General features: G+C 38.9%; 37 protein-coding genes, 25 tRNA genes, 1 rRNA gene and 2 pseudogenes. 7 read left to right on the forward strand and 58 right to left on the reverse strand.

Going from position 1 to position 46,468, the window contains the following annotated elements:
- Positions 1-133 precede the first annotated feature (133 nt).
- A complete protein-coding gene (gene cccB / locus DS031_RS21125; protein ID WP_113808184.1) occupies positions 134-538 on the reverse strand; it encodes a cytochrome c551 in 405 nt (134 codons plus the stop codon).
- Positions 539-605: 67 nt separating this feature from the next.
- Positions 606-1,466: a YitT family protein gene (locus DS031_RS21130; RefSeq protein ID WP_245947596.1), complete on the reverse strand. Its 861-nt coding sequence runs from the start codon at positions 1,464-1,466 to the stop codon at positions 606-608.
- A gap of 95 nt (positions 1,467-1,561) precedes the next feature.
- Between DS031_RS21130 and DS031_RS21135 the strand changes: the two genes are divergently transcribed.
- Positions 1,562-1,834: a hypothetical protein gene (locus tag DS031_RS21135; protein ID WP_113808186.1), complete on the forward strand. Its 273-nt coding sequence runs from the start codon at positions 1,562-1,564 to the stop codon at positions 1,832-1,834.
- Positions 1,835-1,895: 61 nt separating this feature from the next.
- Here the strand turns inward: DS031_RS21135 and prfB are convergent.
- From prfB to DS031_RS21175, 8 genes and pseudogenes are all read right to left on the reverse strand, one after another.
- Positions 1,896-3,000, reverse strand: a protein-coding gene (prfB, locus tag DS031_RS21140; RefSeq protein ID WP_181833275.1) for a peptide chain release factor 2 whose coding sequence is annotated in 2 segments (ribosomal slippage) — positions 1,896-2,927 and positions 2,929-3,000 — 1,104 coding nt in all. Because the reading frame shifts where the segments join, the coding sequence is not laid out codon by codon here.
- A 212-nt stretch (positions 3,001-3,212) separates the two neighbouring features.
- Positions 3,213-5,720 (reverse strand): preprotein translocase subunit SecA, encoded by a 2,508-nt coding sequence (gene secA, locus DS031_RS21145; RefSeq protein ID WP_113808188.1) that lies wholly within the window; start codon positions 5,718-5,720, stop codon positions 3,213-3,215.
- A gap of 227 nt (positions 5,721-5,947) precedes the next feature.
- A complete protein-coding gene (gene hpf / locus DS031_RS21150; protein ID WP_113808189.1) occupies positions 5,948-6,496 on the reverse strand; it encodes a ribosome hibernation-promoting factor, HPF/YfiA family in 549 nt (182 codons plus the stop codon).
- A gap of 336 nt (positions 6,497-6,832) precedes the next feature.
- A complete protein-coding gene (gene cspD / locus DS031_RS21155) occupies positions 6,833-7,030 on the reverse strand; it encodes a cold-shock protein CspD (RefSeq protein ID WP_113808190.1) in 198 nt (65 codons plus the stop codon).
- Between the two features lie 250 nt (positions 7,031-7,280).
- On the reverse strand, positions 7,281-7,868 hold the full coding sequence (locus DS031_RS21160; RefSeq protein ID WP_113808191.1) for a ComF family protein: 588 nt from the start codon (positions 7,866-7,868) through the stop codon (positions 7,281-7,283).
- Between the two features lie 227 nt (positions 7,869-8,095).
- A complete protein-coding gene (locus tag DS031_RS21165) occupies positions 8,096-9,667 on the reverse strand; it encodes an IS200/IS605 family accessory protein TnpB-related protein (protein ID WP_113808192.1) in 1,572 nt (523 codons plus the stop codon).
- A 149-nt stretch (positions 9,668-9,816) separates the two neighbouring features.
- Positions 9,817-11,333: pseudogene (locus DS031_RS21170) on the reverse strand (ATP-dependent helicase ComFA).
- 90 nt (positions 11,334-11,423) lie between these two features.
- Positions 11,424-12,131: a response regulator gene (locus DS031_RS21175; RefSeq protein ID WP_113808193.1), complete on the reverse strand. Its 708-nt coding sequence runs from the start codon at positions 12,129-12,131 to the stop codon at positions 11,424-11,426.
- Between the two features lie 361 nt (positions 12,132-12,492).
- On the opposite strand from DS031_RS21175, the gene DS031_RS21180 reads away from it, so the two are divergent.
- The 3 genes from DS031_RS21180 to DS031_RS21190 all read left to right on the forward strand — a co-directional run bounded on the left by DS031_RS21180 (position 12,493) and on the right by DS031_RS21190 (position 15,827).
- Positions 12,493-13,131 carry a YigZ family protein gene (locus tag DS031_RS21180; RefSeq protein WP_113808194.1) on the forward strand — a complete coding sequence of 213 codons (639 nt, stop codon included), beginning with the start codon at positions 12,493-12,495 and terminating at the stop codon, positions 13,129-13,131.
- An 83-nt stretch (positions 13,132-13,214) separates the two neighbouring features.
- Entirely contained in the window at positions 13,215-14,189 is a 975-nt protein-coding gene (locus DS031_RS21185; RefSeq protein ID WP_113808195.1) for an LCP family protein, read from the forward strand.
- A 270-nt stretch (positions 14,190-14,459) separates the two neighbouring features.
- Positions 14,460-15,827: an LTA synthase family protein gene (locus DS031_RS21190; RefSeq protein ID WP_113808196.1), complete on the forward strand. Its 1,368-nt coding sequence runs from the start codon at positions 14,460-14,462 to the stop codon at positions 15,825-15,827.
- 128 nt (positions 15,828-15,955) lie between these two features.
- Here DS031_RS21190 and DS031_RS24525 read toward each other — a convergent pair whose 3' ends face one another.
- From DS031_RS24525 to DS031_RS21240, 10 genes and pseudogenes are all read right to left on the reverse strand, one after another.
- Positions 15,956-16,831, reverse strand: coding sequence for a polysaccharide deacetylase family protein (locus tag DS031_RS24525; protein ID WP_113808197.1), 876 nt, complete (start codon positions 16,829-16,831; stop codon positions 15,956-15,958).
- 2 nt (positions 16,832-16,833) lie between these two features.
- Positions 16,834-17,133: a stalk domain-containing protein gene (locus tag DS031_RS21200; protein ID WP_181833276.1), complete on the reverse strand. Its 300-nt coding sequence runs from the start codon at positions 17,131-17,133 to the stop codon at positions 16,834-16,836.
- Between the two features lie 116 nt (positions 17,134-17,249).
- Positions 17,250-18,323, reverse strand: a complete 1,074-nt coding sequence (csaB, locus tag DS031_RS21205) for a polysaccharide pyruvyl transferase CsaB (RefSeq protein ID WP_113808199.1) — start codon at positions 18,321-18,323, stop codon at positions 17,250-17,252.
- Positions 18,320-20,239, reverse strand: coding sequence for a DUF5693 family protein (locus tag DS031_RS21210; protein WP_113808200.1), 1,920 nt, complete (start codon positions 20,237-20,239; stop codon positions 18,320-18,322). The genes csaB and DS031_RS21210 overlap by 4 nt, the downstream gene beginning before the upstream one ends.
- A gap of 94 nt (positions 20,240-20,333) precedes the next feature.
- Positions 20,334-21,389 (reverse strand): glycosyltransferase family 4 protein, encoded by a 1,056-nt coding sequence (locus DS031_RS21215; protein ID WP_113808201.1) that lies wholly within the window; start codon positions 21,387-21,389, stop codon positions 20,334-20,336.
- 156 nt (positions 21,390-21,545) lie between these two features.
- On the reverse strand, positions 21,546-23,111 hold the full coding sequence (locus DS031_RS21220; protein ID WP_113808202.1) for a putative polysaccharide biosynthesis protein: 1,566 nt from the start codon (positions 23,109-23,111) through the stop codon (positions 21,546-21,548).
- 1 nt (position 23,112) lies between these two features.
- The gene (locus DS031_RS21225; RefSeq protein WP_113808203.1) at positions 23,113-23,856 is read right to left on the reverse strand and encodes a WecB/TagA/CpsF family glycosyltransferase; all 744 of its coding nucleotides are present in this window, start codon (positions 23,854-23,856) and stop codon (positions 23,113-23,115) included.
- A gap of 126 nt (positions 23,857-23,982) precedes the next feature.
- The gene (locus DS031_RS21230) at positions 23,983-25,830 is read right to left on the reverse strand and encodes an S-layer homology domain-containing protein (RefSeq protein ID WP_181833277.1); all 1,848 of its coding nucleotides are present in this window, start codon (positions 25,828-25,830) and stop codon (positions 23,983-23,985) included.
- A gap of 183 nt (positions 25,831-26,013) precedes the next feature.
- A complete protein-coding gene (locus tag DS031_RS21235) occupies positions 26,014-26,325 on the reverse strand; it encodes an S-layer homology domain-containing protein (protein WP_181833278.1) in 312 nt (103 codons plus the stop codon).
- Positions 26,270-26,497, reverse strand: a pseudogene (locus DS031_RS21240) (S-layer homology domain-containing protein); the annotation flags it as partial. The gene DS031_RS21235 and the pseudogene DS031_RS21240, both read right to left, overlap by 56 nt.
- Before the next feature lie 599 nt (positions 26,498-27,096).
- On the opposite strand from DS031_RS21240, the gene DS031_RS24530 reads away from it, so the two are divergent.
- Positions 27,097-28,155: a C40 family peptidase gene (locus DS031_RS24530; protein WP_113808207.1), complete on the forward strand. Its 1,059-nt coding sequence runs from the start codon at positions 27,097-27,099 to the stop codon at positions 28,153-28,155.
- 41 nt (positions 28,156-28,196) lie between these two features.
- Here DS031_RS24530 and DS031_RS21250 read toward each other — a convergent pair whose 3' ends face one another.
- Positions 28,197-29,864: a S8 family peptidase gene (locus DS031_RS21250; RefSeq protein WP_113808208.1), complete on the reverse strand. Its 1,668-nt coding sequence runs from the start codon at positions 29,862-29,864 to the stop codon at positions 28,197-28,199.
- Between the two features lie 119 nt (positions 29,865-29,983).
- The gene (locus DS031_RS21255) at positions 29,984-31,369 is read right to left on the reverse strand and encodes an N-acetylmuramoyl-L-alanine amidase (RefSeq protein ID WP_113808209.1); all 1,386 of its coding nucleotides are present in this window, start codon (positions 31,367-31,369) and stop codon (positions 29,984-29,986) included.
- A gap of 230 nt (positions 31,370-31,599) precedes the next feature.
- Between DS031_RS21255 and DS031_RS21260 the strand changes: the two genes are divergently transcribed.
- Positions 31,600-33,858: a DUF4127 family protein gene (locus DS031_RS21260; RefSeq protein WP_113808210.1), complete on the forward strand. Its 2,259-nt coding sequence runs from the start codon at positions 31,600-31,602 to the stop codon at positions 33,856-33,858.
- A 351-nt stretch (positions 33,859-34,209) separates the two neighbouring features.
- Positions 34,210-35,271, forward strand: a complete 1,062-nt coding sequence (locus tag DS031_RS21265; RefSeq protein WP_142675810.1) for an S-layer homology domain-containing protein — start codon at positions 34,210-34,212, stop codon at positions 35,269-35,271.
- On the opposite strand, the gene DS031_RS21270 is transcribed toward DS031_RS21265, so the two are convergent.
- The 36 genes from DS031_RS21270 to rrf form a co-directional block, all read right to left on the reverse strand.
- On the reverse strand, positions 35,190-36,971 hold the full coding sequence (locus tag DS031_RS21270) for a glycosyl hydrolase family 18 protein (protein WP_113808212.1): 1,782 nt from the start codon (positions 36,969-36,971) through the stop codon (positions 35,190-35,192). The two genes, DS031_RS21265 and DS031_RS21270, sit on opposite strands and share 82 nt — an antisense overlap.
- A gap of 105 nt (positions 36,972-37,076) precedes the next feature.
- Positions 37,077-38,222, reverse strand: a complete 1,146-nt coding sequence (gene wecB, locus DS031_RS21275; protein WP_113808213.1) for a non-hydrolyzing UDP-N-acetylglucosamine 2-epimerase — start codon at positions 38,220-38,222, stop codon at positions 37,077-37,079.
- Positions 38,223-38,272: 50 nt separating this feature from the next.
- Positions 38,273-39,145 carry a UTP--glucose-1-phosphate uridylyltransferase GalU gene (gene galU, locus DS031_RS21280; protein WP_113808214.1) on the reverse strand — a complete coding sequence of 291 codons (873 nt, stop codon included), beginning with the start codon at positions 39,143-39,145 and terminating at the stop codon, positions 38,273-38,275.
- A gap of 232 nt (positions 39,146-39,377) precedes the next feature.
- Positions 39,378-40,175: an SGNH/GDSL hydrolase family protein gene (locus DS031_RS21285; protein ID WP_181833279.1), complete on the reverse strand. Its 798-nt coding sequence runs from the start codon at positions 40,173-40,175 to the stop codon at positions 39,378-39,380.
- A gap of 131 nt (positions 40,176-40,306) precedes the next feature.
- Positions 40,307-40,789 carry a VanZ family protein gene (locus DS031_RS21290; RefSeq protein ID WP_181833280.1) on the reverse strand — a complete coding sequence of 161 codons (483 nt, stop codon included), beginning with the start codon at positions 40,787-40,789 and terminating at the stop codon, positions 40,307-40,309.
- A gap of 143 nt (positions 40,790-40,932) precedes the next feature.
- Entirely contained in the window at positions 40,933-42,132 is a 1,200-nt protein-coding gene (locus DS031_RS21295; protein WP_113808217.1) for an aminotransferase-like domain-containing protein, read from the reverse strand.
- A gap of 118 nt (positions 42,133-42,250) precedes the next feature.
- Positions 42,251-42,469, reverse strand: coding sequence for a hypothetical protein (locus DS031_RS21300; protein ID WP_181833281.1), 219 nt, complete (start codon positions 42,467-42,469; stop codon positions 42,251-42,253).
- Positions 42,470-42,559: 90 nt separating this feature from the next.
- A complete protein-coding gene (locus DS031_RS23390) occupies positions 42,560-42,745 on the reverse strand; it encodes a hypothetical protein (protein ID WP_142675811.1) in 186 nt (61 codons plus the stop codon).
- Positions 42,717-42,863: a nucleoside hydrolase gene (locus DS031_RS21305; RefSeq protein ID WP_181833282.1), complete on the reverse strand. Its 147-nt coding sequence runs from the start codon at positions 42,861-42,863 to the stop codon at positions 42,717-42,719. The genes DS031_RS23390 and DS031_RS21305 overlap by 29 nt, the downstream gene beginning before the upstream one ends.
- A 64-nt stretch (positions 42,864-42,927) precedes the next feature.
- The gene (locus DS031_RS21310; RefSeq protein WP_113808220.1) at positions 42,928-43,479 is read right to left on the reverse strand and encodes a DUF3231 family protein; all 552 of its coding nucleotides are present in this window, start codon (positions 43,477-43,479) and stop codon (positions 42,928-42,930) included.
- A gap of 142 nt (positions 43,480-43,621) precedes the next feature.
- Positions 43,622-43,693 (reverse strand) — tRNA-Glu (locus DS031_RS21315).
- Positions 43,694-43,714: 21 nt separating this feature from the next.
- A tRNA-Ser gene (locus DS031_RS21320) sits at positions 43,715-43,805 on the reverse strand.
- A 1-nt stretch (position 43,806) separates the two neighbouring features.
- Positions 43,807-43,881: transfer RNA gene (locus tag DS031_RS21325), tRNA-Asn, on the reverse strand.
- 6 nt (positions 43,882-43,887) lie between these two features.
- A tRNA-Ile gene (locus DS031_RS21330) sits at positions 43,888-43,964 on the reverse strand.
- A 29-nt stretch (positions 43,965-43,993) separates the two neighbouring features.
- Positions 43,994-44,075 (reverse strand) — tRNA-Leu (locus tag DS031_RS21335).
- 17 nt (positions 44,076-44,092) lie between these two features.
- A tRNA-Cys gene (locus DS031_RS21340) sits at positions 44,093-44,166 on the reverse strand.
- Positions 44,167-44,180: 14 nt separating this feature from the next.
- Positions 44,181-44,255: transfer RNA gene (locus DS031_RS21345), tRNA-Gly, on the reverse strand.
- A gap of 7 nt (positions 44,256-44,262) precedes the next feature.
- A tRNA-Gln gene (locus DS031_RS21350) sits at positions 44,263-44,337 on the reverse strand.
- A gap of 16 nt (positions 44,338-44,353) precedes the next feature.
- Positions 44,354-44,429 (reverse strand) — tRNA-His (locus DS031_RS21355).
- 20 nt (positions 44,430-44,449) lie between these two features.
- Positions 44,450-44,523: transfer RNA gene (locus DS031_RS21360), tRNA-Trp, on the reverse strand.
- Between the two features lie 7 nt (positions 44,524-44,530).
- Positions 44,531-44,615, reverse strand: a tRNA-Tyr gene (locus tag DS031_RS21365).
- Between the two features lie 24 nt (positions 44,616-44,639).
- Positions 44,640-44,715, reverse strand: a tRNA-Phe gene (locus DS031_RS21370).
- A 14-nt stretch (positions 44,716-44,729) separates the two neighbouring features.
- Positions 44,730-44,805: transfer RNA gene (locus tag DS031_RS21375), tRNA-Asp, on the reverse strand.
- Positions 44,806-44,849: 44 nt separating this feature from the next.
- Positions 44,850-44,926, reverse strand: a tRNA-Met gene (locus DS031_RS21380).
- Positions 44,927-44,998: 72 nt separating this feature from the next.
- Positions 44,999-45,091: transfer RNA gene (locus DS031_RS21385), tRNA-Ser, on the reverse strand.
- A gap of 38 nt (positions 45,092-45,129) precedes the next feature.
- Positions 45,130-45,203: transfer RNA gene (locus DS031_RS21390), tRNA-Met, on the reverse strand.
- A gap of 9 nt (positions 45,204-45,212) precedes the next feature.
- A tRNA-Ala gene (locus tag DS031_RS21395) sits at positions 45,213-45,285 on the reverse strand.
- A 30-nt stretch (positions 45,286-45,315) separates the two neighbouring features.
- Positions 45,316-45,392 (reverse strand) — tRNA-Pro (locus DS031_RS21400).
- 36 nt (positions 45,393-45,428) lie between these two features.
- Positions 45,429-45,505, reverse strand: a tRNA-Arg gene (locus tag DS031_RS21405).
- 40 nt (positions 45,506-45,545) lie between these two features.
- Positions 45,546-45,634, reverse strand: a tRNA-Leu gene (locus DS031_RS21410).
- A gap of 113 nt (positions 45,635-45,747) precedes the next feature.
- Positions 45,748-45,822 (reverse strand) — tRNA-Gly (locus tag DS031_RS21415).
- Between the two features lie 19 nt (positions 45,823-45,841).
- Positions 45,842-45,926, reverse strand: a tRNA-Leu gene (locus DS031_RS21420).
- A 15-nt stretch (positions 45,927-45,941) separates the two neighbouring features.
- Positions 45,942-46,017 (reverse strand) — tRNA-Lys (locus tag DS031_RS21425).
- Between the two features lie 96 nt (positions 46,018-46,113).
- Positions 46,114-46,189: transfer RNA gene (locus DS031_RS21430), tRNA-Thr, on the reverse strand.
- A 5-nt stretch (positions 46,190-46,194) separates the two neighbouring features.
- Positions 46,195-46,270: transfer RNA gene (locus tag DS031_RS21435), tRNA-Val, on the reverse strand.
- 73 nt (positions 46,271-46,343) lie between these two features.
- Positions 46,344-46,460: ribosomal RNA gene (gene rrf / locus DS031_RS21440) — 5S ribosomal RNA — on the reverse strand.
- Between the last annotated feature and the right edge of the window lie 8 nt (positions 46,461-46,468).

The raw sequence follows: 46,468 nt of genomic DNA on the forward strand, positions 1-46,468 counted from the left end.
AATGGCTGTGAATTTAAGAAAATTCACAGCCAACAACAACTGATATAAGGCATAATAATGAAAAAAGAGAAATTGCGTCCGCAATTTCTCTTTTTTCATTATTTGAAGCTAGTTATGTCCCAGCCTCATCTTTCTACTGCTTATCACCAAGCCATGCGGCAAGATTTTCTGCTTCCTCACCCTGCACAAGTCCGCCAGGCATGCCTCCACCTTTTCCATTTTGGAGAATATCTAGAATTTCCTCTTGTGAGTATTTACCGCCAATTTGCTTTAAGGTTGGACCTACTTTCCCCTCTAAATTACCGCCGTGGCAGTTCGAACAGGTCTGTTGATAGACTTCTTCTGCAGCTGCTGCATCAAAGCCTGCCGCTTCTTGATTTGTATCCTCTTGTTCTGTCTCTTCAGTTGGTTCTTCTGCCGGTTCTTCCTGGACCTCATCTTCTGCAGGCTCTTCCTGCGCTTCATCGCCGCCCCCACATGCAGCAAGTCCGACTGCGAGTGTTGTGCCCATTAAAAATGCGAGTAATTTCTTTTTCACTTTGTCATCCACCTCTTTTTCATAAATTAGCTAATTTTTCACAGCATACCACCTTATTATAACCGTTTCAATTCCGTTTGAAACCTTCTCCAAGCACCTCTATCGCATTTGAAACAACGATAAAAGCAGAAGGATCAAAGCTTTGAACCAATTGTTTCAACTTTGTGACTTCATTTTGAGAGACAACACACATTAATACAGGACGTTTATCGTCTGTATAACCCCCATAACCAGATAATTTCGTCACACCTCGATCAATCTCCGTTAAAATCGCTTGACGAATCACTTCTTCTTTTGAGGAAATAATAATTGCCATTTTTGCATACCCAAGTCCGAGCTGGACAATATCAATCGTTTTTCCTGTTAAGAACATCGCAACAAGCGCATACAGCGCCTTTTCAATTCCAAATACAAGCGCTGATGCCGCTACAATGGCCCCATCGATTAATAAAACAGAAGATCCTAGTGAGAGGCCCATATATTTATGCACAATTTGCGCTGCTAAATCGGTTCCGCCGGTTGAGGCTTTGCCGCGAAACACAATGCCAAGCCCAACTCCAACACCAATACCACCAAACAATGCTCCTAACAGTGGATCTGTCGTTGCCGGAGGCAGTGTTTCCGATAAGTACACAACAAGCGGTAAAAAAATCGTTCCTACTAATGTTTTCGCACCAAACTGCTTCCCTAAAAAAATCACGCCTGAAATGAACAGCGGAATGTTAAACGCCCACTGTACATAGGAGGCTTTCCATTGAAAGATTCCGTATGTAATCGTACTAATCCCGCTTACACCACCTGAAGCAATTTGATTGGGAAGCAAAAACACATTAAAAGTGAGAGCAATAATGGCCGAACCTATTAATACATAAAGATATTCCCTTATCGAATGTACTTTTGTTCCTGAAATAAACTGTTCTTTAAACATTGTCATCATTTTAAAACACCTACTTTTTTTCATCTATCATTTAGTGTTTGCTAAAAGCCTGAAAAAAAGTATAGCACCTGACGAACACAGTGTAAATGCCACTAAATCACCGCATTAGTGAATTAAACAAACGTTTGATTAATGTAGAAAAGCGAAAGCGCCTCGGTCACCTCCGACAAGCAAATGTTCTTGCGACGCAAGGTTATTTGACTCGAGGAGGTAGGCGCTGGAGCTGGACAAATAGAAAAGCGAAAGGTGCCTGCTTATCGGCGACAAGCACAAGGCAAGACGGTTGGAAGATTGCTTTTTATCTTCCAGACGGATTGACTTGTGACCTCGAGCCGATGGCACCTGGAGCTCGACAATAATCAAGTTTATATTTTCTTAACAAAAAAAACCTTTGAACCAACATGGCTCAAAGGTTTCAGCTTATACAGAAATACGTGAACGCAAATACGCATCAATAAACAAATTAAGATCTCCGTCCATCACAGCCTGTACATTTCCATTCTCCACATTTGTACGGTGATCTTTTACCATACTGTATGGATGGAAAACGTAAGAACGAATTTGGCTTCCCCAGCCAATCTCCTTTTGTTCGCCGCGAATTTCATCAAGCTGTGCCTGCTGTTCTTCAATTTTCTTTTGATACAATTTCGCTTTTAACATTTTCATCGCATGTTCACGGTTTTTAATTTGCGAGCGCTCTGATTGACAGCTTACAATTGTGTTTGTTGGTGTATGTGTAATACGAACCGCTGAATCTGTTGTATTAACGTGCTGTCCGCCGGCACCACTCGCGCGATACGTATCAATTTTTAAATCTTCGGTACGAATTTCAATTTCAATCTCATCATTAAACTCCGGCATCACTTCACATGATACGAATGATGTGTGACGACGTCCAGAAGAATCAAACGGTGAAATACGGACAAGACGATGAACACCTTTTTCCGCCTTTAAATACCCATAAGCATTATGCCCTTTAATAAGCAGTGTGACACTTTTAACACCCGCTTCATCACCTGGCAGATAATCAAGTGTCTCCACTTTAAAGCCTTTTTTCTCACCCCACCTTGTGTACATTCGTAAAAGCATCGAAGCCCAGTCTTGAGATTCTGTACCGCCTGCTCCAGGGTGAAGCTCTAAAATGGCATTGTTTTTATCATAAGGCTCGCTTAAAAGAAGCGTAAGTTCAAATTCATTCATCTGTTTTGTTAATCCTTTTAACTCGGATTCAAGCTCACTGCGAAGCTCTGCATCTTCTTCTTCTTTCACAAGCTCATAAGAAACTTCTAGATTTTCATAGGTTTCATACAATTCTTCAAACTGATTCACCATATCTTTTAACGCATTGGATTCGTTAATAACGGTTTGTGCTTTATTTTGATCATCCCAAAAAGTTGGTGCGCTCATTTCTTCTTCAAGTTCAGAAATACGAGCTTTCTTATTATCGAGGTCAAAGAGACCCCCTAAAGTCTGATAGTCGTTTTGAGAGGTTTGAAAGCTCTTGTTTAATTTCAACAAGTTCCATAGTTATTACCACCTTTTTAATGATTATTATTCAAAGACAACAAGGCTGTCTCAATAGGATCTGACCCCCTCAAATCCATACAATATATCGTGTTTTTTCACAAAGAGTAACCGATATATTAAATGAGGAAGGTCTGATCCTGTGCTTTTGAGGCAGCCTGTTTAGTCAAGTTCTCTTTTAACAGTATACGTTATTTTAAAAGAATGTAAATGTTACTTTCCATGACATTGCTTATATTTCTTACCGCTTCCGCACGGACAAGGCTCATTGCGTCCGATTGTCTCTGTTTTGCGGGTCGGCTGTTTTTTCTTTGGCTGCGCGTCTTCTTTCGGGTTAACAGCCGTTCCTTCTGCCACTTTTTGACGTTCAAGATTGCTGCGAATTTCTGCTTTCATCACATACATCGATACTTCTTCTTCAATTGAAGCAATCATTGCCTCAAACATTTGGAAGCCTTCAAATTGATATTCACGAAGCGGATCATTTTGACCATAAGCGCGAAGGTGAATCCCCTGGCGCAGTTGATCCATTGCATCAATATGATCCATCCATTTGCTGTCAACAGCGCGAAGTGTAATCACTTTTTCAAATTCACGCATGCGCTCCGGCTCAAAATCTTCTTCTTTGCGATCATATTTTTCATTTACCTTCTCGATAATCTCTTCAATCATTTCTTCCGGCTCTTTGCCGCGCAGTGACTTTTCTGTTATTTCCCCTTCAGTAAAGAACGTTGCATTTAAATAGTCTGCAAGAGCTTTTACATCCCATTCTTCTGGGATTTCTTCTGCTGTATGAGAAGCGACGGCGCGTTCAATTGTTGATTTCATCATCGCTTCAATAATATCACGCAGATTTTCCGCTCCGAGTACTTCCGCACGCTGTTTATAAATAATTTCACGCTGTTCACGCATCACATCGTCATATTGAAGCAATTGCTTACGAGCGTCAAAGTTATTTCCTTCTACACGTTTTTGCGCAGATTCAACCGCTTTTGAAACAAGCTTGCTTTCAATTGGCTGATCATCTTCCATTCCTAAACGTTCCATCATATTCATCATATTTTCAGAACCAAAACGGCGCATTAACTCATCTTCCATGGAAATATAAAAACGAGATGCCCCAGGATCGCCTTGACGACCAGAACGTCCGCGAAGCTGGTTATCAATACGGCGGCTTTCATGACGCTCTGTGCCAAGAATAAAGAGACCGCCTCGTTCTCTAACTCCTTCACCAAGCTTAATATCTGTTCCGCGTCCTGCCATGTTTGTCGCGATGGTTACCGAGTTTTGCTGGCCGGCATTTTCAATAATTTCCGCTTCACGCTCATGGTTTTTCGCGTTTAAGACATTATGAGGAATGCGCCGTTTTTTAAGCAAAGTTGAAATGAGTTCCGATGTTTCAACGGCAACTGTACCAACAAGCACGGGCTGACCATGTTTATGGCGTTCTTCAATTTCTTTCACAACCGCTTTAAATTTGCCTTCCATTGTTTTATAAATCAGGTCAGGCATATCATCACGGGCAACCGGCTTATTTGTCGGCATTGCGATCACATTCATATTGTAAATGTTGCGAAATTCTTCTTCTTCCGTTTTTGCTGTACCTGTCATACCGGCAAGCTTATTATACATGCGGAATAAGTTTTGGAATGTAATCGTCGCAAGCGTCATGCTTTCTCGCTGAATTTCAAGTCCTTCTTTTGCTTCAATCGCTTGGTGGAGGCCATCGCTGTAGCGGCGCCCTTTCATTAAACGCCCTGTAAATGAATCAACAATCATCACTTCTCCGTCCTGTACAACATAATCCATATCAGCCTTCATGACGATGTGAGCTTTTAACGCTTGATTAATGTGGTGGTTAAGCTGAACATTGTTATAATCATAAAGATTTTCAATAGCAAAGAATTTTTCCGCTTTTGTAATGCCTTCTTCAGTTAACTGAACATTTTTCGTTTTTTCATCGTACGTATAATCTGTTTCAGCCGTTAACAAACGTGCAAATTGATTGGCTTTTATATATAATTCTGTTAATTTTCTTGCTGATCCTGAAATAATTAGCGGTGTGCGCGCCTCATCAATTAAAATTGAGTCAACCTCATCAATGATTGCATAATGAAGCGGCCGCTGCACCATTTCCTCTTTATACAGCACCATGTTGTCACGTAAATAATCAAACCCAAATTCATTGTTTGTGCCATATGTAATATCGGCAGCATATGCTTCTTTTTTCTCTTCTTTTGATAAACCTGATACATTTAATCCAACTGTTAAGCCTAGAAATTGATAAAGCTCCCCCATAATTTCAGCATCACGACTTGCTAAATATTCATTCACTGTTACAACATGAACGCCTTTACCTTCAAGGGCATTTAAATAAACAGGCATTGTCGCAACCAATGTTTTCCCTTCACCTGTTTTCATTTCGGCAATATTGCCTTCATGAAGAACAGCCGCCCCCATAAGCTGAACAGGATATGGACGCATATTCAATACGCGTGCCGCAGCTTCACGTACAACGGCGTAAGCTTCTTCTAACAGTTGATCGACTGTCTCCCCTTTTGTCAGTCTCTCCTTAAATTCATTTGTTTTCGCTCGAAGCTGGTCGTCAGATAGTTTTTCCATTTCAGGTGCTAACGCCTCGATGCGATCGGCAACTTTTTGAAGACGATTTATTTGCCGATCATTTCCACTTGGAAGTATTTTTTTAATTATTCCTAACATAAAGACCGCTCCTCTATAGTTAAATACTTGCTGATCGTAAAATAAAAGATGCAAGTTTATTCTTTTACATTTTAAGTCTCATAACATCATTTTATCAATTTGAGGATAGCGACACAACAAAGAAAGAAAATTTAGCGTTTTTAATAGTCGTGTTGAAACAAAAAGAATTTCGTCATAAAAAGCACAGCAACTAGTGCTGTGCTTTCCAACATTCCGCTTTTTTCGAGTTATTCTGGTTCAATTAACCCATATTTGCCGTCTCTTCGTCGATAAACGACACTTGTCGTATTGCTTTCTGCATCAGAAAACACAAAAAAGTTATGTCCAAGCATATCCATTTGAAGAATCGCTTCTTCGATATCCATTGGTTTTAAATTAAAACGCTTTGTACGCACAACTTCTAGGTCATTTTCTTGTGCCCGTGCTTCATCTGCAACCTCAACAGCATCTTTAAACATATATTTCACGCTGCCTTCTTGGCGGAATTTACGGTTTACTTTTGTTTTATGTTTACGAATTTGACGCTCTAATTTTTCGACAACAAGGTCAATGGCAGCATACATATCTGTATGAGATTCCTCAGCTCGCAGTAATAAGTGCGGCATTGGAATAGTTACCTCGATCATTTGTTCATCATTAAACACTTTCATGTTTACGTGTACGTCGGAGTTAGGTGGAGTATCAAAATATCGTTCTAGTTTTTTTACCTTCTTTTCAACGTATTCTTTTAGTGCGTTCGTTACCTTAATGTTTTCTCCACGAATATTAAAATTCATTCATTACTCCTCCTTTCGAGTATGTATCTAGTTTCTATATACCCCTGTTAAAATCCTCTATAAACATTTAAAAAATTTTAATAATTTCGACAAATTCTTTATAATTTCTTAACATGCTTAACATTCAGGGGTGAGGTGGTGATTTTAACTCCTACCTTATGGCTGAAAGCGTGCGAGAAGATCATTTCGCACGTCGGAGTTAAAATCATTGCATTATTTAGATCGTTATGAATTATGAAATGAACAATCAAATAAAAATACAAAAACCCTTCCTCGTGTTGAGGAAGGGATATTTTCCATTAGACATGTTTATGTGTTTTGTATGATTGTAGGGTGTTAGCGTTTGATGACGTTGGCCGCTTGGGGGCCGCGGGGGCCTTCTACGATTTCAAATTCGACAGATTGGCCTTCGTCTAATGATTTGTATCCATCTCCTTGGATGGCTGAGAAATGAACAAAAACATCGTCACCATCTTCACGCTCAATAAATCCAAATCCTTTTTCTGCGTTAAACCATTTTACTCTACCTTCCATTCCATTCACTTTCCTTTCAATCATAAAACTTTGTCTTAACGACATATTATAACTATACCCGCTTCTGCTTAAAATATGTCAAAAATTGATCATCTACCCTCACACTTTTTGGAAGTGTTTTTCAGCTTCTAGCCAGGGTCATTGAAGCAACACGAGCCGCGCCATTGTCATATAATATTTTTGCCGCTTGGCGTAATGTTGCGCCTGTTGTATAAATATCATCAATAAGAACATACTCATTTCCATATAATTACAAATGACTTTCTTTTAATTCAAACGGATTCATTCGGTTTTCTAACCGCTCTCTGCGTGTTTTTTTACTTTGTTTTGCTTCATGTACTTTTCGCTTTAACAAATCGTAAACCGGCTTTTCTAAAAGAACTGCAAGAAGAAGAGATTGATTAAACCCTCGTTCATAGAGCAGCTCGTCACTTAATGGAATTGGCACTATGTTCATTTCTTGATACTCTTTTTTATAAAGCGCCTTCCACTCATTTTGAATGCCTTTTATCATTTCTGTATCGCCTCGGAATTTAAAGCGATTTATAATTTCCTTTAAAAAATCATCATACACATATAAGGAACGATTTTTTATTAAAACATGCTGAAAAACAAGATCGTTCTCCCATCTTGCACAATCATAACAACAATTCCCTTGTCGATAATCAGCCCCTATTTGTTTAAACGCCCTTCCGCAAATTCGACAAATTTCCCCGGAAATAGTTTCGAGAGATTGTGTGCAGGTTTTACAAATTTTTTTAGGTTTCGCAAGTTGACATACTTCATGCCAAGACACCTCGAAAAAAAACGGCTGATCACACCAAAGACAGTAATTCAAACACCTGCGCCTGGTTACTAAAATCTATAAAAAACTACAAATCGCCCCCTAACCAAGAAAAGGGACATACTGCGGAGGTTCTCACTCCGTTCCATCAGGAGAGGGATCACACCTCTGTCATGCATCGAATATATAAGACAACCTGTGGTGCTCTGTTGGAGCCAGCGGGGTGCGGCACACCATTCCTTCCAACGGTCAGTGTGACGCAAAGATTTTAGCTGCCAGGATTACACCTCCTTTAATTGTAATTCCTGGTTCTTTACGAATAACGTTTTATGAATGACATTCCAAAGTTTCCATCTGTGATGCTCTTGAAACGTCTCCATATTGCTCAACATCATTCCGATATATTTGCTTCGTTGTTTGCCGTTCTTTGATCGTTTCTCGGATTCTTCCATCGACCCAAGAAGGGAAATCAAATGCGGCTTTACGAGAGAACACAACCTTTCTACTAACTGCTTAGGAATTTTCTCTTCAAAATCTAACCCTCTTCTTCCGATCACAAAAGCAGTGGCTTCATGAACAGATAAGCCATAACGTTTGCTGTATTTAAAGCGGCCAATCACAGACGTATAAGCAGGGTTCACCTTTTTAATCCTAAATCCAAACTTTAATCCTCTGGCTATAATGGCTTTTTGAAGTTTTGTTTTCGCAAACTGATGGGTCAAACGGTTCAAGCGTTTATTCGTATCATGATCTTGTTTGAAGGAAAGATCTTCTAACACGATTGCTCCGACATTCCATTTAATAAGATACTCGGTGATTTCTTTTGCCGTTTCTCCGGCAAGATTGCTTCTTTTATGACTTGAAACGTACTCCATTTCATGACAATAAAACGTTTTGCTTTTAAGAAGATTACCTTGTTTCGTCAGTACACTGATGGCAATTCGATCGACATTCACATCAATCCCCGCAATCCTATCAGCATTGATTTTTTCGTTCCATTTCAAAACCGAACCGTGTGTCTTAACGTCATAGGTGATGTGCACGTAATACTTGCCGTTTTTTCGTTTTAGTTCAATCGAGTACACACGGTATGACTCGATTGGTTTTCCTTTTGCATTTTCCCCAACCACATCAGGCATCACAACCTTTACGATCTCATCAAAGTGCTTATCAGAAATTCTTAATGGAAACAAAAGTCGAGGCGCTTTTGTTTTCCCTTCTTCTGTAAGAAGAGGATTGGCCACTTCTAGATAAAACTGCTGTTCTTCTTCATGAAAAGTGATTCTCAGATTAGCGTTTCCTTTTTTCGAGCGATCACCGCGGGCATACAAGGTATTTGAACGAAGATCTTTCCATTCTTCGTTTGAGAGTTTCCCTTTCATTCTTTGATGAAAGTTTTTCTTCCCGCCAAATAGAACAGGGGGAATCGTTCCCTTTTCTTGATGGTTTAAAAGGGCTGCTTCTTTTTTTCTGAGTTTCTCTAAACGAGCCTCTAACCCTTTGATGCAGACCTCGACAGGAACTTTCTTCGGTGTTTTTTTACCTGTTTGGTAATCTTCAAGCTTTTTTTCAGACTTTCCAATTTTAAGTTGGACGCCTTCAATCCGGGTTGGAAGAAGCTCTTTTTGACTGGAAAGAACCGCTTGTGCCTGCATCACAGCATCTTCTGCATAACGCTTATTGATTCGAAACAAAAGATTCACTTTTTTAATTAAGTCTCCTGTTTTTTCATGTTCTAAAAGGCGGTTAAACGAATAACGGACAGCCGAGCAGAAAACAGTCATTAAACGATCTAAGTGATGACGTTCTGTTTCTCCCTGCATGTGAATTTGACAAATTTTCGTTGTTTTCATTTTGCACCCTCCTTTAAACGAACGATTGTTCTATATTCATTTTAAAGGGAAATTTAACCTTTTAAAATAGGTATAAAGGTGCATGTTATAAGATAGCATTTCATACATTTCTGTAGAATTTATTAAGAAATTTTAAGCTGTTGTCAACCTCATTCTTTATTTAAAAAAGCCTTTCCTAACTTATTCATTTTGTTAATATGTTTTTTCGCTGCGACCATGGCATTTGTTTTTCCATAATGAAAAAAGATGACATCACCGTTTGGATCATCACTGCTTCTCCCTACTCTTCCTGCAATTTGAACGAGAGCACTTTCTGTAAAGATCGCATCTTCACTTCCTAATACAGCGACATCAACATGCGGTACGGTTACACCGCGCTCTAAAATGGTCGTTGTAACGAGAATACGGATTTTCCCTTCCCGAAACGCGGTTACTTTTTCTTTACGCCGAACATCTTCAGCATGAACGCTTTCAATGCGTTCATCAAGCGCTTTTAACAGTTCAACAATTTGCGCCATCACATCAATTTTAGGAACAAACAAAAAAAGCTGACGATTAATAGTAAGTTTTGTTTGAATCCAATTCATTATAATCGAGGGAAGCTTGTTCTTCTGAAGCTGCTTTTTCCAATTGCCACACCAATAAAAGGCTGGAACAGGAAGAGAACAGCCATGATAACGAATAGGAATTTTCACATAAGGAAGTTTGTTCGAAGCAGCTTGCCGCTGTAAAGAAGGATTGGAGTAGCTGTTAAATAAATAATTGCTGCTGAGTTTTTCGCAGCGCGCTGAGCCGCAAATGACAGCATCGGATCAATCGAATAAGGAAATGCATCCACTTCATCAATCACAAGTACATCAAACCAATTGTAACAGCGCAGGAGCTGATGGGTTGTAGAAATTACAAGACTTGCATTTTGTTCTTTCGTATCACTTCCCCCATATAAGGCAGAAAGTGAAATCTCTGGAAATACTTTTTTCAAGCGGGGAAACAGTTCTAATACAACATCGGTGCGCGGGGCGGCGATGCACACCCGCTTGCCCATTTCAAAGACCCTTTTTAAACCTTGAAATAACACTTCTGTTTTTCCGGCTCCACATACAGCCCAAATAAGAAGCTCCGACTGCTGTTCAACAGCTTTTATAACTTCATCTGAAGCAATCTGCTGTCCTTTTGAAAGGAACCCATCCCATTTTAAAGGTTCATTCAGCGGCTCATTTATCTTTGTTGGACCCCGCCAGCTCACTAATGGTGTGCATTGACTCGCTTTTCCCATCACAATACACTTCCGACAGTAGATACACTCACTTTGACAGCGGGCACAAGAAAAGGAAGCAAACAGACGCTGAATAGTATTTCCACAGCGTTCACATCTATAACTCTGTTTGTTTTTCACAATCGCTTTTTCATACCCTACATAACCATTTACATAATGCTCGTGAATAAGTTCAAGTGAAAAGGGAAGTTCGTCTAGTAAAAGAAGTTTTCCCTGCAGGTAATGCTGAAGTTCGGTTGAATAATGATAGTGTTCATTAAGAGGTGGAATTTCAAGCGAAGAAAGCTGACTAATTGATATAAACGAGGGAGATTGTAAGTTGTACTGCCCGGCAAGAGGCTCTGGGCACAGCAGCTGATTATTGTTAAACGAAAAGGAAGCAAATCTCATTTTTTACCTCCATCGATTTTTTCAAATGCTGAGGCGCCCTCAAGCGAAAAGCCGTGCAGCATCGGGCGCTTTAGCTAGAATTGAAGAAAACTATCTTACTTTAACCCAACCATTTTTAATCGCTTCTACAACTGCTTGCGTGCGATCATTTACATTCATTTTTTGTAAAATATTTGAAACATGATTTTTTACTGTTTTTTCACTTATATAAAGCTGTTCACCAATACTGCGGTTGCTTCTGCCATCTGCTAAAAGTTGAAGCACTTCGCATTCACGGCGCGTTAACAAATGAAGCGGTTTACGATATTCAATATCTCCAATCCCGACAAAATCAGATGACGTACTTACACCTACTGCTGCTAAACGGCGATATTCAGTAACAAGTTTATTCATTACTTTTGGATGAATATAAGCGCCGCCTTCTGCCACTACTCTTACTGCCTCAATTAATGAATCAGTGTCCATCTCTTTTAATAAATAGCCCGAGGCTCCTGCTTTTACGGCATGAGTGACAAATGACTCATCATCATGAATTGACATCATGATTACTTTTATATGAGAATACTCATCCGAAAGCTTCTTTGCTGTTTCAACCCCATTCATGCTCGGCATATTGATATCCATTAATACAATATGCGGGGAATAGTTTTGAACAAGCTTTAAAGCATCTGCACCATCACCAGCTTCAGCAACGACTTCAAATTGCCCTTCCATTTCTAAAATGCGCTTCATTCCTTCACGAAACAAGCGATGATCGTCAATTAAAACAATCTTATTTTTTTCACTTAACCCTTTCATTGTAATCCTCCTCCACTAAAAAAATAGAATGGCTCTTATTTTTTCTAAAACAATTCTTTACACTGAAGCAGCTATTATGTATTTTCTACTACTATCCATGCAGCAAGTAATAAAATACGTTACCCTTATTTATAGTCTTTTAATCTAGTTGTATTTTTTATAAAATCTGCCATTATAATTCCTTTTTTTGTAACTCCACTTCTATTTTATACTATTTGTCTTTGCAACTATAGTACTTCGAGGAAATTTATTTCTTTATGACTTTTGAACGAAAACAAATTGAAGGAATTTACTATGCCTACTATAATAGGCATAGTAGTTAATAAAAATAATAACGATGTTTTTTAGGAGGAGTACAAGGGTGCTAGCATCTTACTATACAGTAAAAGAATTTAAAGAACATGAGATTGTGATTCAAAAATCTCGCTTTATTGCCTATGTAACGCGGGTATCCACTGAGGAAGAAGCACAGCAATTTATTCAAAAAATAAAAAAACAGCACTATAATGCTAATCACAACTGCTCTGCATATATGATTGGTGAAAAAGATGAAATCCAAAAAGCAAACGATGATGGAGAACCGAGCGGTACTGCCGGTGTTCCGATGCTTGAAGTGCTGAAAAAGCGCAATCTAAAAGATACTGTTGTTGTTGTGACACGTTATTTTGGCGGAATAAAGCTTGGGGCCGGTGGCTTAATTCGCGCTTATGGCAAAGCAACAACTGAAGGAATTAATGCAGCAGGAGTTGTTGAGCGAAAATTGATGCGTCTCATGCATACAACAGTCGATTACACACTTTTAGGTAAGGTCGAAAACGAGCTCCGCCATTCGAACTATATAATGAAAGAAATCCATTATTTAGAGCAGGTAACTTTTGAAACATATGCAAACAGCGGTGAGGAGGAACATTTCCGAAATTGGATGATTGAATTAACAAACGGACAAGCTTCCATTAAAGAAGGGGCCGTTGAATATTTAGAAGAAGAGCTTTCATTATAAAAACCTTAACGATAACAGTTTATCTTTTTTAAACAAGTGAAAAAGATAAATAAGGATAGTTTAATTTAAAGGAGACCACACGAATGCGTCGGACACAAGTAAGAAAAAACAAGAGAAAAAAGCGTTTTTTCTCCTACATCATTGCAGTGCTTTTACTAGTTGGGATTGGATCTTTAAGCTATGGCGGATACCTTGCATATAAGTTTGCAAATGCCACCTCAGATGCAAATCAGGAGTTAGAACGCGGCGAAAAGTCAGCAAGAAGAATTGCACCGGTCGATCCGAGCAAAGATAATTTTTCAGTATTATTTGTTGGGATTGATTCGAGTAAAACACGTGTTGAGGAACGAAATTTAAGTGAAGATCACAGCCGAACGGATGCTCTTATTTTAGCAACCTTTAATAAAGACAAAGAATCAGTTAAAATGGTCAGCATTCCGCGTGATTCACGTATAGAAATTGTTGGAAAGGGCTTTAACGATCGCATTAACCATGCCCATGCATTTGGGGGAATTGATATGACTGTTGCGACCGTTGAAGAAATGTTCGATATTCCGGTTGATTACTATGTAACACTTAATTTTAATGCATTTATCGATATTGTAGATACATTGGGCGGCATTGAAGTAGATGTACCATTTGAAATAACAGAACAGGACAGCCAAGATAACCAAGGGGCGATTACACTTAAGCCTGGTATTCAAACATTAAATGGCGAAGAAGCTCTTGCATTTTCACGCTATCGTAAAGATAGTGATATTTACCGGGGCGCTCGTCAACAGGAAGTTATTAAAGCAATTGTAAGTAAAAGCATCTCTATTACAGCTCTTCCAAAATATGATGAAATCATTGATCATTTTGGTGAAAATATTTTAACAAACTTTTCATTAGGAAACATTGTTGCATTAAGTAAACATTCTGGTTCTCTTCAAGACATTGAATCGTTTATGTTGGAGGGACAAGACCTATGGCTAAACGGTGCCTACTATTATCAGCCAAATGAGGAATCTGTTGAAGAAATCTCGCAAACATTTAAAGAACATCTTGCACTAGATTAATGAAAAATAGTTGACTCGTAGACTGCGAGTCAACCATTTTTTCTATCAAGGATGTCCAGAGTAACTCTTCTTTAAGCGTGAAAACGATAAGGAGGGGAAGTTCATTCTTGTATGAATTTTTCAAGCATAAATGCTGTTATATAAAAACCTTCTTTTTTCTGAAGTTCCCGGTTTTCCGTTATTTTATTATAAATTTCTTCATTACCGTTTCAGAAAAAAGTGTTAACACCTATTCTGGCTCTTTCCCTTGCCCTATCTTTTGGAAATTTTATGCTTCACAAAGATGAATTTATCTCAAATACAGTCGTGGCCGCAGAAGGTCAAGGACTTTTAAATTATCAAGTTGTAGAATTCTACTCTGGCGCTGAAAAAGCAAAGCCGCTCGCAGATATTGTCGCAGAAAAAGAGCTTCAAGAGGAAATTTATCGCTTAAAAGGAATTGAACCTCTTTCACCGGAACAGAGAAAGTATTTCGGCATTGCCGATGATTATCACTTAGTTGCTGTTCAATTTGAAGCAATGCAGGAGTTTCCAATCGGCTTAGAAATTGAAGGAAAAGAAGTTACACCGTTTATGAACGAGCTATTAAAAGAAAGTTTCTATTTTCCAAACGTTTATCAGCAAGTTGGCGGCGGAAACACATCGGACGCAGAATTTATTATGAATACGGCTTTATTTCCGGATGCCTATACACCAACATCTGAAAAATATGGAAAAAAGGCTATTCCGAGTTTACCAAAGCTTTTAAAAGAACAAGGTTATACAAGCTTAACTTTCCATGCTGATGAAGTAGAATTTTGGAACCGTGACGAGTTATATCCTGCCTTAGGGTTTGATGCTTATTATGACGAGAAGTTTCTCGGAAATGAAGATATGATTGGTTTTGGTGTTTCAGATGAAGTCCTATTTAAAAAAGCGGTAGAAGTTATCGCAGAAAAAGATGCACAAGGTGAAAAAGTTTACAGTCATTTAATTGGCGTAACAAGCCACCATCCATTTAAAATTCCTGAATCAAAAAATGTCATTGATCTTCCAGCAAGATTTAAAAATACACTTGTTGGTGATTATATTCGCTCCATGAGCTACTCTGATTTAGCGCTTCAATCACTTGTCAATGATTTAAAGGAAAAAGGCTTATGGGAAAAAACCGTTCTGCTTGTTTACGGCGACCATTTTGGACTGCAGGACAGTACAATGAGTGAAAAAGATAAAAAGCTCGCCAGTGAACTTGTTGGTCGTGAATACAACTTGTTGGATCGCTTTAACATCCCTTTACTGATTACAGTGCCTGGAAAAACAGATGGACAAGTATTTGAAACAATCGGCGGGCAGCTTGATATGATGCCAACAGCCGCAAACTTACTCGGTGTTTCGTTAAATAACTACATTCATTTTGGACAAGATTTAGTCAACTATGAAGAAAACTTAATCGGTGCCCGCTATTATTTACCGGTCGGCTCCTTTATTAACAAAGATATTTTCTTTAAACCGGAAAAAGGATTTGAAGATGGAAATGCTTATCAAACTGACACATACGAAAAAATAGCAGACTTCTCAAGCTATAAAGGAGATTATGAGCGTATTTTAAAACTCGAATCTCTTTCAGATTCTTATCTTGACAACCTGCCAAACCGCTAATAAGAAAAGCGCCTTTACAGTGTAAGGTTATTTGACTCGAGGGGGTAGGCGCTGGAGCTGGACACCAAAACTTTCTTTCTTATCTAATAACAAAAGAGAGGTTGACTTCTAGTCAACCTCTCTTTTGTTTAGTTTACAAACTGTGAAATATGTTCTTCAATGTCTTTTCCACTGTCATGGCCATCTACATTAATTCTTAGAAGCTGAAAGCGGTTTGCTTCTTTATGATTTAGTCCTGGCGCAATCGTCATCATCACTTCATAACCTGCTTTTTTGCCTAACTCAACAGCTGTTTCATTGGAAACACCGTATGGAAACGATAATGTGACAACCTTATTGCCCACATGTTGTTCAATCAACTGTTTTGATTGCGACAAATCATTGTAAACACGCTCTTTATATTCCTTTTCTGTTTCAAGCTTTTCGCCATGTGGTATCGGTGAAACAAGAAGCGGCTTCATTACGCCATCTACTTTCGCTTTTTTATGGGAATCAAATGTATGACTTTGAATTTCTACAAGACCAGAATCATACATTTCTTTCGCTTCCTCCCACGTAAAATGCGGATATTTATCAAGCAGCTTTCCAACTGTATTGACAACAACATAAATGGTTGCCTTCATGTTTAATTCTTTTAAAATCGGGAATGCTGCTGTGTAGTTGCTTGTATACCCATCATCCATTGTGATTAAAAGAGGCTTTTCTGGAAGAAGGATTCCTTCCGTCAAATATGCTAATAAATCATGATCCATAATCGTTGTATAACCTTGTTCTTTTAAATAAGATAACTGCTCTTTAAACACTTCCGGATCGGTAATAATGGAACTAGCTTCGCCCTTCATAAAATGATGATACATTAATACAGGAATAGTAAAGCTAGATTCATAGTTTAACTGATCTTCTTCTTTATCCCAATTCATCGTAACATTAAAAACTTTTGTTATAAATGGCGCAGGCACCAATGTGCGGTTCTCTATAAGAACGGCCTTCTCTATTAATGGCATTTTTACCCATTTACAACAGCATACTCTTCACCAATTGTTAAGGTCACAATAACTCTGTCTTTTAAAAGAGTCACCTGTTTTTCAGTATGATTCCAAGCTGCTGCTGCCCCGATCTCTTCTGAAATTTTCCGAAGCGGCACAAGCAGATTTTCCTCAGACTTTTTAATAGGTGCTGCATCAAAATCTATGATATTACCATTAACGGAAACTTGAGTGGTGTTTGTAGCTAACACAGAAGTACTATTTAATACTGCGATTGTTAGACAAACAAGTAATAGTAAATAATATAGTTTGTTAGTCACTATCATTTCCCCTTACATCTTTTCACATTTTACACACAGCTTCCATTATAATACATATATCTAATAAGATACATACAAAAAAAAGGATTCTTTTTGTAAAAGAATCCTTTTTTATCTTATTTTTTTAAAGCTTGGACCACTTTTTGAGCAAGTTCAGACGTCTCCAGTTTTAGTCTGCTTGTGAAAAACTTCAGCTTTGTTTCTTCTTTTACTTTTTCTCGTAACTGCAGGGACAGCATATTGAAAAGCTCTTCTTCCTGCCACTCATCGTCAACATGTCCAATTTGCGGCTGTTCAGCCATTTCAGCAAAAGAATCAATTTTTGGATCATATGAAAGCGCAACAAAAGGTGTATGAGTGACCGCTGCAAAAATAAGAGCGTGCAGCCTCATTCCAACTAATAGATCAGATGCTCCAATAAAAGCAACTTTCTCATGAATTTCAGCATCATAAGGAGCAATCACACTTTTTTCCTTCATCATTTCAGCCGCTCTTTTTGAGGTTATATCATCATGTTCACCGTGCATCGGAATAAAGACAACTTCACTGCCAGCTTGTACACAGCGATCTAACGCTCCCGCGATTTTTTGCAAATAATTTTGCTCACTCGGCCAATCACGTACCGATACACTAATCACATTCCCTTGAAAGTTTTGTTTTGTAAACCAGTTGTTTTCTTCGTCTATTACATCAATACCAAGGACCGGATCAGGCACTAATTCAATTGGCTTCTTAATGCCGATCTCTTCTAACAATTTTTTAGAATCTTTATCACGCACACTAATAAACGCCGCTTTTGAAAGCACATGTTTGATAAAGCGTTTATGATATGGGATAGCGACAGGGCCAATTCCTTGTGCATAAATAAAAAAGGGTTTTCGTAAAATGACTGCCATCATCATAATTCCTAAATAATATGGAATCGTTTTTCGACCTGTTTTATCCTGGAGCAAACTGCCGCCCCCGCTAATCAACCCATCGGCATTTTTTAACGTCTTCATTATTTCTGGTATTTTCCAACGATTGACCGCTTTGACACGATACGTTTTTTCCGTATAAGCGGGGTCATTTGATAGGACGACAATTTCAATCGCTGGATGCTGTTTTTTTAATGAAGCAATGATTGAGTATAAAATCGCTTCATCTCCAACATTATTAAAGCCATAATACCCTGATAAAACAACTCTCATTCTTTCCACCTCACAATCGCTTTTTCCGCATATTTTGAAAGCCGCTTATAAAGAACAATCAGGACCGCTCCGATAATAAAGCCAAAGAACAAGCTGTAAAAAGAGCGCAGCAGCGAAACATACAGCGGAATATGCAGATGTGTAAAGGTATTAACGAGCGATAGAAAGCCAATCACACTTGGAATGAATAAAAGACGTCCGTTTTTAGTTTTTGCTGATACATAGAGCGCCACTACAAAAAGCGGAAAACCAATTAAAAATTCTTTCGTTCTCGGGCGCACATAAAGAATGTTTTCAAGCGTTTGGCGAATTTGAAGTTCTAATCCGCTCACAACGGCATCATTTCCTGAACGACTTACATAATAATAAAGCACCACACCGATTAATCCGATCAAAAATAAATGACCATATTTAACAGTTTTGCGATAAAGCGCTAAGACAAGTGTTTCTATCTGATCTGCTTTAAAAAACGGGATTACGACATATAAAGCTGTCACCACAATTGGCAGAACATAGAGAAGCTTTACCCCTCTAAATTCATCAATTTTTACTAAAAAGTCATTTCCATAAAGAAGAGCGGAAATAAACCATGCACCTAATAACGCAATGCCTGCTGCCTTTATATAATGAAGAAAAAGGCTTGACCATTTTTGTTGAATGTTTCGTGCCGATAAAACAGCATAAACAGCAGCTGTCAAGCTTACCGCCAATGCGAATCCTTTCATTAATAAACTAAAACTTACAATATATAATCCTGCCGCCGCCATACTAAGAAGCAGGACAGCTGGTAAAGCAAGCTTTGGCATTAATGCTTGGGTTGCTAAACCAATGAACGCAATAACACCGACAATCGCTGCAATTCGTGCCCAGCTATAATCCTTCATTGCTGCAAATGGTTCAGCATTGCCTAAATGAAAAGTACTTGGCATTTCGTTCTTTACATTTGAAATAAATGTACTACTATCCTTTAAAATTCCCTTAGCTTCATCTAAATCACCTATACTACTCTGCATATCGTAAATGTGAATATATAAATTTCGAATGTTCCGTTCTTTTACCGCACGAATCAATTTTTCCTGGTTTGAACTGCTGTTGTCTGCATCTGTACTAAAAAGACGAATAATGTTCTCATCCATTGTATGGGCAAAGGACAAATCACCTTTTTGATTGGCAAATTCAATCATTAAAAATGAATAGCCGCTGTTTTTAAATTTCTCCGCATTTTGAATAACTTCTCTCATATCACGAAGTTTTTCGGAATCAAATCCAAGCACTTCTTCTCCAGTGAACAAAATTTTATTAGCAAATGGCGGAAAGTTTAACATTTCCTCTTCTACAATAAATTGATTAGATGAATCAATGTCATTGCTTATTCTCGCTACAAGCATAAAGCCGTAGTCTTTAATCGTATTTAAAGAAGTTGGATCAAAGCCAAGCGGTTTATTAATAATACTTCCTTCGCCTTCTTCAACAAAATAAAGCGTTGTCTGCTTTGTTTGAATTTCTGTTAGCTGTTCACCGAAAATTTTATAGACATTTTCTAACAGAGGATGCTGCTCATCAACCACTTGAAAAAACACGCCCTCTTCTTCTGGAAAACTGTTTGGATCAATATTTTCTCCTGTTAGCGCAAAAAACATCCGAATGTCTTTTTTAGAACTTAAAAGCAGGACTCCCTTTTCCTGTAAAGTCCACAATGTTTCTGGGGTTAAACTTAATGATTGAACACCTGCTTCTTTTAATGATGTAAACACGTTATCTTTATTAAGTCCCTCGTTCATTAAAGCTTCCGCTTCCTCATAGGGAACAGTAATTTCATACGTATTATTTTGCCATTCTGTTTTTACGCGTTCACTAATTAACGGAACAGTAAGTACAAATGAAATAAGCAGCAGTACGATTAAGCTCTTTTTCAAAACGACCATCCTTCCACATATCATTCTCTCTAGATTTTAACAGAAAAATGGCATCAGCATAAACATACTGATGCCCCAAACGCCCTTTATATTTTTAAGAAGCTTTTTTTACATTTGAAATTCGGCGAATAAATTTTAACATTGGACGATAGTTCGCATCCACGAGTCCAATCATTTCTACTGTTAATTCAATAAGGAACAGCAGGACTGTAATAATAAAAACGGATCCCCATAATGTTGTCATTGAAAACAGCATGGCTGCTGCACCGAAGATGGCACTCATTGCATAAATAATTAATACTGTCTTTTGGTGTGAAAACCCTAATCTTAACAAGCAATGATGAAGGTGTGATTTATCAGGCGCCGACAATGGTTTCTTATTCACAAAACGGCGAATGATCGCAAAGAATGTGTCTGAAATTGGTACACCAAGCATAATTACCGGAACGACTAGAGAGAATAACGTAATGTTCTTAAAACCAAGCAGCGATGTTACCGAAATCATAAAACCGAGGAACAGTGCTCCTGTATCACCCATAAAGATTTTGGCAGGATGGAAGTTAAAAATAAGAAATCCTAGCGTACTTCCTAATAAAATACATCCCATCGCAAACACAAATTCATTTCCATTAATAATCGCCATAACCGAAACAGTCATAAGCACAATGGATGATACCCCAGCTGCTAATCCGTCAAGACCGTCAATAAGATTAATGGCATTTGTAATTCCAATAATCCAAAGCATTGTTAATGGAATTCCAAAAATCCCTAAATTAAGCTGCGTGTTAAACGGTAAATTAATAAATTGAACTTCAACACCACCATAAATAACGACAGCAGCCGCTAATACTTGTCCAAAAAGCTTGACTTTTGGAGAAAGCTGTAAGATATCATCCGCTACACCAGTTACAATAATGATAAAGCTTCCAATTAAAATTGGAATTAAATATGGACTTTCCGGCTGCAGAACCGCAAATCCAATTAACGTACTAATATATATTGCCAAACCGCCTAATCGAGGCATAATTTTTTGATGAACTTTTCTTGGATCAGGTTTATCAGTTGCACCAATTTTAAAAGCAAGCTTTTTTACAATTGGTGTCAAAAGCACTGCTGAAATAAAACATAAAAGCAATGTTACATATTCCATTTTGACACTCCCAGTACTTTAAAATTTTTATACAATCATGTGCAGCAAAATTATCTTTTACACTCAAAAAATTATACCACACAATTTTCAATTCAGATAAAAGAATTTTCGACTATTTTTTGTTTTTTTATGTTATTTTCTGTAAAAATAGTCGTTCTATAAACGTTCTCTCTTAAAAAATTTTCCTATTAGCGGGAACGATGAAAGTTCTTGACGAGACAAACCTTTTAGCACAACGACAAATACTACATAAACCATTGCTCCAATAACAGCTGCAAGCCCGCTGTAAACCAGCGCAAACAGCCTTGTCCATTCTTTAACAGCTAACCAATAAAACGGCAGCACAAGAATAATGCCCATGACAATACTTCCGCCAAAGAAGACAGACCATTCCTTTGTAAGACTGCGAAATGGAATCTCCTTCTTTATAGCCTGCGCATTAAGAAGGACAATCATGAAATAAACAATTAATGTTGAAACAGCAGCACCAATTAATCCGTAATAAGCAACAAGCACAAAGTTTAACACTACTTTTAAAATACCGCCAACTACAATAATAACAGCAGCGAAAACAGATTTATTTATTCCCTGCAGGATTCCTGTTCCTAAAACGGCGAGTGACATAAAAACAGAACTAAATACGGTAACAGCGAGCACATCACTTCCCTCAAAATTCGTAAATAGCGCTAGGTTAAGCGGCAGTGTTAACACAAGCATTCCGACTGCTGCCGGCCATGAAATGAAATGTGTCATTTTAAAAGAGCGCTCTATTATTGTTTTCGCTTCTGCTTCATTTTTTTTGGCCATCATCGATGTAATTAACGGAATTAATGGCAATACTAACGATGTTGAAAAAACGGTCGCAATTTGAACAAGCGACAATCCTCGACCGTATATGCCATACAAATACCCGACCTCTGTTTCTTTAAAACCTGCAAGCTTTAAAGAAAAAGGAATGGTAACCGAATCAACTAAATTAATTAATGCCATCGTTAAAGCCCCGATACAAATCGGGATCGACAGCTTTAAAATGCGTGCTGACCAAAATTTAAAAGCAGTAAAATTATAAGATCCTTTTCCTTTTGGTTTTACAGGCGAACGTGAGAAAAGCGTCCGTAAATAAACAAGCGAGCTCAGTGCGCCAATAATAGAACCAACCATAATCCATGCGGCAATTTGTTCGGATGAACTTGACTTTGATACTAAATAAATCGCAATCACAATCATTAATCCAACGCGTACAAACTGCTCAATTACTTGTGAAATGGCGGTTGGCTGCATGTTGTTATGACCTTGAAAAAAGCCGCGGTAAACAGCCATATAAGGCGCCACTAACAGTGTTGCCGATACGAGAATAAGTGAATATTTAGTGCTTTGACCGCCAAGCAGTTCAGCGAGCGGTGCTGCAAACGCGTAAATGAATCCAAAGCCGAGCACACCGAAGGAAAAAGCTAAAATGGATGCCGTTAGAAAAATACTGCGCACATTTTCTTCATTTTTTTCTGCACGTGCTTCAGAAATTAATTTTGAAATTGCAATTGGAATACCGGCAACCGAAAGAATGAGTGCTGTCATATAAACTGGATACACAAGGCTGAAAATTCCTAACACTTCATCACCGGCAATATTTTGAAGCGGAATTCGAAAAATACTGCCCAACACTTTTGAAATAAGTGTTGCAAGTGTTAAAATAAGCGTTCCTTTTATAAATGACTGTGCCATCTTACCCTTCACTGCCTTCGTTTTTACGTTTTTTCACTTCGAGCATAAATAATGGAAGAACGAGCATTCTCCGCCAACGAGATGGCTGTTTAACTAAACGATAGAGCCACTCGACATTTAATTTTTGCCAAATAACAGGCGCACGCTTCACTTCGCCTGCAAGAACGTCAAAGCTTCCGCCTACACCCATAAAAATTCCTTTTTTATACATATCATAATAACTTGCAATCCACTGTTCCTGTCTTGGAAATCCAAGTGCTACAAACACGAGGTCTGGCTCTTTTTCTGCAATCTCTTTAGCAATTTCTTTGCTTTGTTCTTCGTTAAAATAACCGTCATGGAACCCAACAATGTTTACATTTGGATATTCGTTTTTGACATTGGATACCGCTTTTTCAAGTACTTCAGGTTTTGCGCCAACCATATATACTTTTAACGCTTCATCATTTGCAATTTGTAATAAACCGCGGAGCATATCATAACCTGTGACGCGTTCTGTCATCGGCTCGTTCAGCATTTTTGCCGCCTTTACAACACCAATGCCATCAGGTGTAATATAAGTAGCTTTTTTTAAGAGCTGTTTATAATCGGAATCTTTTTCTGCAAACATAACTATTTCAGGATTTGCCGTGACGACAAATGTTTTTTCTTCTTTTAATAAGTGACTTTTTAAACAAGCGAGCATGTCCCGCATTGTTGTATTTACAAAATCAACGCCTAAAATCGATACTTTACGAAAAGACATTTTTCTCTACCTCTTATCATTTAAATTTAAATTTCATACAAACATATCAAATATAACACAAAGGGAATGCAACAAAAAGATGCTGCATTCCCTTTACCATGTACTTTAATAGTTCGTTTTCTTTTTTTATTTTACGACCGGAACTGCTTTTACCAATGTTCCGTATGAGCCATTGCTGTACACATAGTTTTTCTCAAAATTATAGCCGTTAATATTCATTGCAGCCACTTCATACCAAACGCCGTCTTTTTGCGATACTTCATTTAAAACAAGCACACTTACGCCTGGATAAGGCAGTGCAAATGCTTTTGTTGTACTGGAAACGTTTGGTTCTGTGCGAACGTTAAGATCCGGCACTAGCGAAACTGCAAGTGAATAACGATTAACTTCTCCACCTTTTAAATATTGATCCGCACGATACATAATTCCGGCAATCTTTTGTCCCCAATATGGATCAGACGCATAGCGGACATTCATACCAATGCCTTTGTTTCCTAATAGTGCGCCATTGTATCTCCAATTTCCAGTGTTAAAATATTGAGCAACAATATATGTTTTTGCCGCTTCATAAATACCTTCTTCTAAACTTTCAAACGTATAAGCATTTTCATATGGATTGCTGTCAACGGCACCTAATCCAAATAAATTGTTTTTATCAACGGCAATTTTACTCGTTCCCCAGCTGCTTTCATGAATCGCATGTACTAAGAAATAAAGAGCGTTAATGCCATAGTCGCTTTCCGCCTTTTTAAAAGCATGTCCCATTTCGGCAAGCGGACTGTTCGGATTCTGACTTTTCACAAAGCTGTTCAGCTGTTCTGCCGTATAGCTTGTTTTTGTATAAAGAGGCATCATATTAAAATATTGATACGCTTCGCCAACTTGTGAGCCAACACTGTTTGTAAATGTTGAACCATTCCAGCTGTAATAACGCTCGCCCTCTTTCATAAACATTGGTGCTTTTCCGTATAAATACGTTCCCACATATGACGCAGTAATCGGACTGTAAATTTTATGATAAAGCGCATTGTTGGAAACATAATAATAGGAGCGTTCTTTGATCATTTTTGTTGGCACAAGGGTTATTTTTTCTTTTTGCACATATCCTTGCGCATTGGCAATTTCAACTTTTACAAACTCTTCACCTGTGTCAAGATAGTTTAACTCTGTACCTGTTGCAACGTATGTTTTAGGAGAAGAGGAAACAGATGGACTTGTATAAAGCACTGTATAACCATTTGTCGTCACAATTCCTGACTTCATCCAAACGATTTTATTCCCGTATACAACTACTTGGTCGCTGCCTGCATTTGCTGCGGCATCAGCATATGTTTCATAACTTTTTAATTCTTTTAATGAACCATCGCTGTTAATAGAAGCGACTTTGTAATCAGCACTTGCTGGTGTTTCAATCACTTTAAGCATCCCTAAAATCACGGCTGCGGCATCAGCACGCGTTGCGTTTCCTTTTGGATCAAATTTATTGTTATAACCTTGAATTAAGTTTAATGAATAAATTCGTTCCAATGGTTCAATATAAGTGGAATTAATTTGATCTTTATCTGAGAATGGCAGCGGCTCTCCTTCTGTTACAATTCCTTTGCTGTTTAAAGCACGATCAAGCAGAATCGCCATTTCTTCTCTCGTAATCTTTCTTTCCGGCTTAAATGTCCCATCTTCATAGCCGCTGATTAAATTAGCTGCTACTGCTTTTTGAACATCTTCAAAAAAGAGGTGTTCTGGCGGAACATCAGAAAAAGGCGGTACTTCCTCGACATCTGAAAGTTCCAAGGAGCGGTTTAAAAATGCGACAAATTGTCCGCGTGTGACCGGGACATCTGGTGCATAATTGTCATTTCCGACCCCAGCAATAATTCCCCGCTTATTTAATTCTAAAATATCTTCTTTTGCCCAATGATTCTCAATATCTGAGGCAAATCCGACTGCAGTAAAAGTAAAAAATACTGCGATCATACTGATCATTCCTACGAGACATCTCACAATCTCTCTCACTCTCCCTACTAATTTCTAACGTTATTCTAGCATTAATTCTATTAGTCTGTTAATCGTTTTTAAAAGATTAGGAGAACATACCTATAACTTTTTTTGACAAAAAACGAGGCTGTCTCTATGCTTTTGAGACAGTCCCGTTCTTTTTTAATGCAGTTTTAAATTTTCATTAATCACACGTGCTAACAGTACTGAAAATTCTGCTCTTGTAATATTGCTTTGTGGACGAAATGTTCCATCTAGGTAGCCTGCTGTAATCTTATTTGCGACAAGTGCTTGAATCGGTTTATAAGACCAGCTGCTGCTCTTCACATCTATAAATGAAACAGATGCTTTTCCAGAAAGCTCATATGCTCGAACAAGAATCGATGCCATTTCTTCACACGTTAACGGCGCATCTGGTTTAAAAATATTTCCGGCATAACCCTCCCATGATCCCAGCTTTATTTGTCGCGGCAATTACTTTTGAAGCCCAGTGGCTTTTTGACACATCGTTAAATGAAGCCGCTGCCCCTTCTGAAAGCCCGAGCTCTCTTGCGATAATCGCTGCCGCTTCAGCGCGGACAATCTTTTTATTTGCGCCAACTGCTCCGTCACGATAGCCTGATAACAAGCCATTATCCGCTAAATAATAGAGTTCTTTTTGAGCCTAGTGACCTTCTGCATCTGGGAAAAAAGCGCTTGAATCAGATTTTAACCTGTAAACATATGAAGCTATACTGCTCGTCTTTTCATTAAATACTTTAATCGCTTTTAAAACTGAACTTTCATTAATAAGGATTGGATCTTCCTAAATTTTCCCGTTCGTTAATGTTGGATTCGTTCCATTATTCCCATAATATATACTTTTTAGTTAAAAATCACTAGTATAGTAACTCTTTTCATCTGTTTGGATAAAATAAAAAAGCCGCCGAATCAATCGACAACTTTAGATGTTAATAGCTTTTAATCCTATTAATTAACTGGCTTCCATATAATAGTCAGACGCATTTATTCGTTTTAACTGGAATGACCTAATACAAATAAATTACAATTTAACTATTTTTTTGGAAACTTTATTACAAAAAAGGTGAAAGCGTCCTCAAAATTGTTAAGCTTGTTACATAACTGTAATGTAATCGCCCTTTTAACTATGCTAGACTAGTAGGTGTTGAGTCATCAAATGACAAAGATAGAGAAAACATAACAAAATTTGACATATACTTTCAAATAACTTTAGGGGTGGAACAAGTGCGAAAAGTTTTAATGCTGGTGTTGACTTTAGCTTTATGTGTAGTAAGTTTTCCGAACAGTTATGCGAGTGCTAGTGTAAGAGACGATATTATTTCAACAGCTAAACAATACATAGGAGTACCATATAAATGGGGCGGCACAACGCCGAGCGGGTTTGACTGCTCAGGATTTTTAAATTATGTATTTGAAAAACATGGTGTAGACCTTCCAAGAACAGTAAGCTCAATTTATCCGCTTGGAACATCTGTTTCTCAATCAGAACTTGAGCCTGGTGACCTTGTCTTTTTTGAAACATACAAAGCTGGACCATCACATGCCGGCATTTATGTTGGCAGCGGAAAATTTATTCATGCCTCTTCTTCAAAAGGAATTACAATTTCATCTGTAAATAATCCTTATTACTGGGGACCGCGTTATATTGGAGCAAAACGAATTTTAAAAGATGAAGCAAAAGTACAAGAAGCGCCAAAAGAAGAAGCAAAACCGGCTCCAAAGCCAAAACCACTTCCAGATTTACCTGCAGGTCAGTATCATGATGTGGCTTCCAACTACTGGGCAATTGATGAAATTCGTGCGTTAGGAACAAGCAGTATCATTAACGGCTATCCACATAGTTTATTTAAACCAGAACAAGCGATTACACGTGCAGAAGTGGCTGGCGTGGTTTCATCAGTGCTTAACCTAGATAAATCAAAAGGAAGTCAAGTAAACTATAATGATGTGTCACCAAATCATTGGGCGGCTGGTGCGATTCACGCTGCTACACAAGCTGGCATTCTTTCAGGTTATGAAAATGGCACATTTAAGCCAGATACAGAAATGACAAGAGATGAAATTGCTGCCGTACTAGTAAGAGCATTTCAGTTAGCAAACAATGAAAATGCTGCCGTAAACTTTAAGGATGTTGCTCAAAATAGCTGGGCATATTATGATATTCAAAGCTTAGTTGCAAACAATATTACAGTCGGTTATGCAGATCATACATACCGTCCAACAAATGATACATCACGAGCAGAATTCAGCGTATTTTTGCATCGCGCAATGAACGCAAACTAAAAAAATAAGCGGTCCTCTCAGCTGAGAGGACCGCTTATTTTTTAATTTGATATGCTGGATGCTCTTCCTAATATGGCAATAAACTCCGCTCTTGTAGCAGCACTGTAAGGATGGAACGTTTGATCAGGATATCCTGATAACAGCTTTTGTTCTACTAAACTAATAATATCATTATATGCAAAATAGCTTTTGTTTAAATCAGAAAATGGATTTCCTTTGCTGCTCGTTTCAATCTGAAAAGCGCGTTTTACTAATGCAGCAATTTCTCCTCTTGTAATCGGGGCGTTCGGATGAAAAGAACCATCCGGATAGCCTGCTGAGATGTTCTGTTCATAACTGCTTTGAATCATTCCTGACGCATAAAAGGATTCTCTTACATCAGAAAAAGCTGTTTTCCGCTGTGCATCATTAAGATGTAGGATTCTTCCAAGAAAGGTGACAACTTCAGCTCTAGTAATAGGTAAACTTGGACGAAATGTACGATCACTGTATCCTTTAATATAGCCTGCTTTTGTAAGCTCGTTTAATTCATTTATATACCAAGCACTGCTGAAAATATCAGTAAAGTCAGATGCTGTCATCACACTGTTATCAATCGTTTCAGCAACATGAATAAGCCCAAATCCAAATTCTTTATCTCTTCCGGCAGCCCCTAAATCAACTGCATTTTTTTGTAATAATGCTCTTAATTGACTCGTTCCAAGCTCAGGATTCGCTTGTTTATATAAAGCTAATACTCCTGCTGCAAAAGGTGCGGCCATGGATGTGCCGCTTTGTGTAAAATAGCTATTTCCAATTCCTGTACTATAAATGAATTCACCGGGTGCAGCAAATGACAGCTCTGGTCCAATGGCTGAAAATGAGGCCCTTTTATTTTGCTCATTAATGGCTCCAACCGCAATAACACTTGGGTATTTTGCAGGATATTGAACAGGTAATGGTTGTCCATCATCCGTTAAATCGTTTCCGGCAGCAGCAACAATGAAAATTCCTTGAGCATAAGCTTTATCAATGACTAGTTTCACAGCTGTTGAGGAGTTCGGTGTTGCTAAGCTTAAGTTTATAATGTCCATTTTCTTTTCAATCGCCCACTCGATGCCTTTAATAATCGCTGATTCATTTCCCGAGCCGCTGCTGTTTAACACTTTTACCCCATACAAAGAAGCTTCAGGAGCAACTCCCACTGTTCCAATTTCATTATCTTTCGCCCCAATAATACCGGCTACATGTGAGCCATGGCCGTGGTCATCATTATAATCATTCGTATAGCTGACAAAAGACACACCGCCAGCTGCGGTTAAATCGCTATGACTGCGGCTAATCCCTGTATCTAACACAGCAATTTTGATTCCCTTTCCTTTATAAGCATCTTTCCATGCACGAGAAGCCTCAATCTTCGGTATGCCCCAATCAACCTTTTGAGCACTAATCGATACTTTATCATCTTTTTCAATTGCTTTGATTTCTGGTAATTTCATTAATAGCGGTACAGCGCTTAGAGGTAGTAAAGCAGCTGCCGCATCAATACTGTGAAACTCTTCATACACCGTTCCACCAACCTCTTCAATTAATTCGGTATTTATTTCTTCATTATATATAATAATGAATCGCTCTTTCTCAACATTCTCGGCAGCAAATGAAAAGTCCGCCATGCTGCATGTAAACACCATTACTACTAGTAATAAAAAGGAAGGCAATCGCCGCTTCATTCTCTCATCCTCTCATCCTGCTTCTTAATCTATTACTTTATTTTACAATTTTATCATATGTTTGTATATGAATACTAGAAAAGCACGGAACACAATCGTCCGCGCTTTTTCTACTATTATTATTTATTTTCATAATAATCTTTAATTCCTAAATAAATCGCTTGTCCAGCTTTTTCTCTCACTGCATCGGAAGCCAGCTTTGCAGCGTCCCCGCTGTTTGATAGAAATCCTAGTTCCACGAGTGAACTTGGAACACTATTATTTTTTAATACATAAAATCCAGCAGTTTTCACGCCGCGGTCATACGTTCCTAATGCGGCAACTAATCGTTTCTGAATCGCTTCTGCTAATCTTTGGCTTTCTATTGACACTTGACTTGCCGCCGCATAATAGTATGTTTCTGTACCACTAGCGGAGCCATTTAAATAATTATTAGAATGAATACTAATAAATGAACTTGCGTTTACATTTTGAGCAATGCTTGAACGTTCATCTAATGAAAGGAACGTATTATTATCTTGTCGTGTCATCACAACATTTACCCCTGCTGCTTTTAAATAGTTTTCTACTTTTAACGCAACAGCTAAGTTTACTTCTTTTTCAACAAGGCCGTTGTTTATTGCCCCCGGATCATGTCCGCCATGTCCAGCATCAATAACAATCGTTTGTCCTGCTAACTTTCCTGAAGAAGAATTTGTATCTTTCAAGTAGGATGTAGATACATACCCTTTTAATGTTCCTGCTTGAATATACGCCCATCCGTTCGCTTCGCTAAGAATTGTGACAGCTGTTCCATTGGATAATGAACCAAGAATGGAATAGCTTGTCCCAGCCCCTTTACGCACATTTAATGTCCCGTTTGAGACTGATACAAATGCCTGCTTTGTATTGGGATCAGATGAGGATAAACGAAATTCTTCTGTTAATGCTCGTGCTAAGAAAGCGGAAAACTCTTCTCTTGTAATCGTATTAGTTGGACGAAATGTTCCGTCTGGATAACCAGCGGCAATTCTTGCAGTTGTTAACCTGTTAACTGGTAAATAAGCCATTGAGTTTTTTGGTACATCACGATACGTTACATTACTAGTATTTATTAAATGAAAGGCTTTTTCAAATAAGTAGCTCATTTCCGCTCTGGTAATTTTTTTATTTGGGTGAAATGTTTTGTCTCCATACCCGGCTACAATTCCCTTTTCATAAGCGGTTTGAATAGCCCCGGAAGCATAATGATTAGCAGGAACATCAGAGAAATATGTTTTCCTCTGTGTATCACTATAATTAAATGCCCGTACAACCATTGCTGCTGCATCTGCTCTTGTCACACCGTCTTTTGGATGGAAACCGCCGTCTGGAAATCCTCTAATAATGTCCTGATTAGATAAATAAACAATTTCCTTTTTCGCAAAACTATCCCCAATATCAGAAAATGATTGATTTGCTTCTGCACTTTCACCAATAAAACCAATAATTACTGCCAACACAACAACCTGTACCCATTTACGCATAATCTTTGATTTCCCCCTAAACCTTTCTCTATCTTTTCTATATCATTCTATCGCCCTCAACTATCTTTGTGCAACAGGTAGCATTTAATATTTAACTATCATTATTTTTCTATCAGCCGTTTGCAGCTCCTTTCTGTGCTTAGCTTACACACATCCTTTATGTTACTATAAATAAGCACCCTGCTGTATAAGGCTTAAGCAACAATTTTAACATAAAGAGGGAACATCATATGAAGAAAATAGGGATAATGGCATCTATCATTTTGTTAATCAGCTGTTTATCCAGCTCATCGATCGCAAATCCAAACGTTTCGTATACACCTCCTGTAAAAATATTAATCGATGGTTATTATGTAAAAAGCGATGGGCTTGCAGAGTTTTATGGAAATGCATTATACCTTCCATTACAAGTGATAAGCAGCCATTTAGGAGCAAACGTTACGATCGATCAAAATGCAGAAAAAATGACGATTTCACATAAAAACATTCAGCTATCTTTTACATTTAACAGCAAAACAGCTCTGTGGAATGGAGAACGAATCACCCTGCCGAAACACTATATAAAAAATGGACAAGTAATGGTGCCGCATTCCTTTATTCGCACTCTCTTTGGCGCCTCTATTGAATGGCAATCAGCGACAAAGACAGCCGCTATTCTGTCACCTGAAGTAGGCAAACTGCCGAAATCGACTGTTATTTCCGATCAAACGATTGCTTCACTGCTTGATCTTAATCTGTTTTTGCAGCAGCATCCTTTTGAAACTCTTACAGCAGAAGAACAAAAAGTCATTAAACGCGTCAGAAAAGAATGGGCCAAAGAAACACCCTTTCTTATGTTAGGCGAAAAAGTGTTTAGTAAAGATGGTATTTTTATTGAAGAACTTAGTCCAGCAAACCGTCCGATCAAGCTGATGATGGTTCCGCTCGACAGCCGTCCTGCAAATGTTTACTATCCAGTTAAAATCGGGGCATTATCAGGATTTTCTGTGATGACACCGCCAAATGATTGGCTTGGAGATTTACATGAAGAAGGAAACACTGTGCTTATTAAAGATTGGATGAAACAGTTTGCTCATGAAGCAGCCGGATTTATCATTTCAATTGACATGCTTGCATATGGAGGCCTTGTCCCATCGCGCTCTTATAACCATTCGCTTGAGGAAGTATATGAAAATTTAGCAGTTATAAAAGAGCTTAAAAAGACGTACCCTGATAAACCCATTTACGTGTATGATTCCATTCAGCGTCTAACCGTTACCATTAACAGCAAATATTCTCAGAAAGATTATAGTCGTGTACGTGAATGGGCTCAGCTTTATGATCGTGTATATCATTTCAATGAAAGAAATGATAGAGAACGATTAAAAGAATTAGAAACATTGATTCCAACTGAACTGCTTGCGGATTATCAAAAAGCTCGAAAACGAAACCATGAAATTAACAAACTGATGATTGATTTATTGGATGAGGGGACAATTGATTATCTCATATTATCTCAAGACGATGCGGCTGAATATGGTTTTCATAGAATCGAGTCAGAGCAGCTTCAACAGAAATTGGCGGAGCTTGGTATTGAAGAAGATCGAGCTGTCATCTTTCCAGGAACAGATGAAATTGACATGGTGCTGCTAAGCCGCTTTAGCAGTAAGTTTTATAAAATTTCGCCAAACTATTTTATCTCATACAGTGGAACACATGGAGAAGATTATTTGCCAGAGTATGAAGATATTATGTTAGATGAAAATATTAATCGTCATATTATCGCTTCAGGAGGAACAATAACGACTAACCGCGACAAAGCAAATATTCAGTTAATGGTTCACACCCCTCCTATAAAAGAGAAAGACCGCGTTAATAGTGTACAATTATTTATAGATGAAATTAAATCATTAACAAATTTAGGAATTCCAACAGCAGTTATTGATGCTTCTACCTTCACAGCTGAACCGCTGTTTACTAAAAAGCTCCTTGAAGAAATAGATTTTCCACAGTTATATGGTTACAGTGCATGGAATACAATGGGAAATCGAATTGGCATTGCAATCGGACAAGCCTCGCCGCGCTTTGCTTTTATGAATAATCAAACCGCTTTATTCGATTCTGATGTTTTTAAAGAAGCAACAAAACATCAAGCAGAATTTTTATTAAGTCGAATTTCAACGGATTGGGATTATAAAAGCAATACAATCAAACAATTACGGCAGTTTGCAAAAAGTATTGGAGCAAATGGAGATGATCTTCAAGAAGATTATCCAATTGTTAAACGTTTTACATTAAGGTTTATGGAAGATATGGTTAAACAGCGAGGCGCTGAAAACTTCGACAATAAACGGATCCCTCACTTCATAAAAGATGGAAACGTTTATTACAAAACAATCTCTACTTATGAAGATGCATTTATTGATCTTCCATGGAAACGAGACTTTGACATTGCCATTTACCCAAAGGTTACTATGAAAAATAATGAAGAAGTAAACTTAATAAAATGAAATTCTGCTTCTGATTACATTCTTTTTGAAGCTCTTCTTACCCATCTTGAATCATACAATTTAAGATAATCGAATGATGTCGAATTTTACAATATTTTCTCAACTTCATTTACAATGATATATTATGATAGAAATAAGGGGATTCCCTTATAAGTTGATAAGACTTTGGTTGATAAGCTTATCCCCTGCCGGCTCTCACTTGTCCCAGTGAGGGTCTTTTTTGTCGAATTTAACTCCTATTTTTTCCCTCTATATGTGTAAATTGTAAATTATATAGACAACCTTCTAAAGATTTAATAGAATAAAAGAGTACAACTAAATATTAGGAGGAAAAAGGATGCTGAGAAAACGGTGTATGACTATATGCCAATTGATATTGGCGATCACTGGGCATTTGATTCCTTAATTACGTTTGTTGACGCAGATCTTTTAAGCGGTTACAAACTGGATGGCGAGACTTATATTAAACCAAATACATCTATTACTCGTGCAGAATTTGCAGCTATTTTAGTCCGGGTACTAGGCTTAGAAAACAGCCCGATTACAGCAAAAGAATTTACTGATGTTAAAAAAGGAACATGGTACTATGAACCTATTATGATTGCGCGCTCTAACGGCATCGTAAATGGGATGACAGAAACAACATTTGAACCAAATACATTACTGCAGCGCGACCAAGTTGCGGTCATGATTGTAAATACGTTTAAAGCGACAATTTCTTTTAATCAAGGAACTCCCAAAAAGTTTACAGATGTAAAAAATTATTGGGCCACTGAATCTATTAATCAAGCAAGCCGTGTAGGCATTATTACCGGTCAAACAAATACATTATTTAATCCATACGGCAAGGCAACTCGTGCTGAAGCTATCACAATGGCAGATCGCGCTTTAAATTTAGAAACAAATAACGTTCCAGCCGATGAAGTATTACAAAATCTCGTATTAGCCCAACAAGTAGGGCTTTTCCAATCATTACAGGCAAAGGATCTTACTCAACTTGCCCAAGTTAATAATATGTATAATACCGGTTACTATAAAGCATCTGTTACAGAAGGGATTATCTATCTTTCTGAGTTTACTCAAAACGGATTTGATATTTCTTTCAACATGACAGGTACACCGAAAGCAACAGTTGTTCAAAAATCTGATCGTTTTGCTGAAGTAACTGTAAACGGCATGACGTACGAAATCACGGTAAAATTCGGAGGCAGCACATATACAGAAACACTAGATTCCATGACATATTACTTAAAACTTATGCCTAATGAAAACAAATGGAAAATCTACAGTACATTGGAAGACCTTCTCTTTAAAAAAGGTTCTTCATCATACTATGAACTTCCTGGAAAATGCACAGATGCTCGGTTCATCAGTGCTGCCATCTGTCCTCGCGTTACTTTATCAAGCGGCTGAAATTTTTGATCTCCCATCCCTTTGACAACGCCAAGGCTGTCCATGCGCGCAATGGACTGATAGGACCAGCGATCAGCTGAAACATCTTGAAAGGAGGAAGTTTGTGCTGCTTGAGCTGTAGTTCCTGAAATAACCCGATCTAAAATAACGGCAATTTGTTCTCTCGTAATCGGCGCGTCTGGTGAGAACTTTCCTGTTTCTGTTCCGATAATAATCCCATAATCGGCGACAAGCTCGATATCACTTTTTGCCCAATGATTGGCTGTATCTTGAAAAGAGGCTGATTGATTTCCTGTCGGCTGTAAATTTAACGCACGTGCAATAATCGCTGCCGCCTGTGCTCTCGTTAATGTTTGGTCAGGTGCAAATAGATCTTGTTCCATTCCTTTCATCCAGCCTTTTTCGTGCATCGCTCGTGCATCATATCTTGCCCAATGTGTGAGCGTATCTTTAAATGGTTCTCCCTGAAGCCACTGCTCATAATGACTCCAAATCGCTGGATCTTCTTGTCCTAACGCCCAACTGCCGGTTCCTTTTAAATTATATTTATGCACTAAATCCATTTTTGCTTGAATCGACTGGGCATTTTCATACCAAACTGTATAATTTCCCGGCGTGAGAGCTCTACCGTATACATAAGCAGTAGGATCTTCTGCATTTACCGTAAATGCTGCTTTAGCAGAAGCTGTTTTGGAATCGTAAGTTACCGTTCCGTTAAACTGCTGCACAAGTTCATCAACACGATACTGCGCTATCCCTCTTCCTCCATAAGATTCTTGTTCATTCCAATAACGCCCAAAGAATGGGAGGCCGAGGACAATTTTTTCAGAAGGCACATTTTGATTCAACGCATATGTAATTGATTTTTCAACCCATCCATAACTTGCAACAGGGCCGGCTGGTCCTGATTCATAGCTTTCATCATATGCCATAATCATTAAATAATCGGCGTACTCGGCAAGATTTTTGTAATCATATGAACCGTGCCAGCCTGTTTTCCACCCGTATGGATTAGCAGCCACCGCGACAGACACTTCTTTTTCAGGAGGAAGCTTTTCTCTTAAAAGTCTCACTAAGTCTGTATACGCATCACGATCAGCTTCTGTGACATTTTCAATATCGACATTGACGCCACCTAAATTATACTGCTCGATTGTTTGCGCAATCTGGTTGGCAAGCTGTTCACGGTTTTCGAGTGCTGCACGACCAAGATCACGGTTCCAGTGATTGCTTAAAAAAGGAACTACTTTTACATTTTTCGCTTTCATTTCGGCGATAAATCTTGTACTGAACTGATTGCTCAGCTTTAAGGTACCGTCAGGATTAATATCAAAATAGCTCGGTGCCGCAACTTGCAGTGACCCTTCAGTGCGATCAACAAACTGAATTTGCGAGGTCGTTGTTCCAAAAAACAAATAAGACATATTAAAGTCAGCGGCTTCGGCCTGAGGGGTACTTGTTTCGCCTAACGAAATTGTTGTAAAAACCATTGTCCCAAACATAACTTTAATCATGCCTTTTTTAACGGTTGGGAAGTTGTTTTTTACGTACGTTTTTACAGCTTCTTCAAAACGCTTTGATTTCTTTTTATCCAACAATCCAAGTTCATCAGCAAATTCGGTGATCAGTGGATTTAAGTAGAGGATAATTGTTTGTGTGCCGTCTTTTTCAATCAATTTATGCCTTTGAAAAAGTTCCATATTCCTTTCACCTTCTTTCTCTCCTTCCTATTGTTCGCAATATCCCCCTTTATCAATACAAAAAAACTGCAGTACGTCTTTGTACTGCAGTTTTCCTTATATATCCTATACTTCAAATCGATCAGGCTTTGTATGTTGTTTACCGAAATGATATAAAATTGCCTCAACAATTCGTCTTGAAGCTTCTCCATCCCCGTATGGATTTGACGCTTGCGCCATTTTTTCATAGGCTGCCTCATCATGAAGAAGCTCTTTCGCTAAATTATAAATATGTTCTTCATTCGTTCCGGCAAGCTTTAAGGTGCCTGCCTCAATTCCTTCGGGGCGCTCTGTTGTGTCGCGAAGTACAAGAACTGGGACACCAAGTGACGGTGCTTCTTCCTGTACACCACCTGAATCCGTTAAAATAATGTGCGCGCGTGATGCGAAATTATGAAAATCTAATACACCAAGTGGTTCAATTAAACGAATGCGCGGATCATTGCCGAGAATCTCATCCGCTATTTCTCGCACAACCGGATTTAAATGAACAGGATAAATCACCTGCACATCATCATGCTCATCAACGAGGCGTTTGACTGCTCTGAACATATTGCGCATTGGCTCTCCTAAATTTTCGCGGCGGTGTGCCGTTAATAAAATGAGGCGGTCGTCTCCAAGCTGATCGAGCACTTCATTAGAATACGCCTCATTCACCGTTGTTTTTAACGCATCAATGGCCGTATTACCTGTAATAAAAATCGATTCTTCCCGCTTGTTTTCTGTTATTAAATTGTTTGCGGATTTTGAAGTGGGCGCAAAATGCAGATCTGCAATCACCCCTGTCATTTGGCGGTTCATTTCTTCAGGAAAGGGCGAGTATTTATTCCACGTACGCAAGCCCGCTTCTACATGGCCAACTGCGATTTGATTATAAAGCGCGGCAAGACTTGCCACAAACGTTGTCGTTGTGTCACCGTGAACAAGCACAATATCAGGTTTTACTTTTTTCATAATATCGTCTAACCCCTGCAGAGCGCGGGACGTAATATCTGTTAAGGTTTGACGGTCTTTCATAATGTTTAAGTCATAATCAGGAGTAATTTCAAAGATTTCTAATACTTGATCAAGCATTTCACGGTGCTGTGCTGTCACCGTTACAATCGATTCAATTTCTTCCGTATGCTTTTGAAGCTCTAATACGAGCGGTGCCATTTTAATTGCTTCAGGTCTTGTTCCAAAAATCGTCATTACTTTAATCCGGTTTGCCATCATTTTCTCTCCTTACTGCTGATTTCTTCTCTATAGTAAAGTTCTTACTTTTATTCTTCCAATACTTTCTTTAAATAATCGAACAGCGGCTTTTGTAAATCTTCCCGCTTTAACGCAAATTCAATCGTTGCTTTTATAAAATTTAATTTGTCTCCAACATCATAACGTTTTCCTTCGAATGTATATGCAAGAAGTGGCGATGAATGATTAAGTGTATTCAATGCATCTGTTAATTGAATTTCCCCCGCTCTTCCCGGCTCCTGTGTTTCTAAAATTGGAAAAATAGCAGGCGGCAGCACATAGCGTCCCATAATCGCTAAAGATGAGGGCGCCTCTTCAGCTGTTGGTTTTTCAACAAGCCTTGAAATGGTATGAACTTCATTCTCATGTATTGTTTCTTTTAGAGCAATAATGCCGTATTTTGAAACATCTTCTTGTTGGACATGCTGAACGCCAATTACGGGAAGATTGTATGTATGATAAACATCAATAAGCTGTTTTAAGCACGGTACCTCTGACTGGACAATATCGTCTCCAAGCAGGACAGCAAAAGGTTCATTGCCGATAAAACGGTGGGCACAATAAACCGCATCTCCCAGCCCTTTTGGTTCTTTTTGACGAATATAATGAATATTGCTGAGTTCAGAAATATTCCTCATGCTCTGAAGTAAAGCTGTTTTTCCTCTTTTAACGAGCGTTTCTTCTAACTCATAGGATTTATCGAAGTGATCTTCAATCGCTCGTTTTCCTCGGCCTGTTACAATAATAATGTCTTCAATACCAGAAACGGCAGCCTCTTCCACAATATATTGAATCGTTGGTTTATCTACAATAGGAAGCATTTCTTTTGGCTGTGCTTTTGTTGCAGGTAAAAATCGGGTACCAAGGCCAGCAGCAGGGATAATTGCTTTTCGCACCTTCATTTTCTCACCACTTTTTTAAATATTTAAAGAACATTACGAACTTATCGCTTAACAAGAGGAAACAACACCTTAAGCTTACCATAAATTGAAAGTTCTATATATTATGTTTTGGTTCCTTTTTTTCAGCCTGCCTATACAATAATCATTCGAAGCTGGAAAGCACTTTTTGTTCTATAAAAAGGGAAAGTTATTAAGGTTAAAAACCAATAACTTTCCCTTTCCGCTCATTTCATTATTTACTTAAAAAATAGTTTCCTAAATAATCAGCCCAAAGCTGATGACCTTTTTCATTTGGTGTATCATCTTCTTTATGAATATATTGTAATAATTCTTCACTATCAGGCTTCGGCCAACTTGCCCAATGATTAAGATAATAATACCCTTTCTCTGCTGCATAGGCTTCAAGCACTGCAACTTGTGCTGAATAATAAAGGACATTATATGCTGGATTTGGCGGCTGCAGGAAGATAACTGCATCAGGTGACGATTGTTTAACCGCATATACGATTGCCTCAATGCTTTGTTGATTATTTTCTGATTCCACTGCCCCTGTATCATTTAAGGTAAACGGCTCTAACAATAAAATATCAGGCTGCAATGCTGCAATTTCGTACTGTTTCTGATTTTGGACCACTGTTACAGAGTGATCATCTCCATAGCTTTTTACAACAATGTCAAACACGTCTTCTCCATAAGCTGTGTCTAACTGCTGCTGCAGAAGTGCAGGCCAGCCTTGTTCACCCTCTGAGACAGCCTTAGAACCTACTACCACAAACTTAATTGTCTCTTTACTCGCAAGCTTTGCTTGAATTTTCTCTGCAAGATCTTCAGGTAAATTTGCTGTTAATGTGTCAACATTTACTGGAGTTGTTTCTGATGAAGCGAGTTCCTTTGCTTCTGCTTCCACAGGACTTCCTTCTAACAGTGCATCAACCGCTGCCTCTTTAATTTTTTGATCCCAATGAATTTTACCAGCTATAAGTGCACTAAGGCTTGCGAGGCAGACAACTGCGATAAATAATTTCTTCAACATATTCCCCCCTCTAATGCACGACATCAATGCCGAACAATGCTTTTTCCAGTTTTATCATATCGATTAATAGGGTTAGAATCAAGAAAGTTTTACAAAAAGACGGATAAATCTAAACGTATCACCATCTTTTATTTTTTCCTTACTTTATAAAACCCAACCATGATTACAATTCCAATGACAGCGCCAAATGTATCTAACATCACATCGTGAAATAATGGGGTCCGGTTTGGTGTTAAGCTTTGATGAAACTCATCAGAACAAGCATAGCTAAATGCTAACAATACTGCTAAGGCGATTTTTTGGATAGAGAAATTGGTACGCTGAACAAGTGCCCGATACAAGAGCGCTCCTAACAGCAGATAAATCATAAGATGGGCGCCTTTTCGAATAAAAAACTCAACAAAGCCTTCTTCACCAAGACTTTGAATGCTTATTTCTTTACCTGCATATGTAAATGACACATTGCTAAAATAAGTATGCACCAACGAAAGATCAACATAGGAAGAAAGTGTTGGTCTTAAATCTTGATTTTCATACGGCTGCGCTGAAAAACTAAAAATAATCCCGGCACAAATAATGACCGGAAGCCAATATATGCTAAATTGCTTCATTATGAACCTCCTGTCACCTCTTAATAAACACATACAATTTTATCATAGGACAGTGAAATTCCCTATGAAAGAAAAGAAAAAAACAAAAAGAGCTGCCTCCCTAGGGTCAGACCCTAGGGAGGCAGCCACTTGTTCATACTGATTTATACTTCCTGCTTTTCAAGATGAATAGCATTTTGAAAAACGTTTACTAAAGTCTTCATTCCTTGTTCAAGCTTATCAGGTGTTGAATGGGTGAAGTTTAATCTTATTGTGTTTTGTTCAGGATTTGACACGTAAAACGGTGCCCCAGGTACATAAGCTACGCCGTTTTCTACAGCTGTATTTAACAGCTCTGTTGCATTAATTTCTTCCGGAAGGCGCACCCAGAAAAACATCCCGCCTTTCGGTTCAATGTAAGAAAGACCTGGAAGATCTGCCTGATCAAGCAGATTCTGCATAATTTTCATCCGGTTAAAATATTCTTTCTGAAGTGTTGCAATATGTCTGTTAAGATCAAAGTCACAGCACAAATGATAAAGGGCATGGTGTGCGAGAGAGTTTGAATGAAGATCGGCTGCCTGTTTTGCCTGCGCCATCATCCGAATGATTTGATAAGGGCCTTTAATCCAGCCTGTTCTTAGCGCCGGAACAACTGTTTTTGAGAACGTACTCGTATAAAGAACATGTTTGCCGTTATCAAGTGCTGCAATTGGCGTATATGTTTCTTTAGGGTTAAATTTAAGCTCACCATATGGATCATCTTCAAAAATAACAACATTTTTCTTTTTCGCAAGCTTCAATAAAAGCTTGCGTCTTTCTAAGGACCATACTTTACCTGATGGATTTGAAAACGTTGGAACAACATATACACACTTTGGCATATACTTTTTCATTTTATATTCTAAATCTTCAGGAATCATGCCGTGCTCATCCGATTCAACTGGAATAATGTTTACTTCATAGGACTGAAATACTTGAACAGCCGCTAAGTATGTAGGGTTTTCTGTTAATACAACATCCCCTGGGCTGAACATAATCCGCGCAAATAAATCAATCGCCTGCTGGGAACCTGTTGTAAGCATCACTTCTTCAAGTTTTGCTTTGATTCCTTTTGCTCCCATTCTTTCAATTAATACTTCACGCAGTGGTTCGTATCCTTCTGTTAAGCCATATTGAAACGATTTTTTACCTGATTGAAAAGTTTTCGAAAAGGCTGCTTCCACCGCTTCAACTGGAAATAAATCATCGTCAGGAAGTCCTCCCGCAAATGAAATGACATTTCCACTATTCACGACCTTTAAAATATCTCGAACTGCAGATGACTGCAGATGCTGCACTCGTTTTGCAAATGCATATTTCATAATTTCCCCACCCTTAAAATGTTTTGCAATTATCTAAATCTTATTATTAATACTATTATTCTGATATAAAAAGTCAATAGTTATTTCTTAATTTTTAATAGAGAATAAAAAATTATCCCTATAATTTGCTCCTCACCTGTAAAAATTCTGTAATAAAGGATTGATAATGAAACTGCAGCGCAATATAACATGTATGTGACTGCTTTATATTGATATCAGGTTTTTCACAAAAATCAGCAATCGTCATTCCTCTAGCAGGCCCTTCTTGTTCCTCCACTATAACAGGGCGCAGCGCAAATTGAAAGATCTCTAGATTTACAACTGCCCTTATTGTCAATAGATTATGCCTCGGACTTCCGCCTAATGATGGCTTTTGTTTTTTATAAAGAGCATAGTAATAATCAAACATTGGTTTAATGAGATTGCCTCATTTTGTTTTCTTTTGTGCATCCATTTGTGCGGCCATTTGCGGAGTAATCACGGCGTAGTTTGTGACTGTGACATTAAGAGGAAACAGCTTCACAACCTTTGCCGAAGAATGACTAATGACAATATTTGCTGCTAACTCTAGTAAATAAAAGGTATTACGGAACCGTATCTTTTTGTGAGACATTTCCGTACTCAGCGACGATTCCGACTAACTCAATGTTTGGATGATGAAGAGCATACATAAGAGCAATTGAATCATCAATGCCGACATCACTAAAAAGTAAAATGTTTTTCTTTGTCATCCAATCACCTCTGCCTAAATATATTGGTAGGAAATGCGATTTATACATGGGAGAGCTTCGCGGCTTATTTTTGTTCGGGAATACCCGGCGGAAGATAATGAGGTGGTATTTTTAACCATCCTCTACTTTTCATTAAGTTCTTTAAAGGAGAGGCAAATTTCATTAATTCCACTTGAACTTGAAAAAATAACATTCCAACATCTGTTCGCACATACTGCGACATTGCCTGCGCACAAAATACAATAGCTGCTGCTACCTTTACAGAAATTAAATTGGCGATTTCATCATCAGTTAGTTTCACGCCTTCAGGAACAGACTTTGGATCAGATTTTGGCTTTTCTTCATTTATTGCAGATAACGGAATACCTTCTTGCACCATAAACTTTTTAATTAGCTCATAATCGGCCTTTGAACCTTGAATGGCATTTTCTAACGTATGAATAAGGTCTTTATCTGTTGTTGTATTTAACGCAGCTTGATACAATGCTCTTGCTTCTTGAAATCCTGTTAGAGAGGTCCATAAATTCATTACTTCGCCGACATGTAAAGGAGGTTTTGATTCTTCATCTACTAAAGATTTCATTAATTCCGAAATCGCTTCAAGCGCTCGAGTCATAACATTCACTCCAAAAATTTTTATGACTATTATTTGCTTAAAAGCTAAATATTATGTATAAAATTAACAAATAAGACCATTCAGTTTCCCCATCCATAAAAAAAGACAAGGCTGTAATTACAGCCTTGTCTTTTTTTATGGATGACCCGTACGGGATTCGAACCCGTGTTACCGCCGTGAAAGGGCGGTGTCTTAACCGCTTGACCAACGGGCCATATAATTTAAATAAAATAAATGGCGGAGAAGGAGGGATTTGAACCCTCGCGCCGCTTACACGACCTACACCCTTAGCAGGGGCGCCCCTTCAGCCACTTGGGTACTTCTCCATGGCTCCACAGGTAGGACTCGAACCTACGACCGATCGGTTAACAGCCGATTGCTCTACCACTGAGCTACTGTGGAATAAAATGGTGGGCCTGAGTGGACTCGAACCACCGACCTCACGCTTATCAGGCGTGCGCTCTAACCAGCTGAGCTACAGGCCCATTAAAAATGGGTAATAAAATGGTATTAATACCGGTGGTCGGGGTCGAACCGACACTCCCGAAGGAACACGATTTTGAGTCGTGCGCGTCTGCCAATTCCGCCACACCGGCAAAGGACAGATAACTTTTGGAGGCGGCAACCGGATTTGAACCGGTGATCAGGGTTTTGCAGACCCATGCCTTACCACTTGGCTATGCCGCCATCTTAAGTTTAAATGGAGCGGAAGACGGGATTCGAACCCGCGACCCCCACCTTGGCAAGGTGGTGTTCTACCACTGAACTACTTCCGCAAATAAATGGCTGGGCTAGCTGGATTCGAACCAACGCATGACGGAACCAAAAACCGTTGCCTTACCGCTTGGCTATAGCCCAACAACCTAAATAAAAATGGGGCGACTGATGGGAATCGAACCCACGAATGTCGGAACCACAATCCGATGCGTTAACCACTTCGCCACAATCGCCACAATGACTTTAATAATATTGGCAGGGGCAGTAGGAATCGAACCCACACTGGAGGTTTTGGAGACCTCTGTTCTACCGTTAAACTATGCCCCTATATAAATGGTGGAGGGGGACGGATTCGAACCGCCGAACCCGGAGGGAGCGGATTTACAGTCCGCCGCGTTTAGCCACTTCGCTACCCCTCCACATATAAAGGAAAAAGAAAAAAATGGTGGCTCGAGACGGAATCGAACCGCCGACACGAGGATTTTCAGTCCTCTGCTCTACCGACTGAGCTATCGAGCCACAATTTTATAGAATGGCGGTCCCGACCGGGATCGAACCGGCGATCTCCTGCGTGACAGGCAGGCATGTTAACCGCTACACCACGGGACCAAGATAAAATTAAAATCATTCAACCTATTTAGTGTGAACAATTTTGGTTGCGGGGGCAGGATTTGAACCTACGACCTTCGGGTTATGAGCCCGACGAGCTACCAGACTGCTCCACCCCGCGATAATATATAAATAAATACTTTGTTCCCTGCTTAAAGCAAGAGTAAAACTCATTTCACATTTTAAAATAATATGGCGGAGGAAGAGGGATTCGAACCCCCGCGAGCCGTGAAGCCCCTGTCGGTTTTCAAGACCGATCCCTTCAGCCGGACTTGGGTATTCCTCCGTATTTATATGCAGTAAAAATAAAAATGTGAAACGTAATAGCGGCGGAGGGGATCGAACCCCCGACCTCACGGGTATGAACCGTACGCTCTAGCCAGCTGAGCTACACCGCCAATTTAAAATGGAGCCTAGCGGGATCGAACCGCTGACCTCCTGCGTGCAAAGCAGGCGCTCTCCCAGCTGAGCTAAGGCCCCATGATGTTTATGCTGCAAACAATTTTCAAATGGTCGGGAAGACAGGATTTGAACCTGCGACCCCTTGGTCCCAAACCAAGTGCTCTGCCAAGCTGAGCTACTTCCCGTTTTTTAAATAGCGGGCTTATTCCGCTTTTCCAATATGGCGCGCCCGAGAGGAGTCGAACCCCTAACCTTTTGATCCGTAGTCAAACGCTCTATCCAATTGAGCTACGGGCGCAGTATTATAATTAATTATATTTATCATATAAACATAATAATGGTACCGGAGGCCGGACTCGAACCGGCACGGAGGCAACCCTCCGCAGGATTTTAAGTCCTGTGCGTCTACCAATTCCGCCACTCCGGCAGGACTTATACTGCCTTCACACGTATGTGTGAAACGATATGGAGCACCCTACGGGTACTACTGATTTTACACTTGCAACGAAGCATATTCCCCGCAGTATGTGTAAGTTTAGATGGAGCGGAAGACGGGATTCGAACCCGCGACCCCCACCTTGGCAAGGTGGTGTTCTACCACTGAACTACTTCCGCATTTTTAATTAATTTTATATGGTGCGGGTGGAGGGACTTGAACCCCCACGTCGTAAGACACTAGATCCTAAGTCTAGCGCGTCTGCCAATTCCGCCACACCCGCATATAAAATTGTAAATGGTGAGCCATGGAGGATTCGAACCTCCGACCCTCTGATTAAAAGTCAGATGCTCTACCGGCTGAGCTAATGGCTCTCACTAACTAATGTTAATAATAAACGGTGCCTCTACAATTACTACGATTTTACGATAACCAAGAAGTTAATTCAACGCAGTAATTGTAAGTTTAAATGGTGCCGGCCAGAGGACTTGAACCCCCAACCTACTGATTACAAGTCAGTTGCTCTACCAATTGAGCTAGGCCGGCATATATGGTGGAGGATGACGGGATCGAACCGCCGACCCCCTGCTTGTAAGGCAGGTGCTCTCCCAGCTGAGCTAATCCTCCGTTATAATGTCCAGCTTCAGTGATCAGACTGACGGTTATCTGCCGTGTCTAAACAATCACTTCAGCTTTTCTTGCCTGGCAGCGTCCTACTCTCACAGGGGGAGAGCCCCCAACTACCATCGGCGCTGAAGAGCTTAACTTCCGTGTTCGGCATGGGAACGGGTGTGACCTCTTCGCTATCGCCACCAGACATGAGGC

It is taken from the genome of Bacillus taeanensis (genome assembly GCF_003318295.1).
GTDB classification, from domain to species: Bacteria; Bacillota; Bacilli; order Bacillales; family UBA6769; genus Maribacillus; species Maribacillus taeanensis.

Bases quoted from the DNA above. Each gene is read 5' to 3' on its own strand.
- DS031_RS21130 (WP_245947596.1), bottom strand. From the start codon at position 1,466: ATGTTTAAAGAACAGTTTATTTCAGGAACAAAAGTACATTCGATAAGG.
- DS031_RS21135 (WP_113808186.1), top strand. From the start codon at position 1,562: ATGCCACTAAATCACCGCATTAGTGAATTAAACAAACGTTTGATTAAT.
- secA (WP_113808188.1), bottom strand. From the start codon at position 5,720: ATGTTAGGAATAATTAAAAAAATACTTCCAAGTGGAAATGATCGGCAA.
- hpf (WP_113808189.1), bottom strand. From the start codon at position 6,496: ATGAATTTTAATATTCGTGGAGAAAACATTAAGGTAACGAACGCACTA.
- cspD (WP_113808190.1), bottom strand. From the start codon at position 7,030: ATGGAAGGTAGAGTAAAATGGTTTAACGCAGAAAAAGGATTTGGATTT.
- DS031_RS21165 (WP_113808192.1), bottom strand. From the start codon at position 9,667: ATGAAAACAACGAAAATTTGTCAAATTCACATGCAGGGAGAAACAGAA.
- DS031_RS21175 (WP_113808193.1), bottom strand. From the start codon at position 12,131: ATGAAAGGGTTAAGTGAAAAAAATAAGATTGTTTTAATTGACGATCAT.
- DS031_RS21185 (WP_113808195.1), top strand. From the start codon at position 13,215: ATGCGTCGGACACAAGTAAGAAAAAACAAGAGAAAAAAGCGTTTTTTC.
- DS031_RS21190 (WP_113808196.1), top strand. From the start codon at position 14,460: ATGCTTCACAAAGATGAATTTATCTCAAATACAGTCGTGGCCGCAGAA.
- DS031_RS24525 (WP_113808197.1), bottom strand. From the start codon at position 16,831: ATGCCATTAATAGAGAAGGCCGTTCTTATAGAGAACCGCACATTGGTG.
- csaB (WP_113808199.1), bottom strand. From the start codon at position 18,323: ATGAGAGTTGTTTTATCAGGGTATTATGGCTTTAATAATGTTGGAGAT.
- DS031_RS21215 (WP_113808201.1), bottom strand. From the start codon at position 21,389: ATGGAATATGTAACATTGCTTTTATGTTTTATTTCAGCAGTGCTTTTG.
- DS031_RS21220 (WP_113808202.1), bottom strand. From the start codon at position 23,111: ATGGCACAGTCATTTATAAAAGGAACGCTTATTTTAACACTTGCAACA.
- DS031_RS21225 (WP_113808203.1), bottom strand. From the start codon at position 23,856: ATGTCTTTTCGTAAAGTATCGATTTTAGGCGTTGATTTTGTAAATACA.
- DS031_RS21230 (WP_181833277.1), bottom strand. From the start codon at position 25,830: ATGATCGCAGTATTTTTTACTTTTACTGCAGTCGGATTTGCCTCAGAT.
- DS031_RS21250 (WP_113808208.1), bottom strand. From the start codon at position 29,864: ATGAAGCGGCGATTGCCTTCCTTTTTATTACTAGTAGTAATGGTGTTT.
- DS031_RS21255 (WP_113808209.1), bottom strand. From the start codon at position 31,369: ATGCGTAAATGGGTACAGGTTGTTGTGTTGGCAGTAATTATTGGTTTT.
- DS031_RS21260 (WP_113808210.1), top strand. From the start codon at position 31,600: ATGAAGAAAATAGGGATAATGGCATCTATCATTTTGTTAATCAGCTGT.
- DS031_RS21270 (WP_113808212.1), bottom strand. From the start codon at position 36,971: ATGGAACTTTTTCAAAGGCATAAATTGATTGAAAAAGACGGCACACAA.
- wecB (WP_113808213.1), bottom strand. From the start codon at position 38,222: ATGGCAAACCGGATTAAAGTAATGACGATTTTTGGAACAAGACCTGAA.
- galU (WP_113808214.1), bottom strand. From the start codon at position 39,145: ATGAAGGTGCGAAAAGCAATTATCCCTGCTGCTGGCCTTGGTACCCGA.
- DS031_RS21290 (WP_181833280.1), bottom strand. From the start codon at position 40,789: ATGAAGCAATTTAGCATATATTGGCTTCCGGTCATTATTTGTGCCGGG.
- DS031_RS21295 (WP_113808217.1), bottom strand. From the start codon at position 42,132: ATGAAATATGCATTTGCAAAACGAGTGCAGCATCTGCAGTCATCTGCA.
- DS031_RS23390 (WP_142675811.1), bottom strand. From the start codon at position 42,745: ATGTCTCACAAAAAGATACGGTTCCGTAATACCTTTTATTTACTAGAG.
- DS031_RS21305 (WP_181833282.1), bottom strand. From the start codon at position 42,863: ATGACAAAGAAAAACATTTTACTTTTTAGTGATGTCGGCATTGATGAT.
- DS031_RS21310 (WP_113808220.1), bottom strand. From the start codon at position 43,479: ATGACTCGAGCGCTTGAAGCGATTTCGGAATTAATGAAATCTTTAGTA.